This window comes from Streptosporangium sp. NPDC049078 (assembly GCF_040648855.1).
GTDB lineage: Bacteria > Actinomycetota > Actinomycetes > Streptosporangiales > Streptosporangiaceae > Streptosporangium.
The window spans coordinates 124160-171727 of record NZ_JBEZEL010000011.1 but is presented as its reverse complement, the minus strand read 5'-3'; the positions used below and the strand labels follow the sequence as shown (position 1 = coordinate 171727).

At 65.8% G+C, this 47568-nt stretch carries 34 protein-coding genes, 1 tRNA gene and 2 pseudogenes; 19 read left to right on the top strand and 18 right to left on the bottom strand.

Translation table 11 applies throughout. From position 1 onward, the window contains the following. The coding region (locus AB0B90_RS20410) for a tetratricopeptide repeat protein (RefSeq protein WP_362924044.1) at positions 1–1405 on the bottom strand (1405 nt) is incomplete at its 3' end. A gap of 983 nt (positions 1406–2388) precedes the next feature. Further along, positions 2389–2643 (bottom strand): hypothetical protein, encoded by a 255-nt coding sequence (locus AB0B90_RS20405; protein ID WP_362924042.1) that lies wholly within the window; start codon positions 2641–2643, stop codon positions 2389–2391. A 489-nt stretch (positions 2644–3132) separates the two neighbouring features. On the opposite strand from AB0B90_RS20405, the gene AB0B90_RS20400 reads away from it, so the two are divergent. Continuing rightward, the gene (locus tag AB0B90_RS20400; RefSeq protein WP_344749634.1) at positions 3133–3528 is read left to right on the top strand and encodes a hypothetical protein; all 396 of its coding nucleotides are present in this window, start codon (positions 3133–3135) and stop codon (positions 3526–3528) included. Between the two features lie 1595 nt (positions 3529–5123). On the opposite strand, the pseudogene AB0B90_RS20395 reads toward AB0B90_RS20400, so the two are convergent. Further along, positions 5124–5573 (bottom strand): annotated as a pseudogene (locus tag AB0B90_RS20395) (DnaA/Hda family protein); the annotation flags it as partial. Between the two features lie 1057 nt (positions 5574–6630). Between AB0B90_RS20395 and cutA the strand changes: the two are divergent. The 5 genes from cutA (at position 6631) to AB0B90_RS20370 (ending at position 10682) form a co-directional block, all read left to right on the top strand. After that, positions 6631–7143 (top strand): divalent-cation tolerance protein CutA, encoded by a 513-nt coding sequence (gene cutA, locus AB0B90_RS20390; protein ID WP_362924040.1) that lies wholly within the window; start codon positions 6631–6633, stop codon positions 7141–7143. Positions 7144–7257: 114 nt separating this feature from the next. Next, positions 7258–8094: a helix-turn-helix transcriptional regulator gene (locus tag AB0B90_RS20385; protein WP_362924038.1), complete on the top strand. Its 837-nt coding sequence runs from the start codon at positions 7258–7260 to the stop codon at positions 8092–8094. A 99-nt stretch (positions 8095–8193) separates the two neighbouring features. Continuing rightward, positions 8194–8601, top strand: a complete 408-nt coding sequence (locus AB0B90_RS20380; protein WP_362924036.1) for an ATP-binding protein — start codon at positions 8194–8196, stop codon at positions 8599–8601. Between the two features lie 415 nt (positions 8602–9016). Continuing rightward, entirely contained in the window at positions 9017–9859 is an 843-nt protein-coding gene (locus AB0B90_RS20375) for a sigma factor-like helix-turn-helix DNA-binding protein (protein WP_362924034.1), read from the top strand. A 1-nt stretch (position 9860) separates the two neighbouring features. Continuing rightward, a complete protein-coding gene (locus AB0B90_RS20370) occupies positions 9861–10682 on the top strand; it encodes a protein phosphatase 2C domain-containing protein (RefSeq protein ID WP_362924032.1) in 822 nt (273 codons plus the stop codon). A gap of 192 nt (positions 10683–10874) precedes the next feature. Here AB0B90_RS20370 and AB0B90_RS20365 read toward each other — a convergent pair whose 3' ends face one another. After that, complete coding sequence (locus AB0B90_RS20365; RefSeq protein WP_362924030.1) at positions 10875–11468, bottom strand: DUF4291 domain-containing protein; 594 nt, start codon at positions 11466–11468, stop codon at positions 10875–10877. A 160-nt stretch (positions 11469–11628) separates the two neighbouring features. Between AB0B90_RS20365 and AB0B90_RS20360 the strand changes: the two genes are divergently transcribed. The 3 genes from AB0B90_RS20360 (at position 11629) to AB0B90_RS20350 (ending at position 18565) form a co-directional block, all read left to right on the top strand. Next, entirely contained in the window at positions 11629–12726 is a 1098-nt protein-coding gene (locus AB0B90_RS20360) for an IS630 family transposase (RefSeq protein WP_362924028.1), read from the top strand. Positions 12727–14514: 1788 nt separating this feature from the next. Beyond that, positions 14515–17046 carry a tetratricopeptide repeat protein gene (locus AB0B90_RS20355; RefSeq protein WP_362924026.1) on the top strand — a complete coding sequence of 844 codons (2532 nt, stop codon included), beginning with the start codon at positions 14515–14517 and terminating at the stop codon, positions 17044–17046. A 340-nt stretch (positions 17047–17386) separates the two neighbouring features. After that, positions 17387–18565, top strand: a complete 1179-nt coding sequence (locus AB0B90_RS20350; protein ID WP_362924024.1) for a tyrosine-type recombinase/integrase — start codon at positions 17387–17389, stop codon at positions 18563–18565. Positions 18566–18795: 230 nt separating this feature from the next. On the opposite strand, the gene AB0B90_RS20345 is transcribed toward AB0B90_RS20350, so the two are convergent. Next, positions 18796–18880: transfer RNA gene (locus AB0B90_RS20345), tRNA-Tyr, on the bottom strand. Between the two features lie 491 nt (positions 18881–19371). On the opposite strand from AB0B90_RS20345, the gene AB0B90_RS20340 reads away from it, so the two are divergent. From AB0B90_RS20340 to AB0B90_RS20330, 3 genes are all read left to right on the top strand, one after another. After that, positions 19372–19866, top strand: coding sequence for a YajQ family cyclic di-GMP-binding protein (locus AB0B90_RS20340; RefSeq protein ID WP_350942824.1), 495 nt, complete (start codon positions 19372–19374; stop codon positions 19864–19866). A gap of 351 nt (positions 19867–20217) precedes the next feature. Beyond that, positions 20218–20793, top strand: a complete 576-nt coding sequence (locus AB0B90_RS20335; protein ID WP_350942823.1) for a pyridoxamine 5'-phosphate oxidase family protein — start codon at positions 20218–20220, stop codon at positions 20791–20793. A gap of 452 nt (positions 20794–21245) precedes the next feature. Continuing rightward, on the top strand, positions 21246–22124 hold the full coding sequence (locus AB0B90_RS20330; RefSeq protein WP_362924022.1) for a hypothetical protein: 879 nt from the start codon (positions 21246–21248) through the stop codon (positions 22122–22124). 60 nt (positions 22125–22184) lie between these two features. Here AB0B90_RS20330 and htpX read toward each other — a convergent pair whose 3' ends face one another. The 7 genes and pseudogenes from htpX to AB0B90_RS20295 all read right to left on the bottom strand — a co-directional run bounded on the left by htpX (position 22185) and on the right by AB0B90_RS20295 (position 30634). Continuing rightward, a complete protein-coding gene (gene htpX / locus AB0B90_RS20325; protein WP_350942820.1) occupies positions 22185–23036 on the bottom strand; it encodes a zinc metalloprotease HtpX in 852 nt (283 codons plus the stop codon). A 73-nt stretch (positions 23037–23109) separates the two neighbouring features. Continuing rightward, the gene (locus AB0B90_RS20320; protein WP_362924020.1) at positions 23110–24873 is read right to left on the bottom strand and encodes an NADH-quinone oxidoreductase subunit N; all 1764 of its coding nucleotides are present in this window, start codon (positions 24871–24873) and stop codon (positions 23110–23112) included. Further along, complete coding sequence (locus AB0B90_RS20315; protein WP_362924018.1) at positions 24870–26678, bottom strand: NADH-quinone oxidoreductase subunit M; 1809 nt, start codon at positions 26676–26678, stop codon at positions 24870–24872. The genes AB0B90_RS20320 and AB0B90_RS20315 overlap by 4 nt, the downstream gene beginning before the upstream one ends. Positions 26679–26840: 162 nt before the next feature. Then, positions 26841–28994: an NADH-quinone oxidoreductase subunit L gene (locus AB0B90_RS20310; protein WP_362924016.1), complete on the bottom strand. Its 2154-nt coding sequence runs from the start codon at positions 28992–28994 to the stop codon at positions 26841–26843. Positions 28995–29137: 143 nt separating this feature from the next. After that, positions 29138–29422 (bottom strand): annotated as a pseudogene (nuoK, locus tag AB0B90_RS20305) (NADH-quinone oxidoreductase subunit NuoK); the annotation flags it as partial. Between the two features lies 1 nt (position 29423). Next, positions 29424–29960 (bottom strand): NADH-quinone oxidoreductase subunit J, encoded by a 537-nt coding sequence (locus AB0B90_RS20300; protein ID WP_362924014.1) that lies wholly within the window; start codon positions 29958–29960, stop codon positions 29424–29426. Continuing rightward, positions 29957–30634, bottom strand: coding sequence for a 4Fe-4S binding protein (locus AB0B90_RS20295; protein ID WP_362924012.1), 678 nt, complete (start codon positions 30632–30634; stop codon positions 29957–29959). The genes AB0B90_RS20300 and AB0B90_RS20295 overlap by 4 nt, the downstream gene beginning before the upstream one ends. A 254-nt stretch (positions 30635–30888) precedes the next feature. Here AB0B90_RS20295 and AB0B90_RS20290 point away from each other — a divergent pair, with 254 nt between their 5' ends. Next, positions 30889–32472: a protein kinase gene (locus AB0B90_RS20290; protein ID WP_362924010.1), complete on the top strand. Its 1584-nt coding sequence runs from the start codon at positions 30889–30891 to the stop codon at positions 32470–32472. 366 nt (positions 32473–32838) lie between these two features. On the opposite strand, the gene AB0B90_RS20285 is transcribed toward AB0B90_RS20290, so the two are convergent. The 5 genes from AB0B90_RS20285 to ndhC form a co-directional block, all read right to left on the bottom strand. After that, on the bottom strand, positions 32839–33777 hold the full coding sequence (locus AB0B90_RS20285) for a hypothetical protein (protein WP_350942811.1): 939 nt from the start codon (positions 33775–33777) through the stop codon (positions 32839–32841). Between the two features lie 130 nt (positions 33778–33907). Continuing rightward, a complete protein-coding gene (nuoH, locus tag AB0B90_RS20280; RefSeq protein WP_350943557.1) occupies positions 33908–34861 on the bottom strand; it encodes an NADH-quinone oxidoreductase subunit NuoH in 954 nt (317 codons plus the stop codon). A gap of 243 nt (positions 34862–35104) precedes the next feature. Continuing rightward, positions 35105–35761 (bottom strand): NADH-quinone oxidoreductase subunit C, encoded by a 657-nt coding sequence (locus AB0B90_RS20275; RefSeq protein ID WP_362924201.1) that lies wholly within the window; start codon positions 35759–35761, stop codon positions 35105–35107. Continuing rightward, positions 35754–36194 (bottom strand): NADH-quinone oxidoreductase subunit B family protein, encoded by a 441-nt coding sequence (locus AB0B90_RS20270; protein WP_350943554.1) that lies wholly within the window; start codon positions 36192–36194, stop codon positions 35754–35756. The genes AB0B90_RS20275 and AB0B90_RS20270 overlap by 8 nt, the downstream gene beginning before the upstream one ends. 111 nt (positions 36195–36305) lie before the next feature. Beyond that, a complete protein-coding gene (ndhC, locus tag AB0B90_RS20265; protein ID WP_362896726.1) occupies positions 36306–36677 on the bottom strand; it encodes an NADH-quinone oxidoreductase subunit A in 372 nt (123 codons plus the stop codon). 295 nt (positions 36678–36972) lie between these two features. On the opposite strand from ndhC, the gene AB0B90_RS20260 reads away from it, so the two are divergent. From AB0B90_RS20260 to AB0B90_RS20240, 5 genes are all read left to right on the top strand, one after another. After that, complete coding sequence (locus AB0B90_RS20260) at positions 36973–38415, top strand: polysaccharide deacetylase family protein (protein ID WP_362924008.1); 1443 nt, start codon at positions 36973–36975, stop codon at positions 38413–38415. A 69-nt stretch (positions 38416–38484) separates the two neighbouring features. Next, positions 38485–38568: a putative leader peptide gene (locus AB0B90_RS20255; RefSeq protein WP_350943552.1), complete on the top strand. Its 84-nt coding sequence runs from the start codon at positions 38485–38487 to the stop codon at positions 38566–38568. 233 nt (positions 38569–38801) lie between these two features. Beyond that, positions 38802–40655, top strand: coding sequence for a 2-oxoacid:acceptor oxidoreductase subunit alpha (locus AB0B90_RS20250; protein ID WP_350942808.1), 1854 nt, complete (start codon positions 38802–38804; stop codon positions 40653–40655). Further along, positions 40648–41718, top strand: coding sequence for a 2-oxoacid:ferredoxin oxidoreductase subunit beta (locus AB0B90_RS20245; RefSeq protein WP_362924006.1), 1071 nt, complete (start codon positions 40648–40650; stop codon positions 41716–41718). The genes AB0B90_RS20250 and AB0B90_RS20245 overlap by 8 nt, the downstream gene beginning before the upstream one ends. A gap of 99 nt (positions 41719–41817) precedes the next feature. Beyond that, entirely contained in the window at positions 41818–42744 is a 927-nt protein-coding gene (locus AB0B90_RS20240; protein ID WP_350942804.1) for an NAD-dependent epimerase/dehydratase family protein, read from the top strand. Between the two features lie 67 nt (positions 42745–42811). Here AB0B90_RS20240 and AB0B90_RS20235 read toward each other — a convergent pair whose 3' ends face one another. Continuing rightward, complete coding sequence (locus AB0B90_RS20235; protein WP_350942802.1) at positions 42812–43732, bottom strand: hypothetical protein; 921 nt, start codon at positions 43730–43732, stop codon at positions 42812–42814. Positions 43733–44151: 419 nt separating this feature from the next. Between AB0B90_RS20235 and AB0B90_RS20230 the strand changes: the two genes are divergently transcribed. After that, positions 44152–47568, top strand: a 3417-nt coding sequence (locus tag AB0B90_RS20230) for a VWD domain-containing protein (RefSeq protein WP_362924003.1), incomplete at its 3' end; no start/stop codon positions are given.

Sequence of the window (47568 nt, the reverse complement as noted above, 5' to 3'; positions counted from 1 at the left end):
CGTTGCGGCTGGTTAGCGTGTCGGGGTGCTCTTCCCCCAGCACCCGGCGGCGTATTTCTAAGACGGCCCGCTGCTCGACCTCAGCCTCCTCCAACCGCTCTAGGTCACGAAACACGTTTGCGAGGTTGTTGCGGCTGGTTAGCGTGTCGGGGTGCTCTTCCCCCAGTGCCTGTCGTCGAAGGTTTATTGCCTTGAGCCATGCTGGTTCGGCGAGGTGGTAGCGGCCTTGACGCTCGACGGTAGAGGCGATCTGTTCGGCATCCTCGGGATAGTGAACGTGATTGAGAGCAGCGTGTATCACTAAGTCGGTAACTTGCGCTGTAGGGCCGTCGGCTTGCTGCTTCAAGTCAACGAGGTAGTCAAAAACGGTAACGCCATCGGCGACACTTTCCGGTATAGGCGATAGTAGTGCAGTAGTAGCACGGCGAGGTCGGATCACCCATTCCCACGCTTCCTCCAGAGATTCTGGCCGCAACCGGTGGCCGCCTTTGACCTCCAAGTAATTAGTGTGAAGTTCTTCGATAAGTTGACGGGGAACCGGGCTGGTGTATCCGGTCCGACGACAGTCGATAGCGACAGCGACTAGAGACGCACCACGCGGGTTGACTCCTACATCCCATGCGTTTTCGTAATCGCGTTGCAGTTCCGGGCCAGAGGCAAGATATTCAGCAATTCCATATTCATTAGTCTGCTGCACGGCTGATGCGATACGAGAATCCCAAACGCAGGCTTGTGCACGTTCCAGCTCACTAGTGGTGAACTTACGCTCCAGTCGGACCACCTCAGCCTGCTCCAGAGTTTCTCTCATCTCACGGACAACTGATCGTGTGGTGTCATCGTGGACGATAGAAGAGCTAGTAAGGCGGGCCTGTTCGGCGCTGCGCAAGGTGGCCAAGATGACTCGGTGGGCGTTTCCTGCGGTGATACGAGCGATGTGCTCACGGGTCAACCCGCCGGTTCCTAAATAGTGTTCCAAGTCTGACAGCCATAGCACGGCCCTGCTGGCGTGGATGGCTTGCTCGATCGCGGCTGGTAGTGCGATGCGGTCATGTGGAGCAATTACTATGTGATCGGGCAGCACCGCACGCATGGCTTCGTAAGCGGTGCGGGACTTACCTGCGGTGGAATCCCCCACCAACAACACGAATCCGCCCGCTATAAGCCGCTCGCGTACCTGCCTGTCGACGTCACGCGGCACGTAGGTCGGCGGCTCTGCCTTGGGTGCGGAAGACAGCACGATCGCCGGATGCACCCCAAGATGAATCGGGTCATTCAGCTGCGCCACCTTCGGCAGGCGCCCGCTAGGCAAAACTAGGCAGCCGTCTTTTAACTTGAACACGTTCTCGTCACGTCGAGCAGTGAGCCGCTTGTAGCGTTCCTGTGCCAACCCCGACAGCACCACCACGACCGCCACCCCGACCGCGGCACCACTTACGGCCCAGGGGTTGGTCACCCTGAAAGCCGTAAGAACGGCTGTTACCGCCCCCAGCACAGCCAACGCCACCAGAGCGATTAGTGCACGACGCTCCTGCCACCGGCCACCACCCATAAGTGCCACCCCTCGCCCGTGAACGGAGATTCGCACGCCGAACGGAAGACGGCTAGCCGAACGATGTCGTTGACACCCGACCGTCACACCACCCGTCCACCCTAGATACCCCAGTTGCTCGGAGCTGAAGACTCAAATATTTCAGAACGAAGAGGCATCCCTCCGACCAGGGAACATGCCTGCACCGTCATTAGTAAGGCAGTTTCGGTCCATTGATCGACTTCCGACCTTATGCATCGACCGCCCACCGCAAGGTGACTGCAGAGCGGTACCCCTACGGCAACATCTGGAGAGCAACCAAACCGCATTAGCAACTCTGATCTTGCCCGTTCGGATCGGTTCAACCTGGACCAACAGGGGTGGCTGGTCTGCCTAGGACGAGGCTGTACGGCGGTGAACTGCAACCCAAACTGCAACCCGCGCAGGGCTCAAGCTGCGCGCCGCGCACACCTCCGCCCGCCTGATCATCCCGTCTGCCTCGACCCACCGCGAAGCGGCAGCGGGCCGGCACGGAGGGGCAAGCCCGTCTTCGCGTGTCCGTTCGCCGGTCACTGTTCCTCATTCATGGGATGCCAACCGTCATAGACGGGCTTGAGCCGGAGGAGCTGGCCTGCTGGGCTTGCCTGGGTCGAGACAGACGGGATGATCAGGTCCATCTCAACCACATATGGCCTTGTGGTCGCGTACCAGCGAACATCCCGGAGTCGAGTGCCCCCGCCGGAGGCATGGCGGTTTTCAAGAGGGCTGCGTTCCGAGCAGAGACAGGGCCTCTCACCAGGGCAAGAGCATCGTTTCCCGTCTCGACCACCGAAGATCATCCCGCGCATATCCCGCAACGGCTACTCATCGACCTCGGCGTGCCTGGCGCGCTCTCGCAGCCGGCGTAGGTGACGGTCATACTGACCGGCATATGACCTCTCGGCTCTGTCGACCAACCGGTTCTGCGGGTCGGAGGAGCTTTCATACAACTCGGTCTCGAACGGATCGTGGTCGTACTCGACCAGCCGTGCCAACGCCTCACGGTCTTGCTCGATGGAACCTCGCGCCCGAACCTGTTCGCGCCACCTCTTCGCACTCGCCATGGCCTCATCCACACCTCGACCTTAACCGCGATGCCAGGCGAGAGGGCACCTGCCCAAACCGCATTAGCAGCTCGGGCCGTGATCACTCCAGTACGTTCAACCTGGACAGACGCCCGTGAACGGCCGCTCCTGAACGGCCGCTCCTGAACTGGGCGACATGGCGCGGAACTGCAACCCAAACTGCAACCGCGCTCGACAGTTGCCATGCCTAACATCCTGCTTGCGAATCTGCCCGATCTTCAGATGGCGAGCCGGACGGCGGAATGTCTGTGAGTGACCGTGAATCTCCCTCATTGGTCGCCCTTAATGGCATATCAACGGCATGCGATCACGCTCTCGAACTGGCACGGCGAATTATACAAAGATTGGCCCCCGATGTTCTGCTGTCTAGCGTGATGATGTACCCCTAGGATGCGAGCCTCGTCAACGTGACATGCACGTAGCTCTGGGGTGAATACTTGCTCTCTGTTCATACTCTGATGCATTCAGTAGTGTCCGGACATGGCCAAACGAAAATCGGGATCACTCGGGAAGTATTGGGGTTACCTGCTTTTTGTGGTGGTGATCACAGGTTGGCTGACTCAATCAGTCGGTCCTGCGGGCTTGCTTGCTCTGTCCGGGTTGACCACGGTGTTCTTCCTCTTTCGCGTGCCAGTGTGGTGCGGCGCCCTCACGCGCGATAGACAACCCTGCCGGAAAAACGCTCACGGCCTCCTGATGGGGTGCTCGTATCAGCAGCACAAGTGGCAGAAGCTGAAGTTCGCTGTGGTACCGCCGAAGTGGCGTGAACTCAACCGAGGACTATGGGTTGCGCCAGAGAAGTCGGTGGCTACCACCGCTGCCTTCTGCGGCATGATCTCGGCCGTCGTCGCCACGATTGATCTCATTGCCAAATAGAGCAATCGCACCTCCTAATGGAAGGGTGGATAACAGGAACCGCGAGCTGCTTGAGCGCCACCTCAGCGTTGTGTGCGTGCTGGCGGCCATCACATGCCGTCAACTACAATCTCCCGCGATTGCCCGCCCCATCGGGCACGCAACGGGCACGGCCTGACCTTCAAGACCGCTTCCTTATCAGGAGCATCCAGGCCACCGTCAAAAGCTTACGACCTACCCTCGAATGGTGCTAGATGGGTGTGATCGCGAGGCGTTGTGAGGGGCTGTTGCAGTACTCGTTGCAGTACTGCATCGTCTCCAACTCTTCCCCGCTCTCCTCGGAGCTGCCAATCCCAAGGTGAGGCCACTGAGCCAAGGGGACATGAAGCTGATCGCGAAGCGACACCATGGACGCCCTTAACTCAGTGGGTTTGGCTTGGACTCTTGTCTAGGGAGGGGAAACGAGAACCCTACGTTAGTCAATTGCCTTCTGGAGCCAGGTCGCGAGGAGCACAGCGATCCCGATGCCCGTGGTCAAACCAGCACCTACACCTGCAATGCCACCTACCGCGAAGCCAGACACCACACCAACGAGCGCTCCAACGAGCCCGGAGAACCCAAGGATGGTTACCCAGCGGTGGGGAAGCCGGGGCGGTTCGGAGGCAGATTCAGTGTTACTCCGTGAGGATCCCTGGAATAACCTCATGATGAAACGTCCCTTCGTACTAGCTGAGTGGATCGGGCGTGAGAGCGGCTCCCTGTTGGCGCAGGGGGTCGTTCGCTTTGGGGCGACGGCCTCGCCGGTTCTCGGGTAGAGAGTCTGAGGGGTGAGCATGACACCTTCGCTGCTCGCCCTCGAAGGAGATTGCTCCTTCTGTGAGTAAGAGAGGTAGCCCTGAGTCTTTTCCAGCAGTAACTGGTGGTTGAGGGCGATGTTGATGTCGTCGCCCTCGAAGTCGACCGCCTGCGCCTCGTCGGCAGAAGCGAGCGGTACCTGGGGAACTCGGGGACGAGGAGTCGGGTGGTGTTGCGGCCTCCCGCGCTGAAGAAGCCGATCATGCCCTCGCCAGCGCCTCCTAGGATCTTGAGCTGCCCATCGTCAACAAGCACGTCTGGATCAATCCGGAACATCACGTGGATCCGCCTCCTGTGTGTCGAGCGCCATCCGCTCGGCGCCTGGGGTTCAAGTGTTCACTGTCGCGCACCTGCGCTCCCCTTCTTATGGCTCTTAGGTTTCCTAGTTAGAGATACAAGTGGCCTTCGTATTAAGGGCTGTGGATACTGTGGAAAGCCATTGTTTCCGCAGGTCAAGTGCTGTTTTTTCATCCACCGGGGCTGTGGGCGACCACTGTGGACAACTCTTGGGGCTGGGGAGAACTCCGGAGTACACACAGGCCGTCCTCAGATTCGGTGCCCTCTGTCCACTAGCTATCCACGAGGTTTCCCCAGGTTCTCCACGACGTGTCCCCAGGCTGTCCCTGACTTCTCCCCAGCGTTATCCACAGCGCTTTCAACAGCTGTACCGGCAGAAAACCCTCTCCGTTGCGGGACTGCTGCTTGATGAGGATCGTCAGCTCGTTGACCTGGTTGTAAATCGACAGGCCGAAGTAGGCGGTCAGTGTGACCAGCTGTTTCGGCGCCCGGTCGCTGGAGATGACGATCTGCTTGTTGGAGTTGTGCAGGGTGTTGAAGGTGTGGAAGAACTCCTCCTGCGTCTGCTCCTTGCCCTCCAGGAACTGGATGTCGTCTACCAGCAGGATGTCCACCGCCCGGTAGCGGCCACGGAAGTTGTCGGCCTTGTGGTCGCGGATGGAGTTGATGAAGTCGTTGGTGAACTCCTCCGAGCTCACGTACCTCACCCGCGCGCCGTCGTACAGGCTCTGCGCGTAGTGGCCGATCGCGTGCAGCAGGTGGGTCTTGCCCAGGCCCGAGTCACCGTAGATGAACAGGGGGTTGTACGCCTTGGCCGGCGCCTCGGCCACCGCGACCGCCGCCGCGTGCGCGAACCGGTTGCTGAAGCCGATCACGAAGGTCTCGAAGGTGTACTTCGGGTTCAGCCGATGCTGGGACGGGACGTTCTCGTTCAGGGAGTTCCCAAGAGCCCTTTCCCGCTGTTCCCCATCATTTTCGTCCCATCGGGGCACGCGACGGGCACGCCTGAGAACCCCGCGCGGCGCGCATACTCCGCCCGCCTGATCATCCCGTCTGCCGTCGACCCGCCCGAAGGGGAAGTGGACCGGGGGGCACGGGGCCAAGGTGGAGCGCCCTACTGGACGAACGACCTTGGCCCCGTGCCCCCCGGTCTGCTCGGCTTGTCCCGGATCGATGGCAGACGGGATGATCAGGCCCTTACTTCAACCTCCTACGGACTGTGCGGGGAAACTCGCGATCATCCCGGAGCCGGAGCGCCCCCGCCGGAGGCAAGTTTTCTGCTTTTGGTCGCATAGCGAGAGCCTCAGCTATATGTTGGGTTTGCTCACGCAACAATGTTCCACCAAACCTAGCCGCCACCTTCGACGTGGCTACTCGTCCTGCTCAAGGCGAGTGAAAGCCGGGTGCATTGTTAAGTGCGTGCTTTGGTAATGCGCTACAGGGTCCCACCCACTGTGATGTCGAAGATCACACAGAGTAATGGGGCTTCCTGTGGCGCTTTTTGCGTAGAAAGGAGGGAAATGGGAGCGTCAGAGGAGATCGGACGGACGGCCCGGTTCGCTGCAACGAACTGGGGCCGTACCGCCCGAATGTGTCTGCTACTGATGGCCACCGCCGTAGCGGTAGGAGCCTTCATAGCGACTAGGAACCTGCCCCTCATCACTTGGTAACAGGCTCCATCCACGAGGTTGCATGCATGCATGGATTCCATGCATGCATGCAACACGTACGTTCGAAGGTAGCGGAAGTTCGCGGAAGTTCGCGAAAGTTCGCGAAAGTTCGCGAAGCACTGTGAGCTCTCTATGGCCCAAGTGCAACCTTGGCTTCCAGTCTCGGAGTTGGACGAGATTTCAGACCTGAGAGAGCGAGCGGGCCGACGCAATGGAAGCACCTAAAGGGCCTTGAAGAGGTTGGGCCTGCCAGTCGAAGCTCTCGCCCCTGGGCGGCGGTGCGGCCCCACTGCGGCGGGCGATGGTCGAGTGCGGCGCGTGGCCGGTGCGACGGGCGGGCCGATTCCCGCCGCCGTTCGGGACCGGCGCCCACGCCGCACGCCCGGACGGCGGGCGGGTGGAGGGCCGTGCGGCGGCGCGCCGCGCCGCCGTCTTGATACCTATGAGAACAATTCGGCAGTGTGTTGGCATGATCCAAAAAACTTCGGACTGCATCGAGGTCCGCGTCACTGCCAGCAGCCGTGATGAGGCTGATCGGATTTGTTCGGCAGTGGTGGAGCGTCGGCTGGCTGCGGGGGCTCAGGTCGTCGCGCCGATCGAGTCGACCTACTGGTGGGCCGGGGAGATCCAGCGCTCCGACGAGTGGTTGTTGCTGATGACGACCACCACCGGGCGGTTCGAGGACTTGGCTCGGTGTGTGCGGGAGCTGCACTCTTACGAGGTGCCGCAGATCATCGCCAGCGCACTCGTGGCGGGCACTGCTGACTACCTGGAATGGATCAGGCGGGAGACGGCCCCGCGTTCCGGCGGGTAGCGGCGATGTCGCCGAGCAGCTCGCGAACGGTGTGGTCGATGCCCGTGAGAACAATTCGGGAGTGATCTGTGATGGGCTGCGCTCAACGTGCAGGTGACTGGTAGAACGCTGGATGTGGAGGATCGTCGGGATCGCCTGCGGGCGCTGGGTGAGTTGTTGCGTCGGCTACGTAAGGACGCTGGGCTGACGGGGAAAGACCTGGCGGTGCGGGCCGGGGTGGCTCAGCCGACGATCTCTCGGATTGAGACCGGGCGGCTTCTTCCGGTTCCGGAGACGGTGGATCGCCTCGTTGAGGCGTTGGGCCTGGATGAGGCGGGCCGCGGGGAGCTGGATGCTCTGCTGGTGCGGCTGCGTGATGAGGTGTCTCGTCTCAAGGGTGGGCTTGCCGGTCGGGAGGCGGCCAATGTCGCCCGGCTGCGGTCGGCGCGTCGGGTGGTGGTGTTTTCTTCGGCAATGGTTCCGGCGTTGTTGCAGACGGCGGAGTATGCCCGGTTGGCGTTGGCGGTCGGTCGTGAGGTGGATGAGGAGGACGCGGCCAAGGCTGCGGCGGTTCGGGTGGAGGGGCAGTCGGTCCTGTTCGAGTCCGATCGGGAGTTCTTCTTCGTGTTGACTGAGGGGGCTGTGCGTACGTGGCCGGGGTCGCCGGCGTTGATGCTGGCTCAGCTTGATCGGCTGTTGCAGGTGGCGACGCTTCCTGGTGTCACTGTCGGGGTGGTGCCGTGGTCGGTGCAGGCTCCGGCGTTTCCGTTGCATGGGTTCACGGTCTATGACGGTGCGGTGAGCGTGGTGGAGAGCCTGACGGGTGATCTGACGTTGACGGAGCCTGGGGAGCTGTCGGCTCACGGGGAGATCTTCGAGGTGTTCGCGGCGGTGGCGGTCTATGGCGAGGGGCTGCGGGATCTTCTGGGGCGAATTGGTGCCGACTATCGCACCTTGACGACACACCTCTAACGTCTGACGCATTTATGCGTCGAATTCCTTGAGATGCTTCTAGCATCACTCATACGCTGGCCCGGTGGATGTATAGCCCCCTAGACATCGGAGTCCGCTATGTCGCCCTGGCGCATGTCCCGCACCTTTCCCGGCTCTCCCGTGGCGATCACCGAAGCGCGACGCTTCGTCACCACCCTTCTGAGCGCCTGGCCCGTGACCGAAGACGCCGAACTGATCGTCAGCGAACTGGCCACCAACGCCATCCGTCACTCTGCAAGCGGCCGGTTCGGCGGCTGCTTCACCGTCGCCGTCCACGCCAACCACAGCCGGATCTGGCTCGGCATCCTGGACCAGGGCGGCCAGCGCGCACCGCACCCCCTCCCTCCTCAAGCCGACGAGGAAGGGGGACGGGGCCTGGCCCTCGTCGCCGCTCTGGCGGTCAGCTGGGGTGTGACCGGAGATGAGCAGGGTCGCATTGTCTGGGCCACCCTGAACCCGGCTCCCGAGAAGACGGCTGCGTGGTGAAAAGGTGCCTGGCCCCACACGTGGGACCGTTGCGGGCCGGTCACGTCCCGCTGGCCTGGAGCGATCCGCGAGAGGACGGGCGGCGGCGAGTGATCGCCTGGACCTGTGACTGCCGCTCGGTCATTTACGAACTGTGCTCGGCGGGCGGGCAGTCCTACCTTCGCCGCACCGTGCAGGGCGTTCAGCTGAACGTCACCGAGACTCCCCGAACCTGCGCCAGGGAAGCGCGTGACCTTTGGGTTGAGTTGCTGACGGGGCACGTGCGATGACGCGCGGTGTGCCAAAGCGACGCTCGGCGATCCGGGCAACCAGTCCAAAAACCGGCGAACAGCTCAAAGCTGTACTGTCAAGGGGGATAGACGACATTTCGTCTAGGGGTCTAGACTCGGCTGAGCATCACCGAAAGGGAGCCCCTGTGCCACCGAGTGACCTTGAGCGCATCGCCGCCATGGACGACCCGTATCTGTTGATCCGGGCCGCAACCGAGCGGCTGAGCATCGCGCAACAAGAGGTCACCGAACTGGCTCGTCTGCGACGCCGCGTCATCCAAGAGTTGCACGCTCAAGGCATCTCATACGCGCAGATCGCCGAGCAGGCCGGTCTGTCGCGTGGACGCATTCACCAGATCAAGCACACCGGTCCGGCTCCGGAAGGGGCGTTCCTCGGCACGGGCACGGTGACTGTGGTGACCCCGCTGCGACTGGACCCAGAACACAACCGGCCCGTGGTCGCCCTGGACGACATGCGCTCAGGTAAGCGATTGGAAGACCTCGCGCGCTCCTTCGGGCTCACCGTGGCCTCCGACAACGTCTCGGTCGACGGGCAGATCGACCTCAACCGGCCTGGCCTGCTCGTCATCTGCGGTCCCCGGATGGCAGAAGCGATGCGCACCGCCTACGACACCGACCCCGTGATCAGGTGGGAGCGCGACGACCTCGGCTGGCTGCTGCGCGACACCCGGACCAACGTGGCCTATCGCTCCGGCAGCCAGGTCAACCCGCCGAAACCGACCGACTCGGCCTACCTCGGCCGCCTCCCCCGCCCCGATGGCACCGGCACGTTCCTAGCCATCGCCGGCATTCACCCCAACGGCTCGCTCGGCGTTGTCGACCTGCTCGCCTCCGAGATGGCCGGCATCTGGGGTCAGGTGGGGGACACGGGTTTTTCCACCGTGGTCTCCGTTGAATACGACCCCGCTACGGGAGAACCGGTCCGTACACGACTCGCCTGCCCTCTCTATCGGCACGAGGACAGCTGACGTGCGACTCACTCTCGCCACCCAATCCGCCCACCCCGATCGCCCCAACGAAGACTTCATCGGGACCACTTCTGACGCGGTGGTGCTCCTGGACGGCGCCGGAACCCCGGCGGGACTGAAAACGGGCTGCTCCCATGGCATCGCCTGGTACGCCCACACGCTCGGCTCAACCCTGCTGGCTGCAGCCACCCAAAGCACTGGCCCCCTGGCCGAGATCCTCGCCGAGTCGATCAAGAACGTCGCCTCGCTACACGACTTCACCTGTGACCTGATGCACGCGGGATCCCCTTCGGCCACGGTCTCGATGGTGCGCCGTACGGGTGACGTCCTGGAATGGCTGGTGCTGGCCGACTCCGCCGTTGTCCTCGACACCGGTACAACCGAGCCGACCGTGATCTGTGACGATCGAGTGAGTCAGATCGGATCGCGCCACCGGGCGCTGATGGACAGCCTGCCGGGCGGAAGTCCCGAGCATGCCGAAGCGTTTCGAGGCTACGTCGAGACGTTGCGCGACCATCGCAACCGGGCCGGTGGTTTCTGGGTCGCCTCCGTCGATCCCCTCGCCGCAGAACAGGCATTCACCGGCACCGCCCCGCTGGATCAAGTACGGGCGGTGGCACTGTTAAGTGACGGCGCCTCCCGTCTCGTCGACCGCTTCGCCCTGGCGAGCTGGCGACAACTCCTCGACCTCCTCGCCCAGGACGGTCCCGACGAGCTGATCCGCCGTGTCCGAGAGGCCGAACACAGCGATCCAGACAGCTCTCGCTGGCCTCGGAGCAAGATTCACGACGATGCCACTGTGGCCCTCTGGGAATTCTCCTGAGGCATTTCGGACCCTTTCTACCCGCCTTGTCCTCATGGAACAGCTGCACCTGTGTGGGGATCCGCGGCAGGGATCGCATCGTGGCCATTCGACGCCCTATCCCCGTCCGCTTCGAGCAGGTCTCCCCGCGCGGCTGTTCATCAGGCTGCAGATCCTTGACCTCCGCGCAGGACTCGCAGAGTCATGCCCGGATTACGGACGTAGGTGAGCCAGAAGCTCGTCTCCGGCGGGGTAAGGGCGCTCCTTGGGCAAGAGACGTGCTGCGGTATCCGGCTCGTCGTTGCGTATGAGTGTGTGGATCTCCCGGGCAAGCGGAGTCACGTCAGTGACGGCGACCATCCACTCGTCTGCGTACCGGCGCGCCCCCTCGTCCGAGAAGCCGAGCTGCAGCGAACGGTAGGGCAGCGGCTGCAGGTGAAGATCGCGTTCGGGATCCCACTGCACTCGGGTCGGTGCATTCTTCAGCTGCCGCTTCCAGGTAGCCCGATCGGGATGAAGCCCATGCTCATAGTGCGACAAGCACGCGTGGCGGAGGGCCCACTCGAACCCTTCGCGGATGATCTCGATGGCGAGAATGGTCTCCTGCCCCTCCTTGGTGCCCCAGCCGCAGCGGTACATCATCCACAGGAACGATGGTTTGACCCACGTCATCCGATCTCGCTTCCAGGCGATGGGGAAGCGGCCGTAACGAGCGGCGGGGAGGCCGATCTCCGGAGCGTAGGCCTGGTAGACGGTGACCGTGGACACGGTGTGGACCGCCCGGATCCTGTGCTTTGGTTCTTCCATGGGGAACACGATGAGGCCGGCCGCTGGGAAGATCCATTGATTTAGAAGCCGTCTCCTTCGGCTTCGCTGGCTAGTGGCGCGTCACTGAACCTTGCTGGGCTATTTGATCTCGGCGGGTGAGCAGGCCAGCCTGGTCCCGGAGTAGTTCTGGGAGGTGGTCGTGGCGCGTAAGCCTGAGGTGTTCGTCCGTGCGTTGACGATGGAAGAGGGGCGGCGCCTGCAAAGGATCACCCGGTCGGCCAAGGATCCGGTGAAGCTGCGGCGGGCGATCGTGGTGCTGATGTCCGCACAAGGACAATCGGCTTCGGCGATCACGTCGTTGATGCAGGTCAGTGACGACTACGTGCGCCAGGTGGTGCACGCGTTCAACGAGCGGGGGTTCGAGGCTCTGGACCCAAAATGGAGCGGGGGTCGTCCACGCAGGATCAGTGAGTGGGTGCGCGAGCGCATCTGCCTGATCGCCCGGACGACCCCCGCCGAGTGGGGCCTGACCGGCTTTTCCACCTGGAGCCTGTCCAAGCTCGCCGCCCACCTGGTCGAGCTGCGGCTGGTGACCTCGATCAGCCGCCAGCACCTGGCGCGGATCCTCAAGGCCGGCAAGGTGTCATGGCAGACCACCACGACGTGGAAGAGCAGCAACGACACCGACTTCGTCGCCAAGATGCGGCGCATCCTGGCCCTGTACGACGCCCCGCCACCGGGCGGACGGGTGGTGTGCGTGGATGAGTTCGGCCCCTTGAACCTGCAGCCCCGCCAAGGCAAGGCCTGGCGGCCGGGTAAGAACCCCCGCCGCCTGCGGGCCACCTACAACCGCTACAGCGGGGTCATGCACCTGCTCGGCGCCCTGGACCTGGCCACCGGGAAGATCCACTACCGGATCCGTGAACGCAAACGCTGGCGTGAGTTCCTGTCGTTCATCAAGTCCCTGCGGGCCCGCTGGCCCGCAGGCACCCTCCACCTGATCGTGGACAACTACTCGCCGCACAAGCATCCCCAGGTCAAAGCCTGGGCCGCCGCCAACGACGTCGAGCTGGTGTTCCTGCCGACCTACGCCTCCTGGCTGAACTGGATCGAGTCCGAATTCGCCGCTTTGCGCTACTTCGCCCTCAACGGCACCGATCACCGCAGCCACTCCGAGCAGAACGCCGCCATCGCCGCCTACATCCGCTGGCACAACCGGCACGCTCAGCCCAAGGTCAGCTTCGCGGCCAGTTCCCCAATCCGCTCATGGACCAGTTACCCCACCAAGGTTGCGTGACGCGCCACTAGCTCTTGCCCCTGAAGCGCCCTGAAAGCCCGGTGCTACCTGGTAAACAACCTCAAGATCATTGCTCGCGTATTGCGCGACCGCTGACGCGGGGCCCCTCAGGGCTACATCTGCCGCATGTCCCGGAAACGCAAAAGAGGCCCCGGAGGGCCTCTGAGCTGCCAGTTTGGCTGGTGGCAGGTGCAGGACTTGAACCTGCGTAGGCTGAGCCGACGGTTTTACAGCGGGCCGACGATTCCGACTGCGGCATGCCTTTGAGCTGGCCGTACGGCTCCGCTTGAAGCCTTGGCATGCGAGATCATCCCGCACTTATCCCGGATCTTGGTATGCGCTCCCATACGCTCTTGCGCTGGGCGATCCACCGGGATCGGACTACCTATGCCGGAAGCTCCTGCTTCTCGATCCCTCTCGATGCAACGGCGCTCAACCTCGTTCCCCGGTGAGCCAGGGTGAGGAACGAACCCTGGATCTTCGATCGCCCCCGACCACGGCAGATCTCAACCACGATGAGGCGATCGTCGGGCTGCATCGGGGCGGCGGTGCGACCAAAGGCCGGCGGGGACGTAGGTACGGCGTGGCGCGCGTGCGGCGACGGCCCGGAGTCCTGCCCGCGCGCCGGGACCGGCCCCCAGGCCGCATGCCCGGCGTGCGCCGCAGGCGCAGGGCCGGGCGACGGCGCGCAGCGCCGCCCCTTGATACCCATGAGCGTAATTCGGCAAAAACAATCGGGACCAGACATCAAGTCAGGCGCAGCATACGCAGACGCATGCATTGGAGGAGCGGCCATGCAACTGGACTACATGCTGTGAGCTGCGCGAACCTTCTGCAACGCCTCTTCTACGCTTTGGAGGATCGTCCTGTACAAGACTCGCTCTTGCCAAGTGCGGCGCCATCACACTGCTCGGTTAGCATGACCCGACAGAGGAGGTCGCAGCAGCCGATTACCTGGACACTTTATGGCAACCAGTGATCGTTGCGTCTAAACACTGATCACCTGATACGCGAAAAGGGTAGATTCCCTGTTGGCGACGTTCCAATCTGGTTAAGTGGCAGATACGGATCAGTGGCACGTGACTGTGCGGGAGAGGCCTGCCAACGAACCGGAAATTTCACCCAAAATGCTTGTGTCATGGACATGCGTGGAAGAGGGGGACATAACGTGTTAACAGAGGCGTTAGCAGCCATTGCTGCAGCAGGCGGCACTGCAGTGGTCCAAGCAATAGGTACAGATCTATGGACTGCCACGCGCGGGCGCGTCGCAGCGCTCTTGGGGCGCGATAACCCGGAGCAACAGCAAGCAATATTGGTGCGGTTGGACCGGACCGCTACTGAAATTGAGCAGGCAAGTAGCACTGATGTGGCACAGCGCACAGAGTTCGAAGCAGCCTGGCGAACCAGATTCGAAGACTTCCTCGACGGCCTGCCGACGGAGGAGCAAGATGAGGCGGTAGCACGCTTAAGCGATATTGTAACGCTCTGCTCTCTTGCTCAAGGTATGACGACTGCCGGGCAACGCGGACTTGCCGTTAGTGGGGATATGGATATACGAGCCGACCAAGGATCGGTGGCGGGCGGGGTGCTTAATGTAGAGGGAGGTATTCGCCTAGGAAACCCTCACCAACCGGAAGCGGAACAGGGCTAATCGCTCCCGGTATTACTCATGGCCCACACATTCAGGCAGGCACCGCAGCTCTTGCAAGTACCGGTGGAGTGGCGGCGGGGCATGTCAGTCAGCTCATCATAGGTAACTTGTCATCGAGATTGACAGAGCGTCCGACGTTGATCGGCGCCATCCCTGAAGAAGCTGACTGTTTCCAACAGCGAGATTATGTCAGTCAATTAGAAAACGCACTTAATACGGATGATCCATCAAGCAAGTTTCAATTACTGATTGGTCCAGGCGGAGTCGGAAAAACTCAACTTGCTGCCTACTTCGCCAGACAGGTATTGGCGCAAAAAGCTGCTGATGTTGTCATATGGGCATCAGCCAGTAGCCGTGAGACTGTCCAATCTGCATACATGCAAGCTATAACCGAACTTACTGGCGCCGACATAAGCGATGCCGAACACGCCACGCAACGCTTTCTAGCATGGACCCAAACCACAGATCAAAAGTGGTTGGTAGTTCTAGATGACGTCGCTACACCAGCTACGTTAAGAGATCTTTGGCCTCCAAAGCATGCAGGCGGGCGGGTGTTAGTGACGACCCGGCGTAGAGATGCTGCTCTTTTAGGAAGAGGGAGAAAGCGGATCTCCATCGGTCTCTTCAAGCCATCAGAAGCAACTCGCTACCTGATGACAAAACTCGCTACCCACGATCGAGTCGAAGATCAGAGCGAGGTGGCCGCCCTTGCACATGACCTCGGTCATCTTCCGCTTGCCTTAGCTCAAGCAGTCGCATATTTGATCGACTCGAACCTCAGTAGTGCTGAATACAGAACTCTTCTAGCTGACCGTCGACATGCACTACACCAACTGTTACCCGACATTAGCAGCTTACCCGATGACCATCACTCCATAGTCACTGCAACATGGTCGCTGTCCATAGAACAAGCTGACCTACTTCCGCCGACCGGCCTGGCGCGCCCAGTACTTCAACTTGCCTCCATGCTTGACCCCAATGGAATTCCTGAGGCTGTCATTACAAGCCATGCGGCGTTGGATTACATAAAAGAATATAGAACCGAAATGGGGGCATCGAATCCTGCGGCAGATTTCGAGATAGATGAAGCTGCAACTATAGCCACTTTGCGAAACCTGCACCGCCTCAATCTGCTGGACAATTACGCCGATAATCCTGAGCTCGCGGTGCGAATTCACTCTTTAGTGCAGCGAGCAGTTGTTGAAAGCATGCCTACCGAACAGCTTGAAAGTGCAGTAGTGGCAGCCGCGGATGGCTTGGTTGAGATATGGCCAGAAGAGTACACTCAATCCAATATAGTACGAGCACTCCGATCCAACGCTGAAGCACTTTATCTGCGTGCAGATCCGATATTACTCGACAAATTTTGTCACGATGTTCTTTTCCGTCTCGGTAACAGCTTCTTAGAAGCGGGACTCGCTTCGGCTGCTGTTAAGCATTTTTCAGGTCTGCGCTATAAAGTGGATCAGCTTTCCGTGCCCGATCGTATGGATACATACTTCATCAGGCTCCATATGGCCGAAGCCATGGAAGATTCTGGCAATATTGCCGGAGCCTTAATCGAGTATCGATCCCTTCTTCAAGACGAGATTAAACGTCAAGGTATTGATGCTGAGGAAGTATTACATGTACGCAGCATCCTAGCGGAATCCGTCGGTCATGCTGGCGATGCATTGGGTTCGGTTCGCGCATTTGAAGAATTGCTTCAAGACAGGATACGCATTCAAGGGACCGATCACGAAAGTACTCTGGATACGCGGCGTCGCCTTGCTGCGGCACGCAGTTATGCAGGCGATACAGCTGGTGCGATCGCAGCCTTTCAGGAACTATTGGCAGACGAAATTCGCATCCATGGATCGGATCACCATCAGACACGACATACTTATTTGCACCTTGCGGAAGAAATGGGAAGGCATGGAGATGTTGACGGCGCTATAGGCATCTTAGAACGAATCGTAAACGATGATACGCGCATTCATGGGAAGAACAGCAAGGAAACTTTTGGAAGCCGCCACCGGTTGGGCGAGTGGTATCTCGAAGATAAGAGAATAACGAAAGCGGTTGATCTCTTTCAAAAATTGTTAGATGATCACATAGGGACCTTCGGTGAAGGCCATCCGCATACGCTCGAAATTCAAATCCATTTGGCTGATGCTCTCGGTAGCGCCGATGAAATTCAGGCTGCCATCTCGACGAGCCTAGAGATCCTCAACGGATGTTCCATCGACCTCGGAGCTCAACATCCATCTACCCTGGACGCACGAGGCTTAGTTGCGCATTGGAAAGGCCGTTCCGGTGACAAAGAATCTGCAATAAACGAATTCTCAAAAATTCTCGAAGATTCTGAAAATATCCTAGGAGTGGATCACCCGCAAACAATTAGAACTCTTGGTAATTTGGCTAGCTGGTTGCTTAATTCCGGAAATATAGAATCCGCAAATCTTGCCTATAGAAGGTTACTCAACGACCGTCTTCGCATTCACGGCGCCAATGATCGAAGAGTGCTGAAGGCGCGAGATTACGCCGCTTTTTGTATGCTTAAAATGGGAGACTTCGAAGGCGCTCTACTTGCATTCCGAGAGCTCCATGCGGACCAGGTTCGCATACTTGGGGAGTTTCACCCAGACACAGTACATACAATGGAGCACATACAGGATATGGAATCCTAGCTACTCCATGCCAACTCCTTTAAGTGCTCGCCATGTTGATCACGAGGCGTGCTGATATGTGATCCAATGAAATGATTCTTGTTGCTGAGCTGGCAAGACTAAACAGCGCTGACTGCACTGGCCAAAGAGCAGCAGGGCTGCCGCTTGTGAAACGTCGCAGATGAACCACCCTGGAGATAGAAGGCTATCCTCTGGAGGAGCCCGCCTTCGTGACGACATGTGGCTTTGTACTCATGCCTGTGTACGTCGGGGATGTTGGCCTGTAACTTCGCTGTGTGGCTACCAACGAAGAGCGGTCGCGGTGGATCGTGCACGGGGAACGGCTCATCTATGACAACCGATGGAGACGGGCCTCCCCGAGTCGATGATCCAGGCCAAGGAGGCGCAGAACTGGTACGCCTTCGTCCTGGCCTACATCGACATGAAGTGGCCCCACGCGGCGGCCAAGACTCGGGACGCGATGACCGATGCCCTGGCGACGGTGGTCCCCGCGCTGACACGAGACATCCCCGGCAAGCCAGAGGTCTCCGTCCTCCGTACGGCGTTGCGTCACTACGCGCTGCCTCCCAACGCTCGGGACAAGGCGCGGCCTGTTGAGATCGCCAAGGCGCTGCGCTGGCTCGACAAGGCGTCCGTGCCTCTCTCGGAGCTTCAGGAGGCCAAGACCATCCGGGCCGGGCTTGACGCGCTCGCCCTGCTCCTCAACGGCAAGGCGGCGGCTGCGAACACGATCCGGCGTAAGCGGGCCGTCTTCTACAACGCCCTTCAGTACGCGGTGGAGCTGGAGGAACTTCCCGCGAACCCGGTGACGAAAGTCCGCTGGAAGCCGGTAAAGGTCGCCGAGACGGTCGATCCCCGCGTGGTCGTCAACCCCGAGCAGGTTCGCGAGCTGCTGACCATGGTGACCTACGTGGGCAGGCGCGGCCGTGGTCGTCGGCTCATGGCGCTGTTCGCCTGCATGTACTACGCGGGCATCCGGCCGGGCGAGGCGGTCGCGCTGCGCAAGCAGGACTGTCGTCTTCCGGCAACCGGCTGGGGTCGACTCAGCCTCGACGTCTCCCGTCCCGAGGTGAACACCCGGTGGACCGATTCGGGGGATGCCCACGAGGCGCGCGGGCTCAAGCATCGGGCGCAAGAGGACACGCGGCCCGTCCCGATCCCGCCCGTCCTGGTGAAGATCCTCCGCGAGCACCTTGACGAGTTCGGGACCGCCAAGGATGGCCGGCTGTTCCAGAGCGAGCGCGGCGGCGTGGTCGCCTCGACCGCCTATACCGAGGTGTGGGCCGCGGCTCGGCTCCTCGCGCTGACACCGGAACAGGCCGCCTCTCCCCTGGCTCGCAGGCCGTACGACCTGCGGCACGCGGCGGTGTCGCTCTGGCTCAATGCCGGGGTGCCCGCCCCGGAGATCGCCAGGCGGGCCGGTCACGGTGTTGACGTTCTCCTCCGCGTCTACGCGAAGTGCATCGACGGCCAGGAGGAGACGGTCAACCGGAGGATTGATGACGCGCTGGCCGCGTGAAGATCACCTCTGCTGTGGGGCTCTGGGACACACTCCCGGAGCCCCTTCGGCGTTGCAGGGTCTATCCCGCACATGTCCCGCAACGCCTGGCGCGACCTGGGGAAATGCCTCATGATCCATCCCGCGTATATCCCGCGAGCGCTGACATGCGGCTGCTTCCGGCTGCCTGCGGCTGCATGTCCCGGAAACGCAAAAGAGGCCCCGGAGGGCCTCTGAGCTGCCAGTTTGGCTGGTGGCAGGTGCAGGACTTGAACCTGCGTAGGCTGAGCCGACGGTTTTACAGACCGCTCCCTTTGACCACTCGGGCAACCTGCCATGTCTTCCGCTTGCGGCGGCGACAGGAAGAAGAATAGCGGACTTCCGGGGGTGACGTGACATCGGCGGAGGGCACCTCCGGATACCCGCCCCTATCAGGACTTTTGTGCCTATACCGCTGCTCGGATCGGTGCCTTCTGGGGAAGAAGAGGCGCGAGAGGCGTCGCGGTGCCGGGGTGTGAGGAGGCCCGATGGGGGTGGAGGCCGAGGGCGGGCAGGTGGCGCGAAGGGCTGAGGAGGAAAGACGCGCAGGGTGAGTGAGAGGTGGGAGGGGTGGGAGGGGAGATGAGACGCGCCGGGGTGGGAAGGACCCGTGGAGGACGGGTGAGGACACGCTGCCGCCTCGGCATCGGCGGGAGATGCTGGCTAGGCTGATCCGTTACGTACGCGTCTACCGAACCGGCTCGCGGACGTCGCCGTGATTCGCGGTCCGTGGTCTGCGGGAGCCGGGGAGTGATTCATAGTTCTGGCAGGTCAGAGGGGATTGTGCTTTGGCGGATTCATCGTTCGACATCGTTAGCAAGATCGACCACCAGGAGGCCGACAACGCGCTGAACCAGACGATCAAGGAGATCGGGCACCGATTCGACTTCAAGGGCACCGGCGCGGCCATCGCCTGGTCGGGTGGGCAGAAGGCCGTTGAGATCAAGGCCAACAGCGAGGAGCGCGCCAACGCGGTGCTCGACGTCTTCAAGGACAAGCTGATCAAGCGGGGGCTCTCTCTCAAGATCCTGGACGCGGACGAGCCCAAGTTGTCCGGCAAGGAGTACCGCCTGGTGGTGACCCTCAAGGAGGGCATCGACCAGGAGCACGCCAAGAAGATCTCGAAGATCATTCGCGATGAGGGGCCCAAGGGCGTCAAGGCCCAGATCCAGGGCGAGGAGCTCCGGGTGAGCTCGAAGAAGAGGGACGATCTGCAGGAGGTCATCGCCCTTCTCAAGGGTAAGGACCTGGAGATCGCCCTTCAGTTCTCGAACTATCGCTAGCGGATGAGCGGTCGCGACCCCGGCCTCCGGCTCCGGGATCCAGCCCGCCGCAGAAGGCGTATCCGGGCACACGGCCGGGGGCATACGCGCGCGCGCATGCCTTCGCGTGTGCCCCGGCCGCTTCACCTTCCCGGTCCGTGAGCGGAGGTACGGCCTCTCGGCGAGGGAGAGGGCGGGGAAGGCGGGAGACGGGGCCGGGAGGCAGGGAAGGCGGGAAGAGCCGAGAGCGGGAGGGCGGGAGCGGGGAGCCCGAGGGAGAAGGGTTGTCCGCGGGCGAGAGGGCTCACCGGTTGGATACAGCTGTTGGACGCGGCGCCGACCGGCGAACGGCAAAGAACTATCGTCCTGTTCATGGGGAAAATTCACGACAGGATCAACGACCGGCTGCGTGAGTTCATCGGAGCGCAGCCGGTCTACTTCGTGGCCACGGCTCCCGAGAAGGGGGGTCATGTCAACATGTCCCCCAAGGGGTACGCCGACACCTTCGCCGTTCTCGACGACACCACCGTCGCCTACCTCGACCTGGACGGCAGCGGGGTGGAGACGATCGCGCACCTCCGCCAGAACGGCCGCATCACGGTCATGTTCTGCGCCTTCTCCGGCCCTCCCAACATCCTCCGCCTGTACGGCACCGGCCGGGTCGTCGTACCGGAGAGCCCCGACTTCGCAACACTGATCAAGAATTTCGGCCCGCATCCGGGTGTGCGGTCGATCATCGTCGTCGACTGTGACCGGATCTCCGACTCCTGTGGCTTCTCGGTGCCTTTCATGTCCTTCGAGGAGGACCGGACGCTGCTGGACGAGTGGGCTGGGCGCAGGGACGTCCAGCAGCGGCGCGCCCATCGGGCGCAGAAGAACCGCGAGAGCATCGACGGCATCCCTGGTCTCTCCGCGGAGGAGACCGACCCGGTCACGCATCACTCCTGAGACGACCGTCCCTGCCGGGACCGGCCCTCGCAGGGCCGGTCCGTTCGCCCCGCTGGGGAAGGGGTTTCCGCTCCTGCCTCGGCCGGATGACCTTTCCGATGGCATCGTCGACCGGAAGACGCCCCTTCCAGTGGCACCGCCGACCGGAAGCGGACGCCCCTTTCGGCGACACCACCGAACGGAAGCGGTCTCCGCTTCACGCCTTGGCCGGCTTCCCCCGTACGGTGGCACCACCGGCCGGAAGGGATGTCCGCTTCACGCCTCGGTCTGCTTCCCCCGTACGGCGGCACCACCGATCGGAAAGGGTGTCCGCCTCGCGGCGAGGTCGGATGACACTCGCGGCGGCACCGCCGACCGGCCTTCCCCGAGGCGTACAGTGAGCCCCGTACGTGACGGACGTCCCCCGCTGTCCGGAAAGACTCGGGAGGGCGTCAGTGGGGTTGTTCCGCCGCTTGAGTGTTTGCGTCGGTGCGGTCGCCGTGGTCATGGGAGCGGGCGGCCCGGCGGGGGCCGCGAGCGCGAGGCCGCCGGTCCGGTACGCGGGGCTCGACGGGTGTGTCTGCGCGCCGTGGAAACTCTGGGTACGCGGCGGCAAGGTGGTCGCCCTCCGCGACGCCCGGGTGTTCTCCGTGCGCGGGCAACGAGCACCGCTCGCCCTGTCGCCGAACGGCAGGTATGTCGCGTACTTCCAGCTGGGGGACGGGGCTCTGGTGGTGCGGGAGATGGCCACCGGCGAGGTGCGCGTGGTGCCGGGGGTGATGTGGTCGAACGGCATGCGCACGGCACGGGTCGAGCTCTCCCCCGGTGGGCGGTACGCGGTGCTGGGTATCGGCGGGGAGTATCAGATCCTGGACACCTACAGCGGGGAGGGTGTCCCGTTGCCGCCCGGACTGCGGCCGTGGAGTTTCAGTCCTGACGCGAGGTTCGTGCTCGTGGTGGATGACATGTTCCAGGCGGGGATCTACTCGCTCTCGCCCTTCGCCGAGCGGGGGCGCGTTCCGGTGGGAGGGGCGCTCGGCCCGGGCGGCGAGGTCGTCGCTCACTTCACGGCGCGTGACGCGGGGATCCGCCTGTGGGACGTGCCCACCGGCGGTATCCCCAGGCACGACCCCGTCGCCGTGCCCGTCGGCAGGACCCCGACCCGGATGCGCTGGAACGGCGCGGGCCGTCTCGACCTGCAGACGGTGATCCCGCGCAGGCTCAGGAAGGGAGGAGGTGCCCGCTACGCCTGGTATCGGGTCGATCAGGAGTCGGGTGTTACGGAGCGAATGGGGGGCTTCGTCGTGCCCGGATCCGTGCACAATCCGATCGTCACCGGGCTGACCCCCTGAGCCGCCCCGAACCGTGGAGGTTTCACGGGGGTGGGCAGGGGCTCAAGCGCGAGCGTGCGGTCAGCGGCGGTAGCCGGCCATGCGCTCCAGGCGGGCGACCCGCTCGGCGGTGGGCGGGTGGGTGGAGAACAGCCTGCCGATCCCGGCGCAGCGGAAGGGGTTGGCGATCATCAGGTGGGAGGCGGAGGCGATCCGGCTGTTCTCCGGGAGGGGCAGCTGACGGGTGCCCATCTCGATCTTTCTCAGTGCCGAGGCGAGGGCGAGCGGATCACCCGTCAACCGGGCACCGGACTCGTCCGCCTGGTATTCGCGGGAGCGGGAGATGGCCATCTGGATCATTCCGGCCGCGACCGGGCCGAGCACGATCATGAGGAGCGCGCCGATGAACCCGGGCCCCTCGTCGTCGTCACCGCCGCCGAAGAACAGCCCGACGTAGCCGAGGTAGGTGATCATGGTGGCGAGCGCGCCGGCCACCGATGAGATCAGGATGTCGCGGTTGTAGACGTGGGAGAGCTCGTGTCCGATGACCCCGCGCAGCTCGCGCTCGTCGAGCAACTGGGTGATCCCGTAGGTCACGCAGACCGCGGCGTTGCGTGGGTTGCGCCCCGTCGCGAAGGCGTTGGGCTGCATGGTCGGCGAGACGTAGAGCCGGGGCATGGGCTGGCGGGCCTCGGTGGAGAGCTCGCGCACGATCCGGTAGAGGACCGGTTGCTCGACCTCGCCCACGGGCCGGGCACGCATCGCGGACAGCGCGATGCGGTCGGAGAAGAAATAGGCGACGCCGTTGGTCGCCAGCGCGATCAGGACCGCGATCTGCACGCCGAGGCTGCCTCCGAGCCACGCCCCCGCCGCGATGATCACCGCGGACAATGCTCCGAGAAGGACCGCGGTACGCAGACCGTTGTGATGCACTACATCCCCCTCTCGGTTGATGCTGGTTCACCCGTGACAACGTCCCCGGCCAGGTCGAACGTTCCCGAACGGTTCAGCCCACGGCGATGAGGCCCGAGGGGACGAGGTCGAGGACGAGCTGCGGGGCGACCGAGAAGGCGATCGCGACGATCGCCGCCACCGCGATCGCCGCGGTCGCGGGTATCCATCCGGCACCGCGGCCATCCGTTCTCACGCCCCCCACCACGACATCTCCGGCCACAGCGCTTCCTGTCATGACACCCCCGGTCGCGGTGCCTCCCGCCACGGCGCTCCCCGTCGCGCCGCCTCCCGTCATGGCGCTCCCGGTCGCCGAAACCGGAGTGAGGACCGGAACCGGAGTGAAGATCCGTACGACCCAGGCGACGTAATAGTAGAGGCCCACGACCGTGTTCAACGCCATCACGACGGCGAGCCAGCCACCGCCTCCGCCGAGGAGCTCCCGGAACACCACGATCTTGGCGAAGAGCCCGGCCAGCCCGGGGGGCAGGCCCGCCAGGCAGATGAGGAAGAAGGCGAGCGCCAGCCCGGCGGCCGGCCTCTGGAGCGCCAGGCCCCGGTAGTCGTCCAGCTCTCCCCCGCCCGACCGCCTCGACACCAGCGTGACCACGGCGAACGCCCCGAGGTTCATCGCCGCGTAGAAGACCAGATAGGCGACCGAGGCGTTCATCGCCTCGTCGTTCCTGATGCCGAGGGGGGCGAGGATGTAGCCCGACTGGGCGACGGAGGACCAGGCGAGCAGTCGTACGGCGTGGCGTTGGCGCATGGCCAGGAGGTTGCCCACGGTCATGGTCAGCGCGGCGAGGATCGCGATCAGCGGGACCCAGGTGGCCCCCTGGCCGCCCAGGGCGACGACCAGGACGAGGATCAGCCCGGCGAACCCCGTCGCCTTGGAGACGACGGACAGCAGGGCCGCGACGGGGATGGGGGCACCCTGGTAGACGTCGCCCGCCCACGCGTGGAACGGCACCGCCGCGATCTTGAAGGCGAACCCGGCGATGACCAGGACCACGGCCACGGTGACCACGGCGGGCAGGTCGTAGCCGATCCGCAGCGAGGACTCGTAGGCGGTGCCGGCGCCTCCCGAGCCGGGTCCGAGACCGGTGGCGGCGGAGACGCCCTGCCGCAGGACGTGGGCGATGCGGTCGAGGTAGACGGTGCCGGTCGTCCCGTACAGCAGGGAGACCCCGAAGAGCATCACCGCCGTGGAGACCACGGAGACGAGGAAGAGCTTGACCGCCGCCTCTGAGCTTCGGCCGTCGTACCGCCTGAGCGCGGTGAGCGCGAACACCGGCAGCGAGACGAGCTCCAGAGCGACCACCAGCATGATCAGGTCACGGGAGGCGGGCAGGGCGACGGCGCCCGCCAGCGTGCAGAGCAGCAGGAAGTACCACTCTCCGACGGGGATGTCTCCCGAGGAGAGTTCGGTCGCCGAGAGCAGCACCACGACGATCCCGGCGAACAGTGCGAGCCCGGCGAAGACCAGCGTGAAGTCGTCGACCACGAACGAGCAGGGTGCCACGGCGGCCGTGGGCGCCGTCGGCTCGGCGACCGGGGGGACGATGGCCCCGATCGCCGCCTGGGGGGAGCCGAGCAGGCCCTCGGGCACGCAGAAGGTCCGCAGCGGGTCTCCGGCGCGTACGGCCTGCGAGATCACCACCGCGAGGGCGCCGATCACCCCGGCCAGCGTGACCGCGCCGAGTGCCGTCCGGACGTACGGCCTGCGGGGCAGGAAGGCGTCCAGGAGCAGCACGAGCCCGGCGGTGAGGGCGAGGACGAGGGGCGGTGCGACCGCGTAGTAGTCGATCGACTGGATCATGGCGCGCCCACCAGGGTCCGGACCACCGGATCGGTGAGCAGGAGGAGCGCCTTGGGCCAGAGGCCGAACAGCAGGATCAGCGCGATCAGCGGCACCCAGGCGGCCAGTTCGTAGCCCGTGACGTCGGGCATGCGTGATCTGGTCGTGCTCGTCGTCCCCGAGGTCACCGCCGAGGCCGTCTCTGAAACCGTCCCCGCAACCGTTTCCGAAGTCGCCGCTGAGATCGCCCCCGGAGAGGAAGCGTCTCCCCCACCGCCTGTCGCCACGGGGATGCCCTCCTTCTCGTCGGCCTCGGGGGTGGGAGCGCCCTCTTCGCGGTCGTTCTCTCTGTGATCGGTCTCCTCACCGGTCGGGCCCGTGGAGGGGAGACCGCCCGCGGTGACTCCGGCCAGGACCGGGACGTGGACGGTCTCGGTGCTCCGGCCGTGGGTGACGCGGGAGAGCATGAGCAGGAAGTAGGCGGCGGTCAGCACGGTACCGAGACCTCCGAGGGCCATGAAGACCAGGTAGAGGGGGCGGGACAGGCCCGCGGCCGGTTCGAAGGCACCGAGGAGGGCGAGCATCTCGCCCCAGAAGCCCGCGAGTCCCGGCAACCCGAGCGAGGCGACGCAGGCGAAGGTGAGCAGGGAGGCGAGCCGGGGCAGGCGTGTCATCATGCCGCCGCCCAGAGCCGGCATGTCGGAGGTGCCGTAGCGCTCCTTGATCGCTCCTGCGACGAAGAACAGCAGGGCGGTGATCAGGCCGTGGGCGATGTTGCCGAACAGGGCGCCGTTGACTCCGGCCGGGGTGAGCGTGGCGAAGCCCAGGAGCACGAACCCCATGTGGCCGACCGAGGAGTAGGCGATCATCCTCTTGAGGTCGCGTTGGGCGAGACAGGCCAGCGAGCCGTAGACGATGCCGACCACCGCGAAGGCCCCGAGCCAGGGCGCCACCGCGACGGCGCCGTCGGGCAGGATCGGGATCGCGACGCGGGCGATGCCGTACGTGCCCATCTTGAGCAGCACACCCGCCAGGAGCACCGAACCGACGGTCGGTGCCTCGGTGTGCGCGTCGGGCAGCCAGGTGTGCAGCGGCCACATCGGGGCCTTGACCGCGAAACCGATGCCGACGGCGAGGAAGGCGAGGGTCTGCACCGAGGGTGACATGCCCGCCCCCCGTGCCTGCGCGAGGGCGGTCATGTCCAGGGTGCCGGTCTGCGACCAGATGAGCAGCAGGCCGAGCAGGAGGACCACCGAGCCGAGCAGGGTGTAGAGGATGAACTTGATCGCCGCCGCGCGACGGGCACGCCCGCCCCAGACGGCGATCACGAAGTACATCGGGATGAGGACGACCTCGAAGAAGACGAAGAACAGCAGCAGGTCGAGCGCGAGGAACGTGCCGATCATGCCCACTTCGAGGACGAGCAGCGTGAACACCAGCGCCCGTGGCCGGTTGCCTCCCGGCCGCGGCGCCAGCAGCTGCCCGGGTCCTTCGGCACTGCCCCGGCACAGGTAGACGAAGCACAGGAAGGTCAGCAGCGTGGTCAGCACGACCAGCGGCAGCGAGATCCCGTCCACGCCGAGGTGGAACCTGAGGTCGAGGCCGGGGATCCAGGCCAGGTCGGTCACGAACTGCGGCCGGGCGGCGTTTCCGTAGTCGAACGTGGCGGCGAGCAGCACCGACAGCGCGAACGTGAGCCCGGAGACGACCAGGCCGTGCACCCTGAGCAGCCGCCTCCTGGCCGCGACGTCCGCTCCGGGGAGTGCGAGCAGCGCGGCGGCCCCGGCGAGCGGCACGCCGAGGAGCGCGATCAGCAGCCAGCTCATGGCGTGACCACCTCACAGGGGCCGGGCACCGGGTCCGTCACCGTGACGGGCTTTGGGACCGGTGTCGGGGTCGGTCGCGGGGAGGGGGTCACCGGCGCATCACCGCCAGACGGATGAGGAGCAGCACCACGAGAGCGACGATGCCCCAGAACAGCAGAGAGATCATCTGAAAATCACCGCCCACGCCGCGATCAGGAGGACTCCGGCCAGCAGGCCGGTGATGTAGAGCTGGGCGTTGCCGTTCTGCATCAGGCGGACCAGTCTCGCCAGGCTCAGGGTCGCCTGGCCCGAGCCGCGCACGGCACCGTCCACCACACGGCTGTCGGTGCGGGCGACGAGGCTCGCGAAGAGCAGCGTGGGGCGGACGAAAAGCCTGGCGTACAGGGAGTCGACGTAGAAGGCGCGCTCGCACGGGGCTCTGAAGGGGCCGAGCAGGCGGGCCGGGTCGCGCATGGAGTCGGAGCGCCACGCCGCGTAGACCGCCCCCGCACCCAGCAGCGCCACCGCGAGACCGAGGGCGGCGGTGCCCCAGTGGACGTCGCCGACCCGGACGAGGCCGAGGAGCAGCGCCGGGACGGCCAGGACGAGGATGGGCACGCGCATGGTGGCCGGAGCCTCGTGAACGGCAGTGTGGGCGGCGGTGGGGACAACGGCATGGGCGGTGTGAGGCGTGCCCGGCGCGGGCTGGAGTTCGGGGAGGGTATGGGGCTGGGGGGCGCGCTGTCCGAAGAAGGTGCGCAGCCACGCCCGGGTGGCGTAGGCGCCGGTCACCGCGACCGTGGTGAGCGCGCAGCCGTAGAGCAGCAGGGCCGCGGCGCCGGTCAGTGTCCCGGAGGACGCCCCCGAGGACAGGGAACGCTCGATCGCCACCAGCACCTCGTCCTTGCTGAAGAAACCGCTCGCCGGGGGAAGGCCCACCAGGGCGGCGAAGCCGATCGTCGTCGCGGCGAAGGTGACCGGAAGATCCTTTCTCAGGCCTCCCATCGTGCTCATCAGGTTGGAGCCGACCGCGTGGATCACAGCACCGGCGCAGAGGAAGAGGAGTGCCTTGAAGGCGCCGTGGGTGATCAGGTGGAAGACCGCGGCGCTCCGGGACCCGGCGGCCAGGGCGCCGGCCATGTAGGCGAGCTGGCTGATCGTGGAGTAGGCGAGGACGCGTTTGAGGTCGTCTTGGGCGAGGGCCGCGAGGGCCGCGCCGAGCATTCCGACGGCGGCCAGGACCGCGAGGATGTCCAGGGTGGGTTGGGCGCCGAGGAAGGCCGGGTAGAGGCGGGCGACGACGAAGATGCCCGCGGCGACCATGGTGGCCGCGTGGATGAGGGCACTGATCGGTGTCGGTCCGGCCATCGCGTCGGGGAGCCAGACGTGCAGCGGCACCTGGGCGCTCTTTCCCGCGACCCCGGCCAGCAGCAGCATGGTGGCCGCGATGAGCGTGCCCGACGACATCTCGGGGACCTTCGCGATGACGTCGGCGATCCTGAAGCTGCCCGCCGCCGTCCCGAGAACGAAGATGCCGAACAGGAAGCCGACGTCGCCGATCCGGGTGACGAGGAACGCCTTGATCGCCGCTCGCGAGTTGGCCCGGTCTTCCCACCAGTGCCCGACCAGCAGGTAGGAGCACAGCCCCATGATCTCCCAGCCCACGTAGAGGACCAGGAGGTCGGCCGCGTAGACGACGAGCAGCATGGCGCTGGTGAACAGGCTGATGAAGGAGCTGTAGGACGGGTAGCGCCGGTCACCGCGCATGTAGCCGACGGAGTAGACCTGCACGGCCAGCGCGACCACGCCGACGAGCACGGCGATCGACGCGGCGAGGCCGTCGACCAGCAGGCCGACCGAGATCGGCACCGAACCCGTCTCGATGACGGCGAACGTCGCGGTGACACCGTCGATCGCCCCCTGGGCCCCTGCCCCGGCCGGTGCGGGCGACTCGATCCCGCTCCCGCCCCTGCCTGCCGCCCAGGTGGCGTAGGCGAGCCAGATCGCCAGGGCCGCGGAGATCGCGGTGGGCACCACGGCGATCCAGGCGGCCCTGCGGTTGGCGTCGGTGTCGGGGGCGGGGTTGACCTCGGAGGTGGTGGGCGTGGAGGTGCCGGGCTTGGAGACAGTGGTCGTGGAAGCGTCGATTTCCGAGGCGACTTCCGAGTCGCCGGTCTCGGAAGTGCCGGGCTTGGAGATGCCGGGCTTGGGGGCGGTGCTGTCGCCGGCCTCCGGGGGCGTCACGCTTCGAGGACGCCGGGGGAAGCGGGAGCCGAGAAGCCCGACGGCCGCCGCGAGGAAGGGCAGGAGGATCACGAGCGAGGCGATGGTGATCATGGCGTGTCACCCTGCCCGGGGTTCGGCTCTCCGGCCGGGGCCGAGTCGGTCTTCCCTGCCGGGACAGGCGCGGTCTTTCCGGCCGGGACCGGATCGGTGGAGCCGGACAGGACGGGGTCGGGCGAGTCGGACAGGGAGCGGAGGCGATCCAGGTCGACGGTCCGGCGGTTGCGGTAGAGCGCGAGGATGATCGCGAGGCCGAGGCCGACCTCGGCGGCGGCGATCACGATGACGAAGAGGGTGAGGACCTGCCCGCTGTGCAGCCGGTCGCGCAACCACACGTCGAAGGCGACCAGGTTGAGGTTGACGGCGTTGAGCATGAGCTCGACGGACATCAGCACGAGGATCGTGTTGCGGCGGGCGAGCACCCCGTACACGCCGATGGAGAACAGCAGTGCCGAGACGACCGCGGGATAGACGACGTGCACGTCAGTCCCTCCCTCGGATGTCGGTGCGTGACAGGACGATGGCGCCGATCAGGGCCGCGAGCAGCAGGACGGAGAGCGCCTCGAAGGGAAGCACCCAGTTGCGGAAGATGCTGGAACCGAGCTCGGCGGCCGAGCCGCCACCGGGTTCAAGCTGGATGTAGGCCATGCGGAAGCCGTCGACGACCACGGTGACCAGCACGGCCGCGGTGGCGATCGCCACGATCGCCGCGGCCGGACGGTTAGGGCTGTCGAGGTCGGCGCTCCTGCCGATCGGGGCGCGGGTGAGCATGATGCCGAACAGGAGAAGGACCACGATCGCGCCGACGTAGATCAGCACCTGGACCCAGGCGACGAACTCGGCGGTGAGAACCAGATAACACCCGGCCAGCGCGCCGAAGCAGACGACCAGCCACAGGGCCGCGTGGACGAGCTGCCTGGTGGTCACGACGAGCAGCGCCGACCCGACGGCCATCGCGCCCAGCAGAAGGAAGACGATCTCCTGCCCGGTCGGCGACAGGTAGGACGGCACCTCGGTCACCTCTCCTCCCCGGGCTCTCCACTCGGATCCGTGGGAGGAGTCTGCCCCGGCGCGGCCGTCGCCGGAGGCGCGTCGTCCCCGCCTGTGGATAACTTTTCGACGGACGACCCGCCTGTGGACGGATCGTTCTTCTTCGGCAGGGCCCCCGGCGGCCGGATCGCCCGGACGCTCGAAGCGGGTCTGGGAGAAGCGGACCTGGAGGGAGGCCCGGAGGAGGTGGGACGGGGGCGAACCGGGCCGGAGGCGGCCGCGAGTTCCTTCGGCGGATCGGCGTTGGGCTCGTGCGCCGGGGGCGGCGGGACGGTCTGCGCCCAGGCCGCGAGTTTGTCCTTCTCATGGAGAAGGTTACGGATGTCGCCGTCGGCGTACTCGAACTCCGGCGACCAGAACAGCGCGTCGAAGGGGCAGACCTCGATGCAGATCCCGCAGTACATGCACAGGGAGAAGTCGATCGCGAAGCGGTCGAGCATGTTGCGGGCCCGGGGGCGGCCGCCCTCCGGGGCCGGGAGGGTCTCCTTGTGGGAGTCGATGTAGATGCACCAGTCGGGGCACTCGCGGGCACAGAGCATGCACACCGTGCAGTTCTCCTCGACCAGCGCGATCACCCCCCTGCTCCTCGGGGGCAGCTCCGGCCGGACTTCGGGGTACTGCTGGGTCACCGACCTGCTCAGCATGTGGCGAAGGGTGACGGAAAGCCCCTTCGCCAATCCCACTCCTGGTATCCGTGCCACAACTCAACATCATGACGCACAGTGGGGCGCTCGGGAATGCGTGGAACCACGAGACCGTAATGACGGGGGAATCAGCGAGGGAACCAGGTTATCCACAGAAGTTATCCACAGACTGTGTGTTCGAGAACCGCCCTCCAATCGCCGACTCGCCACCGAAGCGTCTGCAGAGATCCGGAAAAAATCGTATTGTTCGCCCCATGTCCCACCAGTACGGGCCGGCCTGGCAGTCGCAACCACCGGCACGATCCAACACGGCGTGGAGCGTCGTGTGGACGCTGGTACCCCTGCTGACCTGCGGCATCGGGACGCCTTTCATCATCGGCCACGCCGCGCGCAAGCTGCGGAGCCCGTTACTGGCCTTCGCCGCCGCCTTCTACGGCCTCGGCGTCGGCATCTTTGTGACCGCCGCGGCCATCTACGGGAGTTCCGACGACATACCGATCGTGCTGGACACCGTCGCGACGATCGGTCTCGTCGGCAGCTGGCTCGGCGGGCTGGGCCACGCGCTGATCCTCAGGGGGTCGGTCTTCGCGCAGGGACCCTCCCCCGCGTTCCATCCGGGGCCGTCGTCTCCCGGGTACGGCCACGTCCAGCGGCCGCCCCGGCCGCCGTCGTACCAGACGGGCCCCACCGAGGTCTCGATGCTGCATCCGCCCGCGCAACGGCCGCAGCCGCGACTTCCCGAGCCGCCGCAGCACCACGGCGGATACCGGCCGCAGCCACAACCCCGTCATGACGACCGGCCGCCCCGGTATGCGCCGCCCCAGCCCGCCCAGGGGCACTTCGTCCACGGCCAGCCCACCCACACCTCCCAGGACCGCTTCGCGCAGGGCGGGCCCGCGCACACCCCCCGGGACCGCTTCGCGCAGGGCCAGTCCACCCACGCCTCCCAGAGCCCACACGTCCCCTTCGTACAGGGGCAGCCCACCCACACCTCCCAGAACCCGAACACCCCCTTCGCCCAGGCCGGGCCCACCTACCCCGCGCAGAACCGGAACACCCCCGCCCCTCAGGGCTGGCTGGGGCCGTACCGGCTCATCGGCCACCTGGGGAAGGGCGGCCAGGGAACGGTTCACCTCGCGCTGACCCCGCAGGGACAGAAAGTCGCGATCAAGGTGCTGCACGAGCACTTCACCGGCAACCAGGTGGTGAGGGAGCGGTTCCTGCGGGAGGTGGAGGCGACGCGCAGGGTGGCGACGTTCTCCACGGCGCGGGTGCTCGACGTGAACATCAACGAGGACCAGGCGTACGTCGTCAGCGAGTACGTGGAGGGCGACTCCCTGGAGCAGCTGGTCCGCGACAAGGGTCCGCGCGACGAGGACGGCCTGACCCGGCTCGCCCTCGCCACCGCGGGCGCGCTCGCCGCGATCCACCGGGCCGGCGTGGTGCACCGGGACTTCAAGCCGGCCAACGTGCTGATCGGCGCCGACGGCCCCCGCGTCATCGACTTCGGTATCGCCCGAGCCCTCGACCAGGTCACCTCGACGTCGGGCAACATCATGGGCACCCCCGCCTACATGTCGCCCGAGCAGCTCGCGGGCCGGACGATCGGCCCGGAGACCGACGTGTTCAGCTGGGCCGCGACCATGATCTTCGCCGCCTCGGGAAAGGCCGCCTTCGGGGAGGACACCATCCCCGCCATCCTGAACCGGGTGATCAACCATCATCCGGACCTGACAGCCCTGCCCCAGTCGCTGCGCCCGCTCGCCGCCGCCTGCCTGGACAAGGAGCCGGGCAACCGGCCCACGGCCTCCGACATCATGCTGCGGATCGTGCAGTAGGGGACCGCGACCACCGGGGCCCGCACCGAGCCGGGCGCGGAGAACCGCGCCCGGAGGATCGTGCCGGGAAGGCGGCGCCCGGGAGAACCGTCCCCGGAAGACCGGGCCGGGGCACCGACCGTCTCTCGGAGACCGGGCCGAGGCACCGGGAAGACCGCCTCTCGGGGACCGTGCCGGAGAGGTGGCCACCGGAAAGGCCGTCCCCGGGAGACCGTGCCGGGGAAACCCCGCCGAGCTCGGCTCCGGAGAGCCGGTCAGATGACCGCGCAAAGCATTGATCGACATCGGATGCGGCCAGACCGATCCGTTGCGACCCGCGGTTCACCGATGGCCGGACATCGCCTGTTTCCTTACCTGATCGGCGTTCTAGGGAACCGCGTCCTTCGCCCGCGCCGTCAGGTCCAGATACTCCTCGCGCGTCAGCCTGCGGATCGTGAGCTCCAGGCCGTTTCCCGTGGCGAAGCGCTCGACCTGCGTCTCGTCCCAGCGTCCCGGCAGGTGGAACAGCCCCCCGCCCACCAGCAGGCCGGTCTCCCCTGTCTCCACCGAGTACAGCAGGAGTTCGGACGCCTCAAGCTCGCGGGTCCTGCGCGCGGTCTCCAGCAGCAGGCGGCCGTGAACGGCCACCAGGCGGCAGTGCGGCTGGCCCTCGCGCCTGAGCACGCGTCCCTGGGCGGTCTGGTTGCGGGACCTGCGACGGCCGACCCCGACCACGACGACGGCCCCGACGACCGTCAGCGCGGCCAGTACGAGGGCGGCGACCCCGAGCGGCCCCATCCCCCGGGTTACGTCGGCCCGGGTCTCGGTCAGGTTGAGGAGCACGAGCGTCACGAAGACCGCACCGTAGGCGAGCACCGCCCACATGAGCACGTACAGCAGTTGCTCGCGCCACCACACCTTCGGCGAGCTCAGCGGCGGTCTGAGGCTTCTCACGCCGGGCACGCGCAGGCGCGGCAGGGGCGCGGGCGCCCGGCGCCAGGTCACCGCGCGCCATCTCGGCGACCGGCGGGCGAGCGCGACCCTGGCCTGCTGCGGGGTGTCGAACGCCCTGAGTTCGAACTCCAGCCCGTTGTCCGCGGCGAACGTCTCCACCGCCCTCCTCGACCGGGAGCCCGGGGCCTCCAGCATGACCAGGCCGGACTCGTCGAGTATCGCCAGGCCGTATCTCGTCCTGCCCCTGCCGGGATATCCGAAGATCAGCAGTGTGCTCGCCCGGCCCTCCCCGGTGAGCGGCAGCCGCACCGGCGAATGTTCCGGCACATCGACGACCAGTTCATCCTTGTCCACGGCGAGCGCGAGGGTCATGCATTCCGTCCTTGGCAGGTGGTGTCACAGAGTGTAACTCCCTGCCCTGTGAGGAGACTTCGAACGTCAGATCATCCGGTAAAACGCCCCGGACGGCACGGAAAAGCTCGGGTGAATGGGACGAAAAGGTTCATCCTATGGCGATAGCGACGATTCCCGTCAGTGCGAGCTGGACGAGCGCCAGCGGCACCAGGACGACCCAGGCGAGCTTCTGCAGCTGGTCCTCACGGAGTCGGGGATAGCTCACCCGGAGCCAGATGATCACGAAGACCAGCAGGAAGACCTTGAGGAGCATCCACACCGGCCCCGGCAGGAAGGGTCCGTGCCAGCCGCCGAGGAAGAGCACGCTGGTGAGCGCGGACACCACGATGATCCCGGCGTACTCGGACAGCATGAACAGGGCGAACCTCATGCCGGTGTACTCGGTCATCGGGCCCATGATGAGCTCGGAGTCGGCGATCGGCATGTCGAACGGCGGACGGCGCAGCTCGGCGAGCCCCGCGACGAAGAAGACGACGCCGCCGATCGCCTGCCAGGGCAGCCACCACCACTGCCAGGCCTCCACGATGCCCGGCAGGGAGAGCGTGCCCGCCGCCATCGCGACGCTGGAGGCCGCGAGGACCAGCGGCAGCTCGTACGCCATGAGCTGCGCGGCCGAGCGCATCCCGCCCAGGGCGGAGTACTTGTTGCCCGAGGACCATCCCGCCATGATCGAACCGAGCACGCCGACCCCCATGACGGCGAGGACGAAGAACAGCCCGGCGTCCAGGTCGACCCCGACCAGCCCGGGTCCGATCGGGATGACGACCATCGCGAGGAGATAGGGGACCAGTGCCACGCCGGGGGCGAGGGTGAAGACCCGGCGGTCGGCCGCGACCGGGATCACCTGCTCCTTCTGCATGAACTTGACCCCGTCGGCGATCAGCTGGGCCCAGCCGTGGAAGCCCCCGGCGTACATGGGGCCGAGGCGCGCCTGCATGTGCGCCATCACCTTGTGCTCCATCTGCCCGGCGACCAGCGGCAGCACCAGGAAGACCGCGACGATCACGACGAGCCGTACCACGACGTCGAGCACCTCGGCGATCACGGGCACCTCCGGTCCCTCGGGGAGACTCCCCGGCCACCACGGATCACGCGGGTCGCGCGGGCGCGAGACGGCCGGGCGGGCCCGTCGCACGACAACGGATCGGCCGCCCCTCCGCGCGGCATGCGCGGTATCCCGGGAGCGCGAGACGGCCGGGCAGGGCCGTCGCATGACAACAGCCTGGCCGATCCGTCGCGCGGCACGCGCGGTGTCTCGCGGGTGCGAGACGGCCTGCGGAGTGTCTCAGTCGTCACGCTCGCGCCCCCAGTCGGCGGGCACCCCCGGCGGGAGCGTCTTGCGACGGCTCGGCGAGCCGTGGCCGGACTCTCCCGGCTCCTTGGCACCCGGCCACGCCTTGGCGACCCGGGCGGCCAGTACGAAGTCCTTGCGCAGCGGGAAGCCCTCGAAGCCCTCGGGGAGCAGCAGCGGCACCAGGTTCGGGTGGCCCTCGAAGACGACGCCGAACATCTCGAAGGTCTCGCGCTCGTGCCAGTCGGCTCCGCGGAAGACGCCGACCGCGCTGGGCAGCCGGGGGTCGGCGCGTGAAACCCGGGTGCGCAGCAGCAGGTGGGCGCGCGAGACGGGGGCGAAGAGGTGGGCGACGACCGCGAAGGCGTCCGGCGGCTCGTCCACCGCGGTGAGCCAGTCGAAGAACTCGTAGCCCTCGGCCCTCGCGGACTCCAGCAGGCCGAGCCAGCCGTCGGGGTCCACGTCGACGGTGATCTGGCCGAAGGACTCCGACACCCGGGCGCCCTCGCCGTACGCGAAACCGAGCGCGGAACCGGACATGGAACCGGGCGCGGGTTTGGGGGCGGGCCCGGAGCCGGATACGGAACCGGGCTCGGAGCCGGGCTCGGAGCCGGGGGTGGCGGGGGTCGGGGACTCGGGGAGGTCAGGCATAGCGATCACTCAGGTTCTCCGCGGCGATCTTCTCCTGGAGCATCATGATGCCGTGGAGCAGCGCCTCGGGCCGGGGAGGGCAGCCGGGGACGTAGACGTCGACCGGGATGATCTGGTCGACCCCCTTGGTCACGCAGTAGGAGTCCCAGTACGGGCCGCCGGAGTTGGAACAGGCTCCGAAGGAGATCACGTACTTCGGGTCGGGCATCTGCTCGTAGAGCCGCTTGACCGCGGGGGCCATCTTGTCGGTCACCGTGCCCGAGACGATCATCAGATCCGCCTGCCGGGGACCGTTCGCGAACGGGATGACCCCGAACCTGATGAAGTCGTGCCTGCTCATCGAGGTCGCGATGAACTCGATCGCGCAGCAGGCGAGACCGAAGTTGAACGCCCACAGTGAGTAACGGCGCCCCCAGTTGAGGATGAAGCGCATGGGCTTGGGGGCCAGACGCGAGACTGGCCCCACGGTGGGCATCGGGAGATCCGCCATGGCACGCATTCTCCTTCAGAGTCGGTGCTCGCGCTCGCCCGGTCTCACGGGCCCTCAGGTCCAGGTGAGCACGCGCTTGCGCCAGGCGTAAAGGATGCCGAGCGCGATGAAGCCGAGGAAGACGAACATCTCGGCCAGGGTGGTCGTCCCGAAGCCGGGCTTGGCGAAGATCGTCGCCCAGGGGAACAGGAAGACCGCGTCCACCGCGAAGACCACGTACAGGTAGGTGAACACGTAGTAGCGGATCTGGGACTGCGCCCACCCGTCGCCGACCGGATCGACGCCGCACTCGTAGGTGAGCAGTTTCTCCGGGGTGGGGCGGTTGGGCCGGAGTCCTCGGTTGACGAGCAACGCCCCGGCGACGATCAGCAGACCGATCGCGAACAGGGCGAGGACAACCACATATGAGCCGAAATATCCGCTCATGTCCTCTCCTCCTCGGGATCGCCACACGAATCCTCGGAACCGCCGCACGACCACTCGGAACCGCTACAGAGCGGTCCAAGACCGACCGTACGAACCCGGTCGGGGACCCACCGCCGCACGGAGGTTCTTCGCTTACCTATAGCAGTATTCGCCCTCCCCGTCACGCGGCGGAACCACCGGCCGCGCGACGGCTAAAGCCTCTGTCCACTTCACATCAAGCAACAGCAAAACACTCCATTAGGCCCTATAACGTCACTTTATGCCTAAAGTGCGATTCATCGGAGGAATCGCTTGGATGGCCGCGATGCTGGCCGGTTGCGGCGTGGCCACCGCCTCTCCCCCTGCGAAGTCCCCCGTCCCCTCAGAGCCGACACTGATCAATTACGTGGACCCCTCCATGGTCCAGGGCCTGAGCACGAGAAGCCTGACCCCGGAAGGGAGCAAGGGCCGGCGCGTGCACGCCACCTACCCCGCCATCTCCCATGCCCCCCTCCTCACCGAGAAGCTCCGCGAGACGGTGGCCGAGAGCCTCGACCGGTTCACCCGGCGCAAGGTCTCCCGGGGTGCCCTGCCCAGGCCCGAGTTCAACGTGGACTGGCAGCTCGCCGCCGCGTCCCCCGAGGTCCTGGGGGTACGGCTGCGCATCGGCCAGTCCATGGGCTCCGGCTGGCGGGAGTCCAGGACCACCGTCTGGTACGACCGGATGAGCAGGCGCGCCCTGGACTCCCCCGACCTGCTCAAGAACGGCACGACACTGGCGACGCTCGCCGGGCTCGTCAGGAAGGAGCTGGCGCTGCGGGGTCCGCTGGTGAATCCCAGCGCGCTCAAGCCGATCCCCGCGATGTTCGACTCCATCGGTTTCAACCCGCGCGGCGATCTCGTCGTGGAGTTCGACGACGAGCAGGTGAGCCTCGGCGTGACCGGCCGGGTCGCGGTCGCCGTACCGTCCGCGACCGCGGCGCCGCTGCTGTCGGCGACCGGGCTGCGGGCGCGGGACGCGGCCGTGGGGACCGCGACCCTCACCTCACAGGAGGACCTGCTCGCGGCACGCGGGGACAGGCCCGCCGCGCACAGTTCCAAGGCGGGCGGGGTGGACTGCGCGCGGGTCAGGTGCGTGGCGCTGACCTACGAGGACGGGCCTGGCCCCGAGACCGGGCGGCTGCTCAACATCCTCGGCGCCCACGGGGCGCGGGCGACCTTCTTCGCCCTCGGTTCCAACGCCTCCGCGCGTCCCGAGCTGCTCAGGCGGATGCGCGACGAGGGCCATCTGGTGGCCAACCACAGCTGGTCCCACCGCGACCTCACCGCGCTTCCCCCCGCGCTGCTCGCCGACCAGCTCACCCGCGCGCAGTACGTGATCACCCAGGCGATCGGCCAGGTCCCCACGCTGATGCGCCCGCCGTACGACACGGCCGACGCGCGGGTGACCTCCACCGCGCGCCGGCTGGGCATGTCGGTGGTGCGCTGGAGCGTGGACGCCGAGGACCGGCGCGACCCCGACCCCCGGGCGATCGCCCGTCGGACCGTCGACCGGATCAAGCCGGGATCGATCGTCCTCATGCACGACGTTCACGACGCGACCGTGGACGCGACCCCCGAGATCCTGCGCGAGATCGCCGCCAAGGGTTATACCTTTGTCACCGTTCCGGAACTGTATGACCCACACGCGATGGAACCGGGCCGGACCTACGATTCCGGGACCGTGTCGGACGTGCTGAAAAATCAATCCATGCCATAACCTGTGGCTATGGGGCCATAGCCGGAGGCGATGAGAGCGTCTCCGCGACGGGACATATAGTTGGGCATCGTGATCCCAACTGTCCTCTTCGGCCGCCTGCACGTTGACCTGTGTCGGCTCGCGGCCGGGCTGTGTCAGGCCGGCCGTCCGTGATCGCGACTTCTCCGTAGACCGTACGACGCAGACCGTACGACGGCCGCGACACCGACGTCCGTGCCCAGGCTTCGACTCAGATTCGACTCAGCGGCACTAAGGATATGGGACAAAGGTCACTTTCCTCCGCCGAGTGGAACGCGAAAAGACTACGCGTGACCCCGAGGATCTAGCATGGAAAAAAGAATGTGCCACGAGCAACGGCGCCCTGTCGCGTCGAGGAGGACTGAGCTGTGACCAAGCAGGTTCAGCAACTCGACCGCGTGATCATCCGGTTCGCGGGCGACTCCGGCGACGGCATGCAGCTGACCGGTGACCGCTTCACCGCCGGGACCGCGGAGTTCGGCAACGACCTGTCGACACTGCCCAACTTCCCCGCCGAGATCCGCGCCCCCGCAGGCACCCTGCCGGGTGTGTCGAGCTTCCAGCTCCACTTCGCCGACCACGACATCCTCACGCCGGGTGACGCCCCCAACGTCCTGGTCGCGATGAACCCCGCCGCGCTGAAGGCCAACCTCTCCGACCTGCCGCGCGGCGCCGACATCATCGCCAACACCGACGAGTTCACCAAGCGCAACCTGCAGAAGGTCGGCTACGCGGTCAGTCCCCTGGAGGACGACTCGCTTTCGGAGTGGCGGGTCCACTCGGTGCCGCTCACCTCGCTCACGGTCAAGGCGCTCGAAGGTTTCGCGCTGTCCAAGAAGGACGCCGAGCGGTCGAAGAACATGTTCGCCCTCGGGCTGCTGAGCTGGCTCTACCACCGGCCCACCGAGGCGACGATCCAGTTCCTGGAGACCAAGTTCGCCAAGAAGCCCGACATCGCCAAGGCGAACATCGCCGCCTTCCAGGCGGGCTGGAACTACGGCGAGACCACCGAGTCCTTCTCGGTCTCGTACGAGGTCAAGCCGGCCAAGCTCGCCCCCGGCGTGTACCGCAACATCTCCGGCAACCAGGCGCTCGCCTACGGTCTGATCGCCGGTTCGGTGCAGTCGAGGCTGCCGTTGTTCCTCGGCTCGTACCCGATCACCCCGGCCAGCGACATCCTGCACGAGCTGTCCAAGCACAAGCGGTTCGGCATCCGCACCTTCCAGGCCGAGGACGAGATCGCGGGCGTCGGCGCGGCGCTCGGCGCCGCCTTCGGCGGGGCGCTCGGCGTCACGACGACCTCGGGGCCGGGCGTGGCGCTGAAGGCCGAGACCGTCGGCCTCGCGGTGACCACCGAGCTGCCGCTCATCGTGGTCGACGTGCAGCGCGCGGGTCCCAGCACCGGCATGCCCACCAAGACCGAGCAGACCGACCTGCTGATGGCGATGTACGGCCGCAACGGCGAGTCGCCGCTGCCGATCGTGGCGCCCTCGACCCCCTCCGACTGCTTCGACGCGGCGGTGGAGGCGGTGCGGATCGCGGTGAAGTACCGCACCCCGGTCATGCTGCTCTCCGACGGCTACCTCGCCAACGGCTCCGAGCCGTGGAAGCTGCCCGACGCCGCCGACCTTCCCGACATCTCCACCGAGTTCGCCACGGGGCCGAACGCCGAGGACGGCGTCACCTTCCTGCCGTTCAAGCGCGACGCCGAGACCCTCGCCCGCCCCTGGGCGATCCCCGGCACCGCGGGCCTTGAGCACCGGATCGGCGGCATCGAGAAGGCCGAGAACACCGGCAACATCTCCTACGACCCCGACAACCACGACCGGATGGTCCGGGTCCGCCAGGCGAAGATCGACGGGATCGCCAACGACATCCCGCCGCTCACCGTGGACGACCCCGAAGGCGACGCGCGCGTGCTGGTGCTCGGCTGGGGGTCGACGTACGGGCCGATCGCCGCGGCCGTGCGGCGCATCAGGAGGGGTGGGGGCAAGGTCGCCCAGGCCCACCTGCGGCACCTCAACCCGCTGCCCGCCAACACCGGCGAGGTCCTGCGCGCGTACGACAAGGTCCTCCTGCCGGAGATCAACCTCGGCCAGCTCGCGCTGCTGCTCCGCGCCCGCTTCCTGGTCGACATCATCAGCTACAACCGAGTGCGCGGGCTTCCGTTCAAGGCAGAGGAACTCGCCGGCGTGATCCAGGACGTGATCGACAGTGAGTAGTGCTGAGTTGCCCGAGATCTCCACCCCTTCGAGGGGCGGTGCGCTCTCGCTCGTCCCGAAGTCCGAGGTGAAACTCGGCATGAAGGACTTCAAGACCGACCAGGAGGTCCGCTGGTGCCCCGGATGCGGTGACTACGCCATCCTCGCCGCGGTCCAGTCGTTCGTGCCCGAGCTCGGGCTCAAGCGCGAGAACATGGTGTTCGTCTCGGGCATCGGGTGCTCCTCCCGGTTTCCCTACTACATGGACACCTACGGGTTCCACTCGATCCACGGCCGCGCCCCGGCGATCGCGACCGGTCTGGCCGCCTCGCGTCCCGACCTGTCGGTGTGGGTGATCACCGGTGACGGCGACGCGCTGTCCATCGGCGGCAACCACCTCATCCACGCGCTGCGCCGCAACGTCAACCTGAACATCCTGCTGTTCAACAACAGGATCTACGGTCTGACCAAGGGCCAGTACTCCCCAACCTCCGAGATCGGCAAGATCACGAAGTCGACCCCGATGGGTTCGCTGGACAAGCCGTTCAACCCGATCTCGCTCGCCATCGGCGCCGAGGCCTCCTTCGTCGCCAGGACGATCGACTCCGACCGCAAGCACCTCCAGTCGGTGCTGCGCGAGGCCGCCGAGCACCGGGGCACCTCGCTCGTCGAGATCTACCAGAACTGCAACATCTTCAACGACAACGCCTTCGAGCAGCTGAAGGACCCGGAGCAGCGCGACGACATCACGCTGCGCCTGGAGCACGGGCAGCCCATCGCCTCGGCCTCCAAGGCGGTGCGCAGGGCGGCCGACGGCGGCATCGAGGTCGTCCCGAGGTCGTCGGTGAGCGAGGAGGAGATCCTCGTGCACGACGTCCACCGCGCCGACCCCTCGCTCGCCTTCGCGCTCTCCCGGCTGGACGAGCCCGCCTTCGAGCACGTCCCGATCGGCGTCTTCCGCAACGTCGACCGCCCCTCCTACGACGAGCTCATGGCCGAGCAGCTCCAGGAGGCCGTCGGCGCGCGGGGTCCCGGTGACCTGAACGACCTGCTGCTCGGCGGGGACACCTGGCGCATCAGCTGATCCGAAACGAACACACGGCATCACCCGGTAAGGCCCGCTCTTCGGAGCGGGCCTTACCGCTTACCTGCGGCAAATCCCCCTAAAACAGGAGAAAAACGCATGGATGGCCCGGTGGCGGAAGAATACTGGCGGGCGAGGCCCGTACTGGTGACGGGTGCCGCCGGCTTCATCGGGGCACATCTGGTGCGACGCCTGTGCGCGCTCGGCGCGCGGGTGCACGCGGTCGGCCGCCGCCTGCGGGAGAGCGCGTACGGCGAGACGTGGCACGTCGCGGACGTCGCCGACGCGGGCGAGGTCGAGTGGCTCGTCGAATCGACCCGCCCCGCCGTCGTGTTCCACCTCGCCAGCGAGGTCGCCGGGGCGAGGGATCCGAAGCTCGTGCTGCCGATGCTGCACAGCAACCTCACCGGCGTGGTCAACCTGCTGACGGCGGTCGCCGCCGTCCCCGAGACCAGGGTGGTGCTCGCGGGCTCGCTGGAGGAGCTCCGGCCGGAGGAGGGCGACAAGGCACCGTCCTCGCCGTACGCGGTGTCCAAGTGGGCCGCCGACGGCTACGCGCGGATGTTCCACCACCTGTGGGGCGTCCAGGTCAGCAACCTGCGGATCGGCATGGTCTACGGCCCCGGCCGCCAGGACACCCACAAGCTGGTCCCCTACGTGGCACTCGCACTGCTGCGCGGGCGAGAGCCCGAGCTCGGCAGCGGGACGCGCCACCTCGACTGGGTGTACGTCGACGACGTGGTCGACGCCTTCCTCGCCGCGGGCGAGACCCCGGAGGCGGCGGGCCGCGCCTTCGACATCGGCACCGGGACGGGCACCTCCATCCGCGACACCGTGGAACTCCTCTCCGAGATCGTCGGCGGCCGGACCCGGCCCCGCTACGGCGTGCTCGCCGACAGGGCGCTGGACAGCGCCAGGATCGCCGACCCGGCCCTCGCCGCCGAGATCCTCGGCTGGCGCCCCGCCGTCGGCCTGGAGGAGGGGCTGCGCAGGACCGTCGACTGGTTCGCCCGCGAAGGCCGCTGAGCGCATCCCTCGTTCAGACCACCCCACACCTTCCCATCGAGCGGCCCCATTTTGACACCGGCCGAATTCAGCGGGTCGCGAGGTCGGGAAACGCCCCGGGAGCGAGGTGAACCCGGCCGACGTTCGTCTTGGGGTGGTAACCGAAAAACGAACGCCGGGCCGTCCCGTCGAGGTTCGTGGTGTAGAACGCGCTGTGTGACGCGGTCGGCTCCTCGTAGGCGGCGACCTCATGAAGATGACGTCCGCCGACGACCCCCCAGAGCCTGCCGGTGAGCTCAGGCGTGGTCCACACCGTCCCGGTGCGCGGGTCCGCCACGAAACGGCGGTTCACGTCGTCGTATTCGTGCCGGTAAAGGAGTTCGTGGTCATTCGCCCAGGTGGCGTAGGTGGCTGCGGCGATCGTGGCGATCGGGTAGGACGCCAGGACCTGTCCGGTGGCGGGGTCGAGGACCACGGTCGACAGTGCGTCGTCGTCGCGTTCGTCGTCCCAGATCATGTAGGTCACGGCGAGCAGCCGCCCGTCCGGTGACCAGCACAGCCCGCACTCCCAACTCGCCGCCCCGACCGCCGACCAGAGGCGGCGGCGCGCTCCGGAGGCGGGGTCGAGCAGGCTCACCACCGCTGTGCCCGGCTCGTCTCCGTCGTCGCCGCTGAGAACCGCGATGGTCGTGCCGTCGGGTGATGACGTCGCATGCCGGTCGTGCTCGTACTCGGGATCGGGGCCGTCGAACCATCGCGGTTCGCCGCCGCCGAGAGCCCGCACCCCCACGCCGCTGCCGGAGCGCGCCACCAGTATCAGATGAGTGCCGTCGTGCGACAGGGAACCGACGACCGTTCCGTCCGCCGACTCCGGCAGGCGGGCGAACTCGTTCCGGTCCGCGTCGAGCACTACGGACCGGTCGCCCTCCGTCTCGATGAGCAGTGCCGCCCTGCGAACAAGCCGCTCGGGCAGCGAATCGAGAGCGAATTCCGCAGGATAACGCGCCAAATCACTCTCCGCTGTGACCAGAAAACTCTTCGCACGCAAACTTCGTGCGCCAATTTGAAATGCATTCCATGTGACATGGATCACACTTCTTATTTTTTTACGACATTTTTAGCTTAACATCGCATCGCGCCTGATCATCTTGCGCACATCTCGCATACGGGGAGCTCATGCGACACAAGGGTTTACAAGTCATTGTCGTTGCGTTATCGCTGGTCGCCGGGCTGCTCGTGCCCGTGGGACCTTTCAAGGAAGCACAGTCCGCAAACGCCGCGGGGGCGGCGTGCACGAACGACACGAATTGGAGTGTACCGAATACCCAGGGTGAGAGACGCTGCGTGAACGGAGTGGTCGCGAACACCAGGGCCCGAATTTCAAAGGGTCCGGGCTGTCTACTCGGCAGACTCAACGGCCCGGTGGAGATGTACTCGAAGAACCAGTGCGGCCAGAACGGCCCGGAAACGAATTCCGGTATCGAGTACATCGGTCAGGCGCGAGCCATCTCCTACCTCAACACCAAGATCACCGGTGGTTCGGGGGAGGGGATCCACCCCGACCTTCAGTGGGAGACGACGTTCGGGCAGTCCAGGCCGGACATCATCTACTACAAGCACACCCTCACCCCCCAGCAGCAGCCTTTCGTCCAGGTCATCGAGGCGAAGGTCGCGACCAACTACAAGCCCAACGACTGGAACACCCAGGTCAAGAAGCAGATCAGGGAGATGACCAGCCGCGGCATGACCAACGTCGGCCTCGGCAACGTCCTCCGCGACTACGTCGACCAGTTCTGGGTGAACTTCGGATGTAGCCGGACCGAGTACGGCTACCGGATCCAGGCGTACACGGTCACCTCCCCACGCGATGGCCTCCTGCTCATCACGCTGGCGAAAGAGGTGAAGAACTGCAAGAAGAGGGTGCCCGGCGAGCCGGTCGACCCCCTGCCCGACCCTCTCCCCATCCCGGTTCCCGACCCGCTTCCCGTCCCGGTCCCGCAGCCCTGGCCGGTGCCCGTCCCGAACCCGATCCCGCTGCCCGACAACGACGTCAGCGTCATCACCATCGTCACCCAGGCCGCGTTCGCACTGGCCGTTCTCCAGGCGCACACGATATGGGAGACCTACACCGACTTCATGGAGTGGCTTCGCGGCCTGAGGTTCTCCAAGGTCTGGGGTGAGCCGCACCTGATCACCATGGACCGGCTGGCGTACGACATGCAGTCCGTCGGTGAGTTCGTCCTGGCCGAGTCCGACAGCCACGATCTCAGGATCCACGCCCGGTTCACCGAGCGGCGCGACAACGTGTCGGTCATCGACCGGGTGGCCGTGGCGGTCGACGACCACGTCGTCGAGATCGGCGACAACCTTGTCATCGACGGCGAGCCGCGCACACTCGCGAGCGGCCACGCGGTGCAGTTCGGCGAGACCACGGGCGTCCTGCGCGACGGGAACAGCTACATGGTCTTCTGGGGCGGTATGGACGGGGGCGTGTTCCAGTGGGACGGCAGTTGCTGTCACGCCGGGCTGGCCTTCGGACACGAGCCTCCCAGCGACCTCGTCGGACTGCTGGGCAACGCCGACGGCGACCCCAAAAACGACCTGAAACTCCGCGACGGCACCCAGCTACCGGCGAACGCCTCCGCGACGGTCATCCACGGTCAGTACGCCGACTCCTGGCGGATCACCAACGAGGAGTCGCTGTTCACCTACGCGCAGGGAAAGAGCACCGCGACCTACACCGACCTGACCTTCCCCTCCGAGATCGTCACCATCCATGATCTGACACCGGAACAGATCTCCGCGGCGAGCGCCTACTGCCAGGGGAAGGACGTTCCTCCCGGTCCGGTGTTCGACGCCTGCGTCCTCGACATCGCGCTGACCTCGGACGCCAGCTTCGCCGACATGGCCGCCGAACAGGTGACCACCGTCGTTGACCCGCTCACCGCGACCCTCGACGCCCAGGGTGGCCTGTCCGTCGACTTCCAGTCGGGCACCATGGCCAAGAACCTCCAGCCGGCCAGGGTGTCGCAGGACCCGGCGACAAGCGTCTTCGCCGGCCCGTTCGGCGGCACGGAGTCCTACCGTTTCTACGTCCAGCAGCTTCCCTCACATATCAACGGAACCCTGGAACTCGACCTTCTCACCATCGGTGACTGGGCTTCCGACAGCGACATCGAGACGGTGACCGTCAGAACAGACCGGAAAAATCCGGTCACGTTCACTCCCAGTCAGCTCACTCCGACGGCCACCGGAACACTCGCCGGCGGCCTGCCCTTCGCCAAGTACCGGCTGAACGTCCCCTTCGACCACAAGGAGAGCCAGGCCGAGTTCACCGTCGACGCCACCGGCGTCGCGGGGCTCTCGAACCAGGGGTTCGGCATCGACAACGTACGGTTGACCATGCCGGTGGTGCCCCCTCAGGAGTTCCAGACCTCCGTGCCGTTCTCCGTCTCCAACGGTGTGCCCGCAGCGGGTGCGGGCAACCTGGAGACGGTCGTGTCGGCGGATCAGTACCGGTTCACCCTCGACCAACCCGGCGCGATCTATGTCGACGTCAGGGAATGCCGCGATTTCAAATGGACACTGCTCGACCAGAGCGGCACAGCGGTCACGTACGGCTACTGTTCCGACAAGGAGGTCCGCAACCTGCCGGCCGGCACCTACCGGTTGAACATCCAGGCACAGGGTGAGGAGAGCGGCACCTACGCCGTGAGCGTCACCACCATCCCGGTCGACCTGTCCGTTCCGATCACCATCGGAGGCGCGACGGTCGACCTCAACCTGACGGCACCAGGACAGAACGGCGCCTGGACCTTCACCGGAACGGCCGGACAGCGTATCTTCCTCTCCTTCACCGACGGAACCTTCGGCAGCCTCAACGCGGACGCCACTCTCAAGAAGCCGGACGGATCCACGCTGAAGAGCTCGATGTTCTGCGGTGCCGAGTGCTTCATCGACACGATCACCCTGCCGGTGAGCGGGACGTACACGGTCGCCCTGAACCCCACCGGGTCCTACGTCGGAAAGCTCACCGCGAAGATCACCACGGTTGCGGCCGACGTGTCGCTGCAAGTGCCGACCAACGGCACCGCGGTTCCGCTCACCACCGTCGACGCCGGGCAGAACGGCAACTGGACCTTCGCCGGAACCGCCGGACAGCGCATGTCTTTCAAGTTCACGGCAGGCACCCTCGACGGCATCCTCGAAGCCCAGGTCTCGGTCAGGAAACCGGACGGGAAGAACCTCGTCAATTCGACCTACTGCGACGATTCCTGCTTCATCGACGTGACGGAACTCCCGGCCAGCGGTACGTACACGATCGTCTTCGACCCTGCCGGTGGCCTGACCGGCTCACTGTCGGCAGGCGTCCTGGAGATTCCCTCCGACGCCTCCGCCACAGTGACGGTCGGCGGCCCCGCCGTCCCGCTGGCGATAACGGTTCCGGGCCAGAACGGAGTGTGGACCTTCGCGGGTCTCGCCGGTCAGAGCGTCTCGTTCGGATTCACCAGCGGCACGTTCGGCAGCCTGTACGACGCCAGAGTCTCGGTCATGAAGCCCGACGGGGCGACACTCGTCAACACGGCGTACTGCGGCACCTCGTGTTCGCTGGCTCCGGCGAGCCTTCCGGTTGACGGCACCTACACGATCGTGCTGAATCCGGAGGGGAGCAAGGTCGGCTCCCTGTCGGCGAAACTGGATGTCGGCGACGTGACGAAGAACGTGACGGTGGGCGGTCCGGAGTCCACGATCACCCTCAACTCACCCGGCCAAAACGGCGCCTGGAAATTCACCGGCACCCAAGGCCAACACGTCTCCTTCGGATTCACCAACGGCACCTTCGGC

Bases quoted from the DNA above. Each gene is read 5' to 3' on its own strand.
- AB0B90_RS20400 (WP_344749634.1), top strand. From the start codon at position 3,133: ATGGCCAAACGAAAATCGGGATCACTCGGGAAGTATTGGGGTTACCTG.
- cutA (WP_362924040.1), top strand. From the start codon at position 6,631: ATGGTCGAGTGCGGCGCGTGGCCGGTGCGACGGGCGGGCCGATTCCCG.
- AB0B90_RS20380 (WP_362924036.1), top strand. From the start codon at position 8,194: ATGTCGCCCTGGCGCATGTCCCGCACCTTTCCCGGCTCTCCCGTGGCG.
- AB0B90_RS20365 (WP_362924030.1), bottom strand. From the start codon at position 11,468: ATGGAAGAACCAAAGCACAGGATCCGGGCGGTCCACACCGTGTCCACG.
- AB0B90_RS20350 (WP_362924024.1), top strand. From the start codon at position 17,387: ATGGAGACGGGCCTCCCCGAGTCGATGATCCAGGCCAAGGAGGCGCAG.
- AB0B90_RS20335 (WP_350942823.1), top strand. From the start codon at position 20,218: ATGGGGAAAATTCACGACAGGATCAACGACCGGCTGCGTGAGTTCATC.
- AB0B90_RS20320 (WP_362924020.1), bottom strand. From the start codon at position 24,873: ATGATCCAGTCGATCGACTACTACGCGGTCGCACCGCCCCTCGTCCTC.
- AB0B90_RS20315 (WP_362924018.1), bottom strand. From the start codon at position 26,678: ATGAGCTGGCTGCTGATCGCGCTCCTCGGCGTGCCGCTCGCCGGGGCC.
- AB0B90_RS20310 (WP_362924016.1), bottom strand. From the start codon at position 28,994: ATGATCACCATCGCCTCGCTCGTGATCCTCCTGCCCTTCCTCGCGGCG.
- AB0B90_RS20295 (WP_362924012.1), bottom strand. From the start codon at position 30,634: ATGCTGAGCAGGTCGGTGACCCAGCAGTACCCCGAAGTCCGGCCGGAG.
- AB0B90_RS20290 (WP_362924010.1), top strand. From the start codon at position 30,889: ATGTCCCACCAGTACGGGCCGGCCTGGCAGTCGCAACCACCGGCACGA.
- AB0B90_RS20285 (WP_350942811.1), bottom strand. From the start codon at position 33,777: ATGACCCTCGCGCTCGCCGTGGACAAGGATGAACTGGTCGTCGATGTG.
- AB0B90_RS20275 (WP_362924201.1), bottom strand. From the start codon at position 35,761: ATGCCTGACCTCCCCGAGTCCCCGACCCCCGCCACCCCCGGCTCCGAG.
- AB0B90_RS20270 (WP_350943554.1), bottom strand. From the start codon at position 36,194: ATGCGCTTCATCCTCAACTGGGGGCGCCGTTACTCACTGTGGGCGTTC.
- ndhC (WP_362896726.1), bottom strand. From the start codon at position 36,677: ATGAGCGGATATTTCGGCTCATATGTGGTTGTCCTCGCCCTGTTCGCG.
- AB0B90_RS20260 (WP_362924008.1), top strand. From the start codon at position 36,973: ATGGCCGCGATGCTGGCCGGTTGCGGCGTGGCCACCGCCTCTCCCCCT.
- AB0B90_RS20240 (WP_350942804.1), top strand. From the start codon at position 41,818: ATGGATGGCCCGGTGGCGGAAGAATACTGGCGGGCGAGGCCCGTACTG.